The sequence below is a fragment of the Halococcus agarilyticus genome (assembly GCF_000334895.1).
Lineage (GTDB): Archaea > Halobacteriota > Halobacteria > Halobacteriales > Halococcaceae > Halococcus > Halococcus agarilyticus.
The window spans coordinates 1-55,411 of record NZ_BAFM01000011.1 but is presented as its reverse complement, the minus strand read 5'-3'; the positions used below and the strand labels follow the sequence as shown (position 1 = coordinate 55,411).

The window sequence follows — 55,411 nt, the reverse complement described above, 5'->3', positions numbered from 1 at the left end:
CCTGGCCGACTCGTACACCGAAATGAGCGAGATCTTGCTGCCCAACGGAACGAACAACCTCGGGCAGGCGCTCGGCGGTCGGGTGCTCCACTGGATGGACGTCTGTGGCGCGATCGCCTCCCGGCGGTTCTCGGGCGGACTGACCGTCACCGCCGCGATGGAGGGTGTCGAGTTCCTCGCGCCGATCGAACAGGGCGATATCGTCACGCTCTCGGGGTACGTCTTCGAGGCGGGCCGGACGAGCGTGGGTGTAAAGGTCGCCGTCATCGCCGAACGCCCAGCGACCGGCGCGGTTCGCGAGACCACGACCTCGTTTTTCACGTTCGTCGCCGTCGACGGCGCACACGACAGCCGACGAGTCCCCGAACTCGTCTGCCCGACCGACGAACAGCGCGATCGCCGCGAGCACGCACTCGACCAGCGTCGGACACACCGCGAGAACCGCGCCGGCTGATCGCGGCTTGCGCTTTCGTGTGATCCCCTCGATGTTGGTCGACTCGACAGAGCTTCGGGATCACCCGGTCGCCCGCCGGCCCGAACCGTATGACGCGACGAACTCCCTACTGCATCGATAAAACCCATAGAGGGAGACCACGGCGGCGGTCGTAGCGATCGCAACGAACGGGGTGGCGATCGACAGCACGGCGTACATCGCGAGCGCGGTGACTCCCGCCGAGACGGCGAACACGAGGAGCGAACCGATAGCTACGCCGAGATACCACTCGTTTCCGGTTCTCATATCGGACACCAAGAGGTCGTATCGCGTCCGTTATCGTCGTGTCGACGACCCGGATGGTCGCTATACGCTGCCGGCGTCGTTCGGATCGCCGTCCTTGTCCTTGTCGATCTTGCCCTCGCCGGAGTCGACCTCGCCGTCACCGTCGAACCCCGCCTCCAGGAGCTGCTCGCTCGGCGTCGATCCCTTGTCGTCGACGTAGACGTCGGCGTGGCCCTTCTCCATCCGGAGGCCGTGCCAGTCGACGCCCCACTCGGTCAGCCGGGCGACGGTCTCCTGGGCGGCCTCCCACGGCCTGGCGGTCCAGACGATGATGCTGTGGCCCTGGCGGTACTGGTAGTTCACCCACTCGACCATCTCCTCGTTCGGTTCCTCGGGGTCCTCGGTGATGTAGCTCTCCTCGCCCGCGGTCAGCGTCTTGTCGAAGTCGACTGCGATCCGCTGGTGTTCCTCGGCGAACTCCTCCTCGCCCTCGGGCATCACGCCCTCGTACTCGGCCTCCGAGTCCTGTTCACTCATCCCGTAGCTCGTCGTGGCGCAGCGAGTTATACCCTCGGCCTACTGGACTGTCCCCGGCGGACCGACACCCTCCCTTCAGAGTCGCGCGCGGATCGTCTCGGCGGTCTTCTCGCCCACGCCGGACACCGACCGAAGTTCGCCGGGCGAGGCCGCGCGCACCCCGTCGACGCTGCCGAACCGCCGGAGCAAGCGTCGTCTCGTCTGCGGCCCGATCCCCGGCACGTCGTCGAGCACGGTCGAGACCTCGTCGCGGACGGTCTGGTGGTACTGGACCGCGAACCGGTGGGCCTCGTCGCGCACCCGCTGGAGCAGGCGACGCTCGGGCGCGTCGTCGGGCCACTCGAACGTCCCGTCGGCGGTGACGACGCGCTCTTCGGCCTTCGCCAGCCCGACCGCCGGCACGTCCCAGCCGACCGCGGAGAGGGCGTCCCGCGCCGCGTTCAGCTGTCCCTCGCCACCGTCGATGAGCAGGAGGTCGGGATCGGGCCGGTCGTCCCGGCCCTCGACCGCCCGGCGCGCGCGCCACGCGATCAGCGACCGCATGTTGGCGTAGTCGTCGTTTGTGTCGTCGAGTTTCTTCCGTCGGTACTCGGACTTCTCGGGGCCGCCGCCGACGAAGGTGACGTCGCTGCCGACGGCGGCCCGGCCCTGGGCGTGGCTCACGTCGAACCCCTCGATCCGGTTCGCGCTACTGAGGCCGAGCGCGTCGGCGAGCGCGCGGGTTCCGTCCGCCCGTCCACGTCCGCGGCGGGCGTTCTTGAGCGCGAGCTCGACGAGGGTCGCCTCCCGGCCCGCGCCCGGCACGCGCACCGCGACCCCCTCACTGTCGAGCCACGCGTCGATCTCGTCGTCGTCGAGTCGCTCGGGGAGCAGGAGGGCGTCGGGGAGCGTTCGCTCGGCGTAGTACTGGACGACGAACGCCGCGAGCACGCTTCCCATGCCCGTGCCGTCCGTGCCGTCCTCGTCCGGCACCGAGAGCGTGTGGCGGTCGCGCTCGACGAGTTGGCCGTCCTCGCTGTGGAGGCGCGCGACGGTCGCGCGCTCGCTCTCGACGACTGCGCCGAGCACGTCGACCCGCCGCTCGTCGGTGCCCGACGTGACCGCCCTGCCCCCGCCCTCGTGGAACGTTTCGACGACGGCGAGCCGGTCGCGCACGTTCGCGGCCCGCTCGAAGTTCCGTGCCTCGGTCGCCCGCTCCATCTCTCCTCGGAGGGGGTCGGCGAGGATCCCCGTACTCCCCTCGAAAAAGCGCTCGACGGATTCGACGTCCCCGATGTACTCTTCCCCACTGATCTCGCCGGTACACGGCGCGGTGCACAGTCCGAGATCGTGATCGAGACACGGCCGATCGCGCCCCGCGAACTTGTGGTCCGAACAGCCCCGAACCCCGTACGTCTCCCGAAGCGCCTTCACGACCGTCTCGACCCGGCTGCGCTCGGTGTACGGACCGAACGCCGTCGCGCCGGGATCGGGATCGCGGGTGATCTCGATCCGGGGGAACCCGTGGTCGGTGAGCTGCACGAGGGGGTAGGACTTGTCGTCCTTCAGCCGGACGTTGTACCGGGGGCTGTGGCGCTTGATCAGGTTCGCCTCCAGAAGGAGCGCCTGGGTCTCGGTGTCGGTCACCGTCGGCTCGATTGCGACGCTCCGCTCGACCATCCGTGCGATCCGGCGCGAGCGCGGATCGGCGTACGACCGCACCCGATCCCGGAGGTCGACGGCCTTCCCCACGTAGAGCGTCGCGTCGTCGTCGCGGAACTGGTAGACGCCCGGCTCGCGCGGGAGGTCGTTCGCCCGTTCGCGGACGCTCGCCCGGTTCATCGGGTAGTTAGAGGAGCGTGACGCGCTTCAGTCTGACGCGTTCTCCTCCTGGGGGGGCTCCTCGTGTGGGGAGCGTGCGGCCTCGGGTCCGTGGCCGTCGAGGCTCACGATGTTCTCCCGCCCGATCGAGAGCTTCTCGACGGTGCCCTCGTCGTTCATCGAGGAAAGTAGCCGGCTGACCTTCGCCTTCGACCAGTCGGTGTCCTCGACGATCCGCGACTGCTTCATCCGACCGCCGTGCTCGCGGAGGAGCGCCTCGACTCGGTCCTCGTCGGTCAGCGGCTCCGGTGGCTCGTCGACCCGCTCCGGCCCGCCGGCCGGTTCCGATCCGTCGACAGCGACGTCTTCGACTTCGTCCTGGGACGATGAGCCCCCGCTCCCCGCGACCGCCCCGTCGCCGCGCTCGCGCCACCAGCCACGGAAACGCGTGCCGCCGACGACGATCGTCCCACCGACGAGAACGACGAGCCCGGCGAGCCAGACCGGTGTCCACCGGCTGTCCGGGTCGGTGCGGAGGAGGTTCACCTCGGTGCCGTCGCTCAGCCCGTCGCCGTCGGTGTCGGCCGTCGAGGGGTCGATCCCGATCTCGATCTCCTCGCCGTCGCGGACGCCGTCGCCGTCGGTGTCGGGGTTCTGTGGGTTCGACTCGTACCGATTCACCTCCGGGCCGTCGTTCAGCCCGTCACCGTCCATGTCGGCGTTCGAGAGGTTGTACCCGTTCTCGGCCTCCCGGGCGTTCGAGAGCCCGTCCCCGTCGATGTCGCCCGACCGCGTGATGACTGTCACTGGGACCGTCTCCCGATCGAGCAGCGTCGCGTTGAACTCGCCCGAGAGCCCCTGCACCTCGACCACGAGATCCTGCTCGCCGGAGACGTTCGAGGGCCACGTGACGTTGGTGAACTCGCTCGTGCCGTTCGTCCCCTCCGAGAGCGCCTTCGGATCGCACTTCTCGACGAGTTCCTGCGGCGACGCGTCCTCTCGCTCGTAGCCGAGCCAGACGCAGTAGTTCGTGAACTCGCGGGCGTCCCGAAAGGTTGCGCTCACGTCGATCGGCTCGTCCTGCCAGACGTACGTCGACCCGTTGCCGGTGTCCGTGTCGGTGACGACGCCGCCACCGGCAACGGTCACGTCGATGACTCCGCCGCCAGGCGTCGCTTGTCCACCGACCGGGACGCCGGTGCCCACGAGCACCAGCACGCAGAGCACACCCGCCACCGCGAGCGCTCGATCGCTCATTCCTCGTCACTTCTCGTCGCGCGCCCGGTATTACTCTTTGCGTCCTCCGCGCCTCGCTTCCGATCCGGACGCGGACTTCGTCGGCCGACGACGAGTGCCGACAGCCGGCGCTACGCAGTCGAAAAAAGAAAACGCGCACCGCGGTGGCGGCACGCGCTCGACCGTTTCGGGAAGTCGGAGTACCGAGCGATCAGGCTTCCGACGTCGTCGTCATGTTGCCCATCATCTCGGTGGTCTCGGACATGTTGCCCATCATGGTGGTCTCGGACATGTTGCCCATCTCGGTGGTCTCGGACATGTTGCCCATCATGGTGGTCTCTTCCATCTCGGTACCTTCCATTTCAGTTGTCTCCTCCATCTCGGTACCCTCCATCTCGGTGGTCTCTTCTTCCATCGCGGTGGTTTCCTCTTCCATCGCGGTGGTCTCTTCCTCCATCGCGGTCGTCTCCTCGGCCGCGCCCGCCTCAGTCTCCGTCGCGTTCGTTCCGTTGTCACCGCTGCCACCGCCGCCCATGCAGCCGGCGAACAGTAGCATTGCGGCGACGAGTCCGACCGCCAGAACGCGCTTCGACGGGAGCCGTGTCCCGAGCGCGCTGAGTTTGCTTGTCATGGTTCTGCGCTCGATACGGACACACCGGAGGGGAATAAAGCGCCCCAGCCGTTGCGGACTGTTCCGCACCGTTACGGATCGAAAACCGGCTCCGACGATGGAACTGTCCGAAATCACGCCCGGCGTCCGTCGTTTCACGACAGTTTCATGCGAATGGTGAACAGCCACCTGGCTGGTGCCGCGACCGACGCCCGGGACGACCACTGCCGAGCCGTCCGGTTCGTTCCGGACCGGGGCGAAACGCTCACGGATCTCCAGCGACCCCCTCGCGTTCGGCGGAGCGATCGGCGTACTCTCCGTTTCCGATGCCGAGCGCGTCGCGGCCGAATCCGCGTCGCGACCCACGCCCGTCCGGACCGACCGATCGATGTTCACTCATCGACGGAATCGCCCGACGGACCGTCGGGGACGCGACTGTTTCACCGTAGAAACTATGGGACCGTTGACTGTAATGGCGCACTACTCCAGTAAAATCGGGCGAATCCGCCGGGGTCGACGCGCCGACCGGGGTCACGCGGGATCGTCTCGTCGTTCGCGGATCGGTCGTCAGGAGTGGCGATCGTTCGCCCGCCCATCCCTTCGGCATCGGGTCGTTAGCGTTCGGCGTCCCGCTCGGCGAGCAGCGCCTCGAACTCGGCTTCGGTGAGTTCGGGGACGTCCGCCGCGTCGGCGTCGTCGCGCTTTCGCTGGCCCGGATCGTCGCCGATCACGAGGTAGTCCGTATTGCCGGAGACGCTGCCCGTGCTCCGCGCGCCGTGGCGCTCGACGTGTGCGGTGGCCTCCTCGCGGGTGGCGTTCGAGAGTCCACCCGTGAACACAAAGGTCAGCCCGGCGAGCTCGTCGCCCGCCTCGCGCTCGAGCGCTTCGGGCTCGACCCCGCGCTCGCGCAGCGCCGCGATCGTCTGACGGTTGCGTTCGTTCGCGAAGAACTCGCGGATCTCGCTCGCGACCCGGGGGCCGACGTCCGGAACCTCACGAAGCCCTTCCTCTTCCGCATCCATCAGGGCGTCGAGATCGCCGAACTCGCGGGCCAGGGCGGTCGCCGTCGTCGATCCCACCTCGGGCACGCCGAGCGCGGTGAGGAAGTCGGCGAGTGCGGGTTCCTTCGAGCGTTCGAGTTCGTCGTGGAGGTTCGCCGCACTCTTCTCGCCCCAGCCGTCGAGTGCGGCGAGGTCCGCTTTCCGAAGGTCGTAGAGATCCGGCAGCGACTCGACGAGCCCGGCGTCGATGAGCTGTTCGACGCGCTCCTCGCCGAGCCCTTCGATGTCGAGCCCCTCGCGGCTGGCGTAGTGCTCGACCGCACGCTGGAGCTGGGCGGGACAGGACACACCGCCGGTACAGAACGCGAGTGGGCCGTCACGCTCGATCGGGCTGTCACAGATCGGGCACCGGTCGGGGAATTCGAAGGTTCCCTCGCCACCGTCGTCGACGACCTCCGTGACGTAGGGGATCACGTCGCCGGCGCGCTTGAGGCGCACCTCGTCGCCGACGTTCACGCCGAGTTCCGCGAGCTCGCCCGGGTTGTGGAGGGTCGCACGCGAGACCTCGACGCCGCCGACTTCGACTGGTTCGAGCAGCGCGACCGGCGTTGCGCGCCCCGTGCGCCCGATCTGTACCGTGATGTCGGTGATGTGCGTCGTTTCGGAGCGTGCGGGGAACTTGTAGGCGTACGCCCACCGCGGTGCGCGCGATGTCGTCCCGAGGCGCTCGCAGGCCGCGAGGTCGTCGACCGAGAACACGGTCCCGTCGATCTCGTAGTCGAGGTTCTCACGGTCTTCACCCAACCGATCGCGGTAGTCGATGGCGGCCTCGATGCCGTCGACGACCGCGACGCGATCGGTGACCCGGAGCCCCCACTCGGAGAGCTTCGCGTACTGCTCCCCATGACTCTCGAACGCGTAGCTCGCATCGAGAACCCCGAAGAAGAAACACGCGAGCGGGCGTTCGGCCGTGATCTTCGGATCGAGCTGGCGGAGCGTCCCGGCGGCGGCGTTTCGGGGGTTCGCGAAGGGATCGTCGCCGCGCTCGACTCGCTCGCGGTTGTGGGCGGTGAACGCCTCACGCGGCATGTAGATCTCGCCGCGCACGGCCAGGTAGTCGGGGTGGTCGCCCCGGAGACGCTGTGGCACCGATCCGATCGTGCGGACGTTCGCGGTCACGTCGTCGCCCTCGTACCCGTCGCCCCTGGTCGCGGCGCGCTCGTAGACGCCGTTCTCGTACACGACCTCGATCGAGAGTCCGTCGAACTTCGGCTCGCAGACGTATTCGACCGCGACGTCGGCGGAGTTGTCCTCGCTGTCGAAATCGGCGAGCGAGCGCTGGCCCCCACCACCCCGAGCGAGTTCACGCCGAACCCGCTCGTCGAACTCCCGAACTTCGCCGGGATCACCACTCGAATCGATCGAGAGCATCGGCGCGACGTGTTCCACAGTACGGAGCTCGTCGAGCGGCTCGCCGCCGACCCGCCGCGTGGGACTGTTCTCGGTCGGGAGATCGAAGGCGTCTTCGAGCGCCTCCAACCGGGAGAACAGCGCGTCGTAGGTCCGATCGCCGACGACGGGATCGCTCTCGACGTAGTAGCGGTGGTCGTGGTAGTGGAGTGCCCCACGGAGCTGTTCGGCTTGCTCGCGCGCCCGCTCCTCGTTCAGTTCTTCGACCGGCGCGAACTCCGTGTCGGGGTCCTCGATGTAGGGGTTGTCGGTGACCGAATCCGCGGCATCCGGGGCTGCCATTGTGTCGGGTTCCCCCGCGCTCCGCTTAGGCCGTTCGCCTTGCCGCAGTCGAGGGTGACGTCGTTGGTCACCTGAGCCGTTCGACCGTCGATCCCGCTCTCTCGCTCGGCGAACTCACTCCGACGCCGTTTCGCCGCTTCGCTCGCGGGCTGCATCTCGCCACTCGGCGGCGTTTTCGGGTGTATCGGTCCACAGGAGACGATCGAGTTTCCGTTCGAACTGCTCGTCGGTGAGCTCCCCACGTGTGTAGCGCTCTCGGAGCGTCGCAAGTCCGTCGTGGTTCGAACTCGCTGGAGAGTCTCCGTCGCGTTCGAACGTGCTGCTCCCCGAACGCGAACCGTCGGAGCGGCGACTTCGAATCGCTCGCGACGCGAACACGGCGAGCCGGATCAGGCTCACTGCAACGAGAGCGAAGAAGAACCACCACGTGACCACGGCAGCGACTTGCGATTCCAGATACACCGCGATCAACAGTGCCGTCGTGAAACTCCCTGCGACGAGGAGCAGTACCTGTGAGAGGCGATTCATGTCTGACGATCACTGGGCCGAATAGTTAGCTCTTTCCTGGCTTTTCGCTCGTATCGTCCATCCGAACACTGCCGACGGCAAGATGGAGCGATACCGGCGACGTTTATGTGAGCCGCGACGAACGCCCCGGTATGAGCGACGACGAGTTCCTGCTGCTCAACCCCGGGCCGGTGCCCGTGACGAGGAGGGTCCGCGAGGCGATGGACGCGCCGATGGTCTCACACCGCTCGGCCGACTTCGAGGCAGTGTACGAGCGCGCACAGGACGGACTCGATTACGTCTTCGAACGCTCGACGCCACAGGAACAGTCGACCAGCGCTGGCGGGACCAGTCTCGTGCTCAACGGGACGGCGACGATGGGGATGGAGGCCGCCGTCGCCAACCTCGTCGGTGAGGGTGATGAAGTGGTCGCGCTCGTCAACGGCAAGTTCGGTCGGCGCTTTGCACGGATCGCCGCACGCTACGCGTCGGTCACGCGAATCGAGGTCGAGTGGGGCGATTCGCTCGATTCCCAAACTGTGGCCGAGGCCGTCACCGACGACACCGACCTCGTGACGATGGTCCACAACGAGACCTCGACTGGCATCCTGAACCCCGTTCCCGAGGTGGGTGAGATCGCCGCCGCCCACGACGCCAGATTCGTCGTCGACGGCGTGACCTCGATCGGCGGGGACGTCTTCCGGATCGACGACTGGAACGTGGACGTCGCCATCACGGACTCCCAGAAGGCGCTCGCCGCGCCCCCGGGGATCAGCGCGATGTACGTGACCGATCGTGCGGTCGAACACCTCGACGGCGAGCGCGCACCCTTCTACGCCGACCTCGACTGGCATCTCCGAAAGGCCGAGGACCACCAGACACCTTTCACGAGCGCCCTTCCGCTCTTTCGCGCGCTCGCGGTCGCGGTCGAGGAGATCGAGTCGGAGGGAATGGAGACCCGGATCGAGCGCCACCGCCGGCAGTCGGCCGCCTTCCGGGCGGGGTTCGGCGAGATGGGACTCGACGGCTTTCCCACGCTCGACGACGCGAGTACCCACTCGAACACCGTGACGGCGATCTCGTTGCCCGACTCGGTTCGCGAGAACCCCGAGGAGTTCTTCGCCGCGGTCGACGAGCGCAACGTCTCGATCAGCGGCGGCCAGGCCCACCTCGGCGGCGAGATCTTCCGGGTGAGCAACATGGGCCATCTCGCCGAGGATCAGGTGCTTCGCGGGGTTCGAACGGTGGGCGAAGCGTTCACCGACGTCGGCGTCGACGTCGATCTCGAAGCGGGACTCGACGCTGCGCGCGCGGAACTCGACTGACGACCCACCGACACTACGGCCACGAGAAGCCGAAGCTACCGACGAACGATCCCTTGATTGCTGACTACTCCTCGCGGTCCTCGACCTCGATCTCGGTCCAGTCGGTCTCGGCCGACGGTCCGGCGTCGGCTTCCTCGAACCCCGAATCCTCGACGAGCGTTTCGATCCCCTCGGCGAGTTCGTCGAAATCACCGGCGGCGAGCAGTCCCTGGATCTGTTCGACGGTCCCCGCGACGTCGCCGTGTTCGACCAGCGCCACCGCGGCCGCTTCGCCGGCCCGCCCGCCGACCTCGCTGCCGGCGGTCTCGGTCACGATCCGGCCGAGCAGTCCGGAGTTGTTCACGCCCTTCGCGGCCGCCCGGCCGATGAGTTTACCGAGCGTTCGGCCGAGGCGTTCGTACTCCACGGCGTCGTCGAACGCTGCGCCCTCGGCCAGCGCCTCGATGTCGAGGGCTTCCATCACGTCTTCGAGCACGTCGCTCGCGAAGTACGCCGCGAGCCCGCGTTCGATCGCTTTCTCGGCATCGTCGTCGGACATTTGGATCGGTTCGTACTCCGGAGCCCCCGACGAATAGGGTTGTGGTTGGCAGGGGCAAGTCCCGTTCCCGGTCGGGTCGTGCGCTCGCCCCGCAGGACCGGCCGGGAAGTTATCAGCCTCCCGTCCCTCCGTCCGGTGTGAGCCAGGACACGACCCAGGCACCCGACTTCACGGCCCAAAGCACCGCCGGTGGCGACGTCACGCTCTCGGACACGCTCGAATCCGGCCCGACCGTGATCCTCGTCAACCGCGGCCACTGGTGTAGTTTCTGCGCCGAGCAGCTCCAGACGTTCAGCGATGTTTCCTACGACCTCTGGTTCCACGACGACGTGACCGTGTTGCCCGTCGTGACCAGCGAGCTTCCGAAGCTCGTCGAGATGCGCGATCGGTTCGACCTCGACTTCCAGCTGCTCGCGGACCCCGAGGGCGAGGTCGCCGAGCAGTACAGCGGCACCCAGGAGACGAGCCACGGCCTCACCGGTGTCGCCGGCACCTACGTCGTCGACACCGATGGCGCGATCCGCTACGAGCAGGTCGCCGATCACCCCGGCGATCGAACCTACGGAAACTTCGTTCGGTACTTCATCCGGAACGACTTCGCGGACCCGTTCGGTAACTGACGCGGCGTTCGAACGACGGAGCCCACACGGTCGCACCACTTTTCCGCTCGTGCTTTCACAACCATCTCAGACTGCCGGTCGACGATCTGCTTGGTGCCGTGGGCGGTGGCGCGCGGGAGCGCGCTTCGCGCGCGACTCGTGCGAGGGATGACTGAGCGAGCGTAGCGAGCGAAGGAATCGGCTGGGGAGGCTGTGGCCTGCGGTCTCTCATTTGCGCCGGCATCGGTCGAACACATCGTTCATCGGTACTGGAACGTCGATCGCTCCGCTTGCGGGCATTTGTCACTCCTAACCACTCTCGACTCACGAGGACCGGCGACACTTGCCGTAACTGGTGGTTATAGATGTCCGGAGATATATGCACCACGTACATGACCGACGCCGACGACCCGGGCGACGAGCAGCGAGGTTTCGGGACACGCTGTGTCCACGCCGGCCAGGGATCGGATCCGGAAACGGGGTCGCGCGCGCCGCCGCTCTACCAGACCACCTCCTACACCTTCGACGACGCCGACCGCGCCGCGGATCTCTACGCCCTCGAAGCGGAGGGCGACATCTACTCCCGGATCTCGAACCCAACTGTGGCCACGCTCGAACGGCGTCTCGCCGATCTGGAGGGTGGGGCGGGCGCGCTCTGTACCGCATCGGGGATGGCCGCGCTCGACGCCGCGACCTTCCTGCTCTGTGAGGCGGGCGACAACGTGGTGAGCGCCGCCTCGATCTACGGCGGCACCCACGCCTACCTCAGCCACACCGCCGCGCGCCGCGGGATCGAGGCGCGGTTCGTCGACACGCTCGATCCCGCGGCGTACGACGAAGCGATCGACGAAAACACCGCGTACGTCCACTGTGAAACCATCGGCAACCCCTCGCTGGTGACGCCCGACCTCGAAGCCGTCGCCGATGTCGCGCACGACAACGATGTCCCGCTGTTCGTCGACAACACCTTCGCCACGCCCGCGCTGTGTCGTCCCCTCGAACACGGCGCGGATCTCGTCTGGGAGTCGACCACGAAGTGGATCCACGGCTCGGGCACGACGATCGGCGGTGCGCTGATCGACGGCGGCTCGTTCCCGTGGGGCGAGTATCCAGAGAAGTACCCCGAGATCGCTGGCGACAACCCCGCGTTCCACGGCCTGAATTTCGCCGAGCAGTTCGGCGACCGCGCGTTCACCGCGGCCGCCCGCCAGCGCGCGATCCGGAGCCTCGGCGACCAACAATCGCCGTTCGACGCGTGGGTCACGCTCCAGGGGCTCGAAACCCTGGATCTCAGAATGGAACGTCACTCCGCGAACGCCCACGGCGTCGCGGCGTTCCTCGCGGACCACGACGAGGTCTCGTGGGTCGCCTACCCCGGCCTCGACGATCACGAGACTCACGATGCCGCCAGCGAGTACCTCGACGGTGGGTTCGGTGGAATGATCGCGTTCGGGCTGGAAGGGGGCTACGAGGCCGGCAAACGGCTCTGTGAGGATACCGACCTCGCGAGCTTCCTCGCGAACGTCGGCGACGCGAAGACGCTGGTGATCCATCCCGCGAGCACCACCCACGCCCAGCTCTCGGCCGAACAGCAGCGCGCCTCGGGCGTGACGCCCGATCTCGTCCGGCTCTCCGTGGGCATCGAGGACGAGGCGGACATCGTGGCGGATCTCGATGGGGCGATCGCATGACCCGTGCGACGCGCGACACCCGGTCGATCGGCGCGTTCGAGTTCGAGTGCGGCGAATCCCTCTCGGATCTGGAACTCGCCTACGAGACCTACGGCGAGTTCACCGGCGACAACGCGGTCCTCGTCTGTCACGCACTCACCGGCAGCGCCCACGTCGCCAGCGGCCCACGGGAAAGCGAGTCGAGCCCACGATCGGGGAGCGCCAGCGGGGATGCGGCCGGCAGCGGGGATGCGGCCGGCAGCGGGGACGCGGCGGGCCAGGCCCGCGCGTGGTGGGACGCGATCGTGGGACCTGGCAAGGCGATCGACACGACCGAGTATTTCGTGATCTGCGTGAACGTCCCCGGTTCGTGTTACGGCTCGACGGGACCGGCCTCGATCGATCCCGCATCCGGCGAGCCCTACGGGGCCGACTTCCCGCCGGTCACCGTGACCGACTGGACCCGCGCCCAGCGCCGACTGCTCGACGCACTCGATGTTCCCCGGCTCCACGCCGTCGTCGGCGGCTCCGTGGGCGGGATGAACGTCCTCGAATGGGTGAAACGCTACCCCGATCGGGTCGAGCGGGCGATCCCGGTGGCGACCGCCGCCCGGCTCGACCCACAGTGCGTCGCGATCGACGGGATCGCCCGGCGGGCGATCACGACCGATCCCGACTGGAACGGTGGCGACTACTACGGGGCCGACGAACCCGACGACGGTCTCGCGCTCGCGCGCCAGCTCGGCCACGTGATGTATCTCTCGAAGGAGTCGATGGCGAACAAGTTCGGCCGGCGCGCCGCGGGCCGGGACGCCGCCCGCGATACGTTCCCCGCCGACCCGGCGGCCGGCTTCTTCCCCTACCGCGACGTCGAGTCCTACCTCGATTACAACGCCGACACGTTCGTGGATCGCTTCGACGCCAACAGCTACCTGTATCTCACGCGCGCGATGGACGAGTACGACCTCGCGACGGGCCACAAATCCGACGCAGACGCGCTCGCGAGCTTCGACGGCGAAGCGCTCTGCCTCTCCTTTACCGGCGATTGGCATTTCACCACGGACCAGGCCACAGCCCTCGCCGACGCGTTCCGCACCGCTGGCGTTGACGTCGCCCACCACGTCATCGACTCCGATCACGGCCACGACGCCTTCCTCGTCGAACCCGAGAACGTCGGCCCGCCGATCGCGGATTTCCTCGCTGACGGCGTCGCCGGCCGAGCGGTGACCGACGCGCGCGCCGGCACCGACGGGGACACCGAGTTCGCGCCCGTCCACGCCAGCCTGTTCGGCGACTGATCCTCAGAGGATCGATCGGTCTTCGAGCAGTTCCTGTAGTTCCGCCATCGACGCCACGACCTCGTCACAGTGGGGTTCGACGGCGGGTTTCGGTTCGTAGCCCACGGCGAGCCCCGCGACTTCGAGCATCGGGAGGTCGTTCGCGCCGTCGCCGACCGCCACCGTCTCGTCGAGCGCGACGCCGGCGTTGTCGGCGACCGCCCGGAGCGCGTCGTCCTTCGTTCCCTCGATCAGCGGCCCCTCGACCTCGCCGGTGAGGTCGCCGTCCGCGAAGACGAGCTGGTTGGCGACGATGGTGTCGACCGGGAGATCGTTCCGCGCGAGCGCGCTCTCGACCCCGCGGCCGAACCCCCCGGTGACGATCGCCGTGACCACGCCCGCGTCGTTCAGCGCGCGGATCACGTCCACGGTTCCCGGCCGTAGTTCGACGTCCTCGAACGCTGTTTCGACCCCATCCGCCGAGAGCCCGTCGAGCAGGCCGACTCGCTCGCGGAGGCTTTCCGCATACCCGATCTCGTCGTTCATCGCCCGCTCGGTGATGGTCTCCATCTCCTCGGCGACGCCACACTGTGCGCCGAGCAGGACCGTCATCTCCGAGTCCGAGAGCGTGCCGTCGAAGTCGAACGCGACGAGTTTCATGACTGGGCCTTCGGCGCGCGACGTTTCAACCTATCCGAATCCCGCGGTCGCCTCGCGACATGGCGATCACGCCTCCTCGTGGGCGATGGCGAACGTCCGCGCGCTCGCCCGGTCCGCTTCGAGAAGTCTCATCGCTTCCGCCGCGGGCCTGAACGCGACGGTGCCGGCGTAGGCCATCGCGTACGCACCGGTCACCAGCTCCCGCCCATCACCGGCCACCTCGACGGCGGCCGAGCCGTCACGACGGGCGAGATCGTCGCGATCGATCCCGTAGAAGACCGCCCCGCCCTCGGCCGTCGACACCGCCGTGCTCGCCTCGTCCAGCGGTCGTTCCGCGTCGCCGACCAGGGACAGCCCCTCGATGCCGCTCGCGCTCTCCCCGCTGCGATTCGGCCTCCTGTCGGTGGTCACCCAGAGATCGAACAGCTCGTCCGGATCGAACCCGTCGCGCGCTTCGAGCGCGCGCAATCGCCCGCGCTCTGTGCGGTGGTCGGGAAACACGAGCGCGTCGAGCGGTCGTTCCGGCTCGCCGAGCGTCACGTCGATCCGCCGCGAACCACCGGCCGCGAGCCGCGCGTTCACGCGTTCGTGGCCCACGCCGAACTCGTGGACGTCCGAGCGGCTGCCGTACAGCTCGGCCGCCGCCGGCTCCGCGAGATAGGTGCTCACGTCCGCGGGCATCGCCAGCACGGCGTCGAGGTGTGCGTCGTCGCTGCCGTGACCGGTGTCGACGGCGAGTTCGAGGTTCCCTCCCGGAGCGAACCGTGCGCGCGAGAGGCCCCGGAAGATCGACACCCGATCGCTCCCGTCGCTGTAGGGGTACTCGCCGTCGACGTACCCGTCGAAGTCGCCGACGAACGTCCACTCGTCCGCGCGCGTTCGCGCCGAGAGTCGGTGCTCGTAGAAGTCGAACCCCGATCCGACGAGCCAGAGATCGAATCGGTCCTCGTCGGTGGATCTCCCGCCAGTTCCACGATCGTCGCGTTTCGCCCGGAGTGCGGCGTAGGCGTACTGGTAGCGGTCACGGGCGAAGGTGAGCGTGCTCGCGCGCGGCCCGTCGCGCGCCGCGGGGCCGGTGTTCGGAATGAACGGATCGAACCCGTGCTTCGTCGCCTTGTACGCCGTCCGCGCGTACCAGCCCACGCCCTCCGCACCGGCCCCGAGCGCCGCCCGGAGATCCATCCACATCGCGTGGCGGCTCGGCGTGTACTGAGGGTTGATGGTGTGAGCCTCGCCGAGGTAGCTGACCGGCCGGCCGTCGGTCAGTTCGCGTGCGTTCGTCACGAGGCTCTCGACGGCGGCGTTCGCCGGCCCGGGACCGACGTCCTTCGCGTACCAGCCCCGATAGAAGTCGGTGAACGTGAAATCGGGGAGCGCGCCCCTGGATTTCAGCTCCGCCGTGAGACCCTCGAACGTCTTCGGCTGCTTCCCGTCCACGATGTACGGGAAGTGGACGAAGATCCCGGTGTCGACGTTCGGGGCGGCGCGCTCGACCCGCCGTTGCTGTGCGGCGAAGATCCGGGGGCCGAGGCGTTCGAGGTTCTCGACGGCTTGGTCGTTCCACGTGTCGGCCTCGTTCCACCGACCGCCGACGGGGGCCTCCTGCCAGAGCACGATCCGTCCCGACGGGAAGAACTCCCGGTAGCGCCGCACGACGGCTTCGAGCCCGTCGAGGTGTCGGCGGCGCTTCGCCCCGTCCGCCACGAACTCGGTCGGTGTGAGGCGTTTCAGCACGCCGACGTTCAGCCACGCTTCGGTGCCGTGTCGGGCGGCCGCGGCCAGCGGTGCTTCGAGTTCGGCGACGTCGCCCGCGTCGGCGTCCGCCTTCGCGATGACCACCGCGAGATCGTGGCGCGCGGCGAACGCGAAGAGGTTCTCGCGCACTCGTTCGTCCCGCCAGATCTTCTGCTCGGCCCAGACGAAATCCGTGTGTTCGCTTCCGTCGTCGCCAGGCGTCGCTCCCCCGCGCCGCGTTCCGCCGTCGGCCCCCCGTTCGCTCCCGGTGGTGGTCTCCGAGGTCTCGCTCGTGGCTCCTGCCTCGCCGCTCTCGCCGGAGCACCCTGCGACCCCGAGGACGCCGGCCGTCGCGGCCGCGTCGAGGAACCGCCGTCGTCTCATCGATCGATGGTGGGCGAGGACTCGAATAAGCGCTCGGGTGACGATCGCCGGGACGATCGCTCCCGGGGTCGGTAGGGGTTCGAGAACTGACGATCTCCCGATGAATGACCTGTGATCGCCGTTGCTCTGCCGAAGTTCCCAGAAGGTTTACAGCACGACCGCTCGCCCTTCCGCCATGTCGGATACCGATTCGTCGTCGCGGCTCGGCAGCGGCCTGGTTTCGGCGTCGACGGTCGTCACGCTCACTGCGTCGGTGCTCGGGGTCGTTGCGGCCTACGTCACCCAGGCGTGGACCGACGGCTCGGGCCTCGCGTTCGGTGCGTTGCTGGGCGTCGGTGTCGGCGTCCCGACGCTCTATCGCGAATGGGACACACAGCTCCCGACGGGAACGGCGTTCGCGTGGGCCGTCGTCGGTAGTGTCATCGCATACGGCTTCTACACAGTCGTCTTCGTGTTGTTGCTCCGACTCGGCGTGGACGACGCGCTGAGCGACGGGCTCGCCGGCGGTGCGACGATTGCGCTCGGGATCGGGTTCTCGCTGTACCGTAGTTGAGCCGGTTCGACTCCGACACCGGCCGGCGAGTTGTGCCCGGGAAGCAAAGGTTATCCCCGCCGCGTCGTTCGCCCCGATATGAAGGTACTCGTCACCGATCCCATCGCGGAGCCGGGCCTCGATCGGCTCCGCGAGGCCGGCCACACCGTCGAGACGGCCTACGACATCGAGGGCGACGCGCTCCACGCGGCGGTCGCCGATGCGAACGCCCTCGTCGTCCGATCGGGCACCGACGTCACCGAGGAGCTGTTCGCGGCCGCCGAGGAGTTGATGATCGTCGGCCGGGCGGGGATCGGGGTCGACAACATCGATATCGACGCCGCGACCGAGGCCGGCGTGATCGTCGCCAACGCTCCCGAGGGCAACGTCCGCGCCGCCGCCGAACACACCGTCGCGATGACGTTCGCGGCCGCGCGATCGATCCCCCAGGCCCACGCTCGACTGAAGGCCGGCGAGTGGGCCAAGGGCGACTATCTCGGGACGGAGCTCAACGGCGCGACGCTCGGGATCGTCGGCTTCGGCCGGGTCGGCCAGGAGGTCGCGAAGAAACTCGACGGCCTCGGGATGAACCTCGTCGCCTACGACCCCTACATCTCCGAGGAGCGCGCCGCCAATTTGGGGGCGGAGCTCGTCGAACTCGACGAGTGTCTCGCGAGCGCCGACGTGCTCACTCTCCACACGCCGCTCACGCCCGAGACGGAGAACCTGATCGGCGAGGACGAGCTCGCGGCGCTCGACGGCGGTTACCTCGTCAACTGCGCACGGGGGGGCGTCGTCGACGAGTCAGCGCTCGCCGCCGCAGTGGGGGACGGGCCGCTCGCGGGCGCAGCGATCGACGTCTACGCCGAAGAGCCGCTCTCGCCCGACAGCCCCCTGCTCGACGTCGAGGACGTGATCGTGACGCCCCACCTCGGTGCGAGCACGTACGCCGCCCAGGAGAACGTCGCCACTTCGATCGCGGACCAGGTGCTCGCCGCGTTCGACTCGAAACCGGTGATGAACGCGCTCAATGCCCCCTCGATGGACGCGAGCGCGTTCCCCCGGGTCCGGCCGTACCTCGACATCGCCTCCACGGCGGGGAAGATCGCGACCCAGCTTCTGGACGGACGGATCGAGACGATCGAGGTGACCTACGAGGGCGACATCGCAAGCGAGGAGGTCGATCTCGTCACCGCGAGCGCGCTGGAGGGCGTGTTCGAACCGCTCGAATGGCAGGTCAACGCGGTCAACGCCCCACGGATCGCCGAGGACCGCGGGATCGAGGTCGTCGAATCGAAGACCCGCACGGCGGAGGACTTCCAGAGCCTCGTCACCGTCACGGTCACCAACGGCGAGGAGGAGATCGGCGTCTGTGGCACCCTGTTCGCCGGCGAGGACCCCCGCATCGTCCGGATCGACGGGTTCCGGGTCGACGCGATCCCCGCCGGCCACATGCTTGTCGCGCGCAACGAGGACGAACCGGGCCTGATCGGCTTTATCGGGACGGTGCTCGGCGACGCGGACATCAACATCGCGGGGATGTTCAACGCCCGCGGGGTCATCGGCGGCGAGGCGATGACGGTGTACAATCTCGACGAGCCGGTTTCGGAGGAGCTTCAGGAGCAACTGGAAGCGGATGACCGTGTGATCGAGACGCGCTATATCGCGCTGAACGGGACGGACTAACGGAACCGTATCCGAGCGCCTGCGCTACTCACGGGCGAGCTTCTCGTAGGTGTCGGCGTGGATCTCGCGGTCGATCTCCGCGAGTCGGAGGATCGCTTCGCGCCGCTCGGTTTCCGAGTCAGCGTTTTTGATCTGCTCGCGGAGCTGCGCTCGCTCGTCACGATAATCCGTCTCGGGCGACCTCGTCATCGTATTCGACCCCGGCTACTCCCCTACTGCTGCGTCCGCTGAGCGAGTCGACGAGTATTCGATTCCCTCGTATTCGACTGCCTTCTGTATGGCTGTAAGAAACGCTATCGTTCCGGTGATCCAGAGAACGAACGCGATCGTGGTCCCGCTACCAGCGAACTGAAGTGCGAAGCCGCTCCCGCCGATCGAAGTACCGAGCACCCCGATAGCTTTGGCCAGTTTGGAGCGCTGCCCTTCGAAATCGAGACGGCCCGAGAACGCGATCGGATACCGGAGATAGACGTACGCTGATGCGGCGTAGACCGCTCCGACACCAACTGCAATCAGCCACTCGGCGACGAGAACGGTGTAGACAATAGTCCCCATCGAACCACCGACGGCAATCGCGGCGAGACCTCGATCCATGCTTTTCGCTTGGTGTCCGTTTCAATATGTCTTTCCCAAACCATATAGCTTTGTCACGCTCTGCGACGGCTGTCCCGGGTCAGGAATGGTCACTCGCCGTTCAGGTGATCGAGCACGCCCTCGGTGTCGGCGGGGACGGGTTCGGGCTCCGTCCCGGCCGCGGCCGCGGCGTCGGGGTCCTTCAGGAGATGGCCGGTCGTCAGGCAGACCACGTCTTCATCTCCGTCGACGACGCCCGCCTCGCGGAGCTTCCGGAGGCCAGCGACGCTCGCCGCGGAGGCGGGTTCGACGCCGACCCCCTCGCTCGCGAGCGCGCGCTGGGCGTCGGTGATCGCCTCGTCCGCGACGGCGACCGCCGTCCCGCCGGTCTCGCGGATTCCGGGGAGTGCCTTCCGCGCGTTTACGGGGTTGCCGATCCGGATCGCCGTCGCCCGGGTTTCGACCGAGTCCCAGCGCTCGATGTCCTCGTTGCCCTCCTCGATCGCCTCGACCATCGGCGCGGCCCCGGCGGCCTGGACGCCGGTGAGCTTCGGCACCGCGTCCTCTCTGAGCGCCCCGCTCGCGACGAGTTCGCGGAAGGCCTTGTAGAGCGCTGCGGTGTTGCCCGCGTTCCCGACGGGGAGGACGATCCGGTCGGGATACCGACCGTAGTCGGCCTGGTACCGTTCGAGGATCTCGAACCCGATCGTCTTCTGGCCCTCCAATCGAAACGGGTTGAGCGAGTTGAGGAGGTACGCCTCGCCGCGGTCGGCGAGTTCGGCGACGATGTCGAGACACGCGTCGAAGTTGCCGTCGACCTCCAGGATCCGTGCGCCGTGGAGACTCGCCTGGGCGACCTTCCCGGCGGCGACCTTCCCGGCGGGGAGAAGTACGAGCGTCTGCATTCCGCCGCGACCGCCGTAGGCCGCGAGCGCCGCGCTGGTGTTGCCGGTTGAGGCACACGCCAGGCGGCCGACGCCCAGTTCCGCGGCGACCCGGACCCCGACGGTCATTCCACGATCCTTGAAACTTCCCGTCGGGTTCATTCCCTCGTGCTTGATCCGGAGACTCCGGACGTCGAGATCGTCTTCGAGCCGGGACACCCGGTGAAGCGGCGTGTCGCCCTCCGGGAGCGAGACACCGCTCTCGAAGGGGAGTGCCGCGGCGTAGCGCCAGACACCGCGACCCTCCCCGGTGAACGTATCGAAGGTGGGATACTCGGCGTAGCGCGCCTCGAGGAGCCCGCCACAGTCGGGACACCGGTAGATCGGTGCGTCGAACGGGGCGTGTACCGCGCCGCACTCGATACACGCGAGCCACGTGCCGTCGGTCGCGGCGTCGGGCGTCTCGCCCTCGGGCGCGAGCATGAGATCGGCCATTACGCGACGGGACTGCCCGGGTGGGCAAAAGTGGGCCGGTCCACGGAGTTCGACTGCATCGTTCTCGCACGCGTTTCCATGAGTGATGTTCGCAAGCGGGGTGCTTTTCCGGGCGTGAGCCCGCATACGGACATGGATGACGCGCGGACGACGCGCCGGGCGTACCTCGGCGTGCTCGGGACGGTGCTCGCCGCCGGGATCGCCGGCTGTGGGGACGCACTCGGCGATGGGACCACGGCGAACACGACGCCGGCCGCCACGGCGACCGACGGGTCGACACCCGCCGAAATCACGACCGACGGCACGGCGACCGCCGCCACCGCGGACTCGACGACCCCCGCAGAGGCCGCGACCGTCGCTGACGGCAACGCGAGTGCTGGCGACGCGCCGAGCCCGTACACGCGGGTCTACCGCGAGACGGTCGGCTCGGTCGTTCTCGTGCAAGTAACCGGCGGCATGGGCCAGGGTGGTCAGGGGTCGGGATTCGTTCTCCGGGGCAACTACGTCGTCACGAACGCCCACGTCGTCAGCAACGCGACCGAGGCTCAGATCCGCTTTTCGCAGGGCGAGTGGCGTTCGGGGTCGGTCGTCGGTACCGATCCGTCGGCGGATCTCGCCGTCATCGAGGTCGAAAACCCGCCCGACTACGCGACGCCGCTTTCACTGGTCGACGAGCAGCCCGCCATCGGGACCGAGGTGGTCGCCATCGGCAACCCGTACGGTCGCTTCGAGGGTTCGCTCACGTCGGGACTCGTGAGCGGCGTGAATCGATCGATTCCGGCCCCGAGCGGTTACACCATCCCCGATGCCATCCAGACCAGCGCACCGGTCAATCCCGGCAACTCGGGGGGACCGCTCGTGAACCTCGCGGGCGACGTCGTGGGGGTGATCAACTCCGGCGGCGGCGAGAACCTCGCCTTTGCCATCTCGGCCGCGCTCGTCGACCGAGTCGTGCCGTCGCTCATCGCAAACGGTGAGTACGAGCACGCCTACATGGGTGTGCGATTGCGGACGGTCACGCCCCCGGTCGCCGAGCAACGGGCTCTCGACCGATCCCGTGGCGTGCTCGTCACCGACGTTCCTGCCGGTGGTCCCTCCGACGGCGTGCTCCGGCCCGGCGACGTCATCGTGGCTCTCGGCGGCCAGCGGATCGACAGCCTTCAGGGGCTCTCGTCGTATCTCGCGCTTCAGGCCTCGCCTGGCGACACGATCGACGTCGCCGTCCGCAGGGACGGCGAGCGGCGGACCCTCTCGCTCACGCTCGGCACGCGACCCGAACAGCCGGGCCCCGTCCAGCCGACGACGACCGGGTGAGCGGACCGCGAGGGGATCACGCCGTTTCGTCGCCGAACTCGTCGATCCGCGCGTGGACGTACGCCGTCCATTCGTCGAGGGTGTCGTGCATCAGCTCCGTTGCCTCCGGCAGCGGCGTCGCGGTGTACTGATAGACGTGCCCGCCGCCGTCTAAGAGCCGTCGGCCGCGGTCGGCGAGCCCCTTCTCCCGCAGCGTCGACAGCGACCGATTGACGTTCGAGCGGTCCCGCTCCAGCTCCGCGGCCAGCTCCTCGACCGTGCTGCCCGGCTGGTCGAGCAACGTTCGGTAGGTCCGCGTCTCGTGGCGCTGGATGTCGAACACGCAGACCATCACCTCCTCGAACCCGGGTTCGGAATCGAGCATGAGATCGCGGAACCGCTGGGGGCTGGGGTCGGCCTCGGTCATGGATCGGGTTCGACCGCCCGGAGCATAAACGTCGGCCCCGGACGGTCGTGTGCGGTCCACGCCATTGCGTGTCGGCTGTCAACGCGCCACGCGGTTATGTCGGTCCGCGGTGTATCGCTTCGCGCATGAGCCAAGAGACTCGATCCGAAACGGCGACGACGACCGGCACCGGGCTCGCCGACTGGCAGGCGGGCGTTATCGGCGGCCTCGTCGGCGGCGCGGTGATGGGCGCGATGATGACGATGATGCTGCGGCCGGCTATCGTGGGTGCGATTCCGGCGCTGTACGGGCTCGCACCGCCGCCGAACGGCCTCGCAGGCTGGGTCGTTCACATGATCCACAGCGCGATTCTCGGGGTGGTGTTCGCCGCGATTGCAACCGGCACCGGCGTCGGTCGTGGTCTCGGGCGGTCGGCTGTCGTCGGGTTGGTCTACGGCGTCGTACTTTGGGTGCTGCTCGCGGCGCTCGTGATGCCGCTCTGGCTGGACGCCGTGGGTGCCGGGCTCGGACCGGACTTCCCGAACTTCGCACTCCCCGGAAGCCTGCCAGGCCACGCGGTCTACGGCCTGCTCCTCGGGGTCGTCTACTCGTTCCTCCGCTGAGCCGCTCGAAACGACCGTCCGTTTTTTATCGGCCGCGGGGACAGCGACGCCGCGATCACTTCATCGTCACGTACGTCAGGAAGACGAGCGCGACCGCCTGAAACGCCCGCATCGCCGCGATCACCCGCTGGGCGGCGGGATCCATCGCGTACAGGCTCCGCATCGTGAAGAAGTAGTAGAGCGAGACGCCGTTCTCGACGAGCAACACCGCGCCGAAGGCGACGAGGCCAAGTAGCAGCGGCGTCCGGAACGTCCGGTAGTTGTTGAGCCACACTGCCGTGAGCGCGAGTAGCATCACGATGCTCACGCCGGAGAGGGCGCTAGCGATCGTCATCGTGTCGCTCATCAGGACGGTAGGGAGGGTCGTCATCCGTCGGTCTCCACGTGTTGTGCTATGCGTTCGAACTCATCACGGTTTCGTTCGAACTGCTCGGTGAGGAAGAACAGCGCGGCGTACTCCTCGTCGCTTCGTTCGACGACGTCGTGATCACAGAGCATGTCGAGATGGTGGCGAGCGGTGGTGTAGGCGATATCCAACTCCTCGGCGAGACGGTTTGCGTTTTTCGGCCGCTCGGCGAGCGCCCGGACGACGCGGACGCGGTTCGCGCCGCCACGCGTCGCCGTAAAGAGATACCACAGCGCCTTCTCCATCCTCGCTCCCGAAAGCCCTCTCGCGGCCCGGAGATATATGTTGGGTCCCGATCCGAAATCGGCGTCGCTTGCCACGACGAAAAAGGAGCACCCTGGAATCGTCGGCGTCGCGTTCACTGCGGCGCGATGGTCACCTCGATGACCTCGCTGGCGTCGGGGATATCGAAGTCGGGATGGCGCTCTGCGGCGAGCTGGATCGGTTCGTCCTCCGTGGGGCCGACGTCCATCGCCTCGGGGTCCTGGACGGGCTTCTGGTCGGGACCGGTGCCCGGCGCGGTGTCGGCCTCGGTCCCGGCGTCGTAGACCGCGATGTGGTCGGTCACGTCGCCCGAAACCGGTTCCTCGCCGTCGAACAGCGAGAGTCCCTCGAACCCGTAGAACCAGTCGTTCGACTGGACGAACATCGTCTCCATCGTGAAGTGATCGCCCGGTGCGGCGCTGAAGCCGAACTCGACGGACTCGCCCGGCCCCAGTGCAGGGGTCTCCAGCGAGCCACCCGGTGAGGGAGCGACGCCGCTGTCGGTGGTGTTCTCGGCGCTGGCCACCGTCTGGGCCAGCGTCATGGGGAACCCGTCCTCGGCGACGATCTCGGTCCCCTCGTTGGCGTCCTCGCCCGGAACGAACGCGGGGTTCTCGCCGCCGGAGTACACCGCCCAGACCGGCGGTGACAGCGGCACGACGCCGTCCGCGCGGTCGACGTTGAGCGCGCCTGGCGTCGAGACGTTCTCGACGGTCGCGGTGAACATCCGCCCGCCGCCGCCGTCCGCGCCGGCGACGAACTGCCGCGCGATCGGGAGCACCTGGTCCATCGAGCGCGCGGGATTGAACGCGTCGGGGGCTGGTCGCTGGAGGTGGAGCAACTGGAAGTAGGTCTGGTGTTCGGCCTCCACGCTGTGGATCGAGAGCGCCGGCGGGATCAGGTCGCGGTTCGAGAGCAGCGGTGCCGCGCCCGCGTAGGCGGAGACGCCGACGGCTTCGAGGCGGTCGGCGATCGCGACGAACTCCTCCATCGTCTCGTAGGGGAACTCGTACTCGGCGGGTTCGACGGGCGTCCCCCCAAGGTCCTCGATCGTCCCGGTGAGTGCCTCGACGTGGGCTTCCTCGTGATCGCGGACGTCCTGGATCTGTTGGTACACCGAGTACCGCAGCGTCGGTCGCGCGAAGTACTTCGCGACGTCTGAGTTCTCGACCTCGCTCTCGGAGTGGCTGTCGAGGAAGTCGTTGTAGTACGCGGCTTCGAGGTGTTCGAGTCCGAGTGCGTAGTTGAGGACGTCGACATCGCTGACATCCCCGCTCCCGCCCCCGCTACCGTTGCCATCGTCACCCTCGTGGCCGTCGGCTGCCGCCGTTCCGCCGAGAGCCGAGAGGGCCAACGCTCCGCCACCCACTGTCGCCGCGTCGGTCATGAACGATCGCCGCGAGGTGAGATACTCGCTCGCGTCCCCCAACAGGGAGGGACTGTCGGTGCGTTCGATGTCGTCTGGTTCGTTGCTCATTGGTCTCGTGTGCGGTGACGCACGAGTCACGATGCCACACCCGCATAAATAGTCATTTTTCCAAGTGATGGTCGAGTTCCGCGTGAGTCTCTCGAAACTTCCCGTTCGTATGTGTCGCTATCTGGATAGTGGCGACGAACGTCGCCCGCGCGATTCCGCCCTCACGGACGTCGTTTCGGTCTCACAGCGCGTCGAGCAGGAACGCCAGGAGCCCCTTCTGGGCGTGGAGTCGGTTCTCTGCCTGCTGCCACACCACCGCCCGATCGCTTTCGAGCACGTCCTCGGTGATCTCCTCGCCGCGGTGGGCGGGCAGGCAGTGGAGCACGGTCGCGTCGTCGAGGAGGTCGGCGTTCACCTGGAACCCACTCTCCTCGAACGCGGCGAGTTTCGTCTCGCGCTCGGCTTCCTCGCCCATGCTCACCCAGACGTCGGTGTAGACCGCGTCCCTCCCCGCGACCGCTACTTCCGGATCGGTCGTCACGTCGGGTGCGGTCCCGATCTCGTCGGCGCGATCGAGCACGCGCTCGTCGATCCCGTACCCCTCCGGTGTGGCCACCGTGAGGTCGATCCCGGCGAGCGCACACCCGAGAACGAACGATTGCGCGACGTTGTTGCCGTCGCCGACCCACGCCACCTGCGCGTCGAACCCCACCGTCTCGCGGAGCGTCAGCAGATCCGCGAGCGTCTGGCAGGGGTGGGCGTCGTCGGTCAACCCGTTGACGATCGGCACGTCGGCGTGGGCCGCGAGCTCCTCCAAGTCCCCGTGATCGAACAGCCGGACCATCGCGCAGTCGACGTACCCCGAGAGGGTGCGGGCGGTGTCGGCGAGCGGTTCGCGCTCGCCGAGCCCGATGTCGTCCGGACCCAGGAAGATCGCGTGGCCGCCGAGCTGGGTCATCCCGGTCTCGAACGAGAGCCGCGTCCGACTGCTCGGTTTCTCGAACACCATTCCGAGGGTTTGGCGTTCGAGCAGGGGATGTGGCTCGTCGCGTTTCACCTGCGATTTGAGTTCGGCAGCAGTGTCGAGCACCGTTTCGAGTTCGTCGGCCGAGAGGTCGTCGATGTCGGTGAAATGGCGTGTCATGCGCTCTCCCCGAGTCGTCCGGCGACGTCTTCGAGCACCCCTATCGAGCGGTCGAACTCGTCGAGCGAGAGGCGTTCGTCGGGCGCGTGATCGAGGTCCGAATCGCCGGGACCGTACGTCACCATCGGACAGTTCCACGCCCGGTAGATGTTCATGTCACTTGTGCCAGTCTTGCGGAGCAGGCGCGGCTCGCCGTCCGCCCGCCGGATCGCACCGCGGAACGCCCGCGCGACCGGGTTCCGGGGAGTGGTCATGATTGGAGGAACTTCGTCGTACCACCGGACGGTGCCGCCGTCCAGCTCGCCGTCGGCGGCCTCGCGCACTTCCTCCACGGTGAGCCGTGGCGGCACGCGGAACTGGACGTCCATCGTCGCCTCGACCGAGAGGCCGTCGTCGGTCGTTCCGCCGTGAACCTCGATGGGTTTGGGCGTCACGCGCTCGAAGACGGGGGTCCACTCGTCGCGGTCGTCGGCCACGGCGTTTCGCGCCCGCTCCCACCAGTCGATCGCGTCCTCGATCGCGCTGTTCTCGGGGCGGGAGGTGTGGCCGGACTCGCTCGTGGCGACGTAGGTGCCCGCGAGCAGGCCGCGGTAGCCGAGCGTGATCCCGTTCCAGCCCGAGGGCTCGCCGTTGACCACCGCGTCGGGCGCGTCGCGAGTCTCGACGAGGTGGCGCGCGCCGCTCGAATCGACCTCCTCGCCGACGACACCCGCGAAGCTCACGCCCGTGCGGACGGCGGCGACCGCCATCGCAACCAGGGGCCCAGTTGCGTCGACGCTGCCCCGACCCCAGAGCACCTCGCTTCCCTCGCGCTCGCCGTCGCCTGGTTCGACTCGCACCGGGATGTCGCCAGGCACGGTGTCGATGTGGGAGGTCAGCAAAACCGAATCGTCGGCGGGTGCGCGGACGTTGCCCACTTCGTCGACGAACGCCTCGCGCCCGTGACTCTCGAAGAACGCGACGAGCTGCTCGGCACACGCCGCCTCCTCGCCGGTCGGCGAGGGGGTCTCGACGAGTTCGACGAGGAGATCGCGCGCCGCGCTCGTCGAGACGCCAGTGATGGCTTCGCTCACGTCGATCGCCCTCCGAGAACGTCCGCGAGCGCGTCGACGACCCGATCTGCATGACTCTCGCCGAGGATCAGCGGCGGCAGCAGCCGCACCACGGACCGGCCGGCGGGGAGCGCGAGGATCCCGTGATCGAGCGCGAGATCCCGGAGCACGCGGTTCGCGCCGCGCTTGACCTCGATCCCGATCATCAGCCCCTCGCCGCGCACGTCGCGAACCCGATCGCCGAGCTCGGCGTCGAGTTCGCCCGCGAGATACCCGCCGACAGCGGCCGCGTTGGCCGGCACGCTCTCCTCGACCACCGTCGAGACGGTGGCGTCGATCGCGGCGCTCACCACCGGCCCGCCGCTGAAGGTGGCGTTGTGCGAGCCGTATCCCTCGGCGATCCAGTCGGCACACAGCGCGGTTCCTGCGGGGAGGCCGTTCGCGAGCCCCTTCGCAGTTGTGAGGATGTCGGGCGTCACGCCAGCACGCTCGCACGCCCACAGTTCTCCTGTCCGCCCCATCCCGGTCTGGACCTCGTCGAGGATCAGTGCCGCGCCCGCCGCCTCGGTGTGCTCGCGCGCCGCTGCGAGATACCCCTCAGGAGGTGAGTTGATCCCGCCCTCGCCCTGGAGCGGTTCGAGGATCACCGCTGCGGTCTCGTCGTCGACCGCCTCGGCGAGCGCGTCGCCGTCCCCATAAGGGACGAACTCGACATCGCCGATCAGGGGTTCGTACGGGTCGCGGTACTCGCTCTCCCACGTGGTCGCGAGCGCGCCCATCGTCCGGCCGTGAAAGCCCTGCATCGTGGCGACGATCTTCGGGTTCCCAGTCGCGCTCCGGGCGAACTTCAGCGCCGCCTCGTTCGCCTCCGTCCCCGAGTTACAGAGCCAGACGTTCTCCAACCCGTCGAGCGCGGCGGCTTCGAGCGCCGTGCGCGCCCGGTCGCGCGCGTCGACGGGGTAGGACGCCTGGACGAACGTCAGCCGCTCGGCCTGGTTGGTGATCGCCCCGGTCACGTCGGGATGGGAGTGCCCGAGCGGCGCGCACGCGTAACTCGCCCCGCAGTCGAGGTACTCCGTCCCGTCCGCATCGTAGAGGTGGACGCCCTCTCCCTCGTGGAGCCGGATCGGCTTCTCGTTATGGACGAACCCGCTCATGCGTCGACCTCCGCTTCGGTTTCGATCGCCCCGGGCGCGAAGTGTGTCCCGTCGCCGTCGAGCGCCGCGAGAACAGGATCAGGGGCGTTCGCGTCGGCGACGACGACCGACGCGGCACCGCCGTCGAGCGCCTCCGTCGCCGCCATCACCTTCTTGCCCATGAACCCCTCGGCGGCCGACTCCACCCGTGCGAGCTCGTCGGGCGCTCTCACCTGTCCGATCAGCGTTCCGGGATCGTCGGGATCCGCGAGCACGCCAGGCACGTCGGTCAGCACCACGAGCGTCGCGCCGAGCGCGCCGGCGACCGCGGCGGCCGCCCGGTCGGCGTCGGCGTTCACGGGGGTTCCATCGTCCGCTAGCATCGGCACCGTCACGACGGGCGTGTAGCCGTCGTCGAGCAGCCCGGTGAGGAGGTCGGCGTTCACCGATTCGATCTTCCCGGAGTGCTCGCCACGGCGGATCTTCGTCTTGCCGTCCTCGACGACTTTGACGGCCGATTTCCGGGGGCCGGTCAGGAGCCCGCCGTCGACGCCCGACAGCCCCACGGCGTCCACACCGGTCTTCCGCAGTGACGCCGTGAGGTCGGTGTTGAGTTTCCCGGGGAGGACCATCTCGAAGGTCTCCATCGTGCGCTCGTCGGTGAACCGCCCGACCACTCCTTTGGGCGTCTCGACGTACTCGGGCTCCTCGCCCAGCCGTTCCAGCGTCTCGTCGACCGCTGTCGAGCCACCGTGGACGACTACGCAGTCCTCGCCCTCTCCTGTGAGCGCCGCGACGTCCGCGATCGTGCCCTCGGGATCGACCGCTCGCGCGCCGCCGACCTTCACGACCGTCGTCATGGTCAGGGTGCCCCCACGGGATGGAGTCCCTGAAAGTCGAGTCCCGCCGTCTCGTCGATTCCGAGCGCGACGTTCGCGGCGTGGACCGCCTGGCCTGCCGAGCCCTTCATCATGTTGTCGATGGCCGAGAACACGACGATCCGTCCGTTGCTCGGATCGAGTTCGAACCCGACCTCGGCGTAGTTCGAGCCCGCGACCGCCTTCGGCTCGGGATACCGATATACCCCGGAGCCCCCGGCCACGAGCCGGACGAACGGCTCGTCGTCGTAGGCTTCGCGATAGGCGCTCCAGAGGTCGGCCTTCGACACCGGTTCGCTCGGGAAGACGTGGCAGGTCGCGGCCGCACCGCGGATCATGTCGACTGCGTGGGCCGAGAACGCCGTCTTACAGCCGAATTCCTGCTCGATCTCGGCCTCGTGGCGGTGGCCCGTCGGCGCGTAGGGTCTGACGACGCCCGAGCGCTCGGCGTGTGAGGACGCTTTTCCACTACTTGCTCCGCCTTCCGACGAACCCACCTTCACGTCGACCACGATCCGCTCGTCGCCCGCGAGGATCCCGTCGTCGAACAGCGGACCGAGCCCGAGGATCGCGGCGGTCGCGTTGCAGCCGCCCGCCGCAATCAGCGACGCACCCGCGAGGTCGTCGCGGTGGCGTTCGGGGAGCGCGTACACCGACTCGTCGAGGAGTTCGGGCCGGCTGTGACCGTCGTACCATTCGTCGTACTGGTCTTCGCTATCGAGCCGGAAGTCCGCCGAGAGGTCGACGATCGTGTCCGCAGCCGCCCGGAACGCGTCGATGTGCTCCATCGACACGCCGTGGGGCGTCGCGGCGAACAGCACGTCCACCTCGTCGAGATCGGTGGGCTCGCTGAACCGCAGATCGAGCTCCCGAAGGTTGGGATGGACCGATCCGACCGTCTTGTTCGCGTACTCGCGGCTGGTTGCCTGGGTAATCTCGAAGGCGGGATGGCCGCGGAGCAATCGGAGGAGTTCGCCGCCGGTGAACCCGCTCGCGCCGACGACCGACGCGGTGTGGGTCATGGCGCAGCGACCGCAGTTTCGTTTGCGGTCTCCGCTTTTTCTTCGAGCCAGTCGACTACCTGAGCGGGCACGTCGCCGTCGGTGACGCCGTCGAGCGCCTTGAACTCGACCGTATGATTCACCTCGTGGACGGTGTAGGAGTGGTCCGCGTCGGGATCGTCGGTCTCCATCAGGTCGACTCCCAAGAGACCGCCACCCACGGCGTCGCTCGCGCGCGCGACGAGATCGCGGGCCTCGTCGTCGAGCTCGAACGTCTCGGTTTCGGCTCCCTTCGCCGCGTTGGTGAGCCAGTGATCCGACGAGCGCACCATCGCCCCCACGGGCTCACCATCAGTAGCCACGACCCGGATGTCGCGGCCGGGCTTCGCGACGAACTCCTGGACGTAGAACACCTTGTGCTCGTAGTGCCCCAGGGTCGATTTGTGTTCGAGGATCGCCTCCGCCGCGCTCCGGGAATCGATCTTCGCCAGCAGCCGCCCCCACGAGCCGATCACGGGTTTCACCACGCAGGGGTAGCCGAACCGTTCGATGGATTCCATCGCGCTCTCCTTGGTGAAGGCGACCTCCGTCCGGGGCGTCGGCACGCCCGCTCCCGCGAGCGCGAGGCTGCACTCGGCCTTGTCGGCACACACCGCCGCCGTCTCGGGCGAGTTCACGACCGGGATCCCGTACGCCGCGAGAAAGCGCGTCGCGTAGCGGCTCCGGCTGGTCGCGAGACACCGGTCCACGACGAGATCCACGTCGGCGAACGCCGCTGGCGGCTCGGTGAGATCGAAGCGCTGGTCGCGAACGTCGATCTTCGTCACCTCGTGGCCGCGCTCCCGGAGCTCACCGAGCAGGAGCTTCTCGTCGTGCCGGATCCGGGAGTAGAGGACGCCTATTTTCACTCTTACTCCCCCCAGTCCTCTTCGAGCTCGGGGGCCGTTTCGAGGACCGGCGGATCGACGTCGATGACTTCGAGCTCGGCTCCGCAGGTGCCACAGTCGATGATCTCGCCGACCTCAGCGTCGTCGTGCAGGGAGACCTCGCCCCCGCATTCTGGGCAGTTCGCCATGTGCCACCCTCACCCGTGTACCCGCTTAAACCCTTCGAACTTGTCTGTTAGTTTACAAAACGTACTGTGACCTCTCGAGGCCGAAATCGGGCGGTTCGCGCGTTTCGCCGTCGCCGACGAGATGAATTCGTCCCCCTCGCGGGGGCGGTCGCTCAACGATACTGACTCACCTCCCGTTCGAGCACTGCGGCGGCGGCGTCAAGCCGATCGCACCGCTCGTCGTGGCGGTCGGTGTCGTCCTCGATCGCCGTCCGCGTCTCGTCGAGTGCCGCCACAACTGCCTCGGGCGCGGGGCCGCCGACCGAGTCGCGGGTCGCCACGCTCGTCGCGGGATCGAGCGCGTCCTCGATCGCCTCGCGCTCGACGACCGCCGAGAGCGATTGGTCGAGCACCGCGTCGGCGGCCGTCGCGATGGCTACGTAGTCACCGCCGCTTTCGGCGGCCTGGGCCAGAATCTCGTGGGCGGTGCGGAACGGTACTCCATTGGCCGCGAGCAGGTCGGCGACGCCGGTCGCGGTCGCAAAGCCGTCGCCGGCCGCCGCGGCGAGCGCGTCCTCGTTCCACGTCGCGGTCGCGACCGCTCCCGCGGCCACCTCGGTCGCAGGGGCGACCGCATCGACGGCGGCCCAGACGTGTGGCGTCGCCTCCTGAAGATCGCGGTTGTACGCCCGGGGCAGCCCCTTCAGCGTGGTCAGCAGGCCGTTCAGCCCCGCACTCGCGTTCCCGGCCGCCGCCCGGACGAGTTCGAGCGTGTCGGGGTTTTTCTTCTGGGGCATGATCGAGGAGGTCGAGGCGTAGTCGTCGTGAATCTCGACGTACCCGTCCGCCGCGAACTCGATCAGATCGGTCGCAAGCCCCGACAGCGTGAGTGCGAGCGCCGACCAGCCGCTCGCGGCCTCGACGAGGAAATCCCGGGTCGAGACGGCGTCCATCGAATTGCCGAGCACGTCATCGAACCCCAGCAGCTCGGCGGTCCGCTCGCGGTCGATGTCGAACGGTGTGCCCGCAAAGGCCGCTGCGCCGAGCGGCGAGCGGTTCGTCCGGTCGTACGCCGCGAGCAATCGATCCGTGTCGCGTTCGAGCGCTTCGGCGTACGAGCACAGGAAGTGCGCAACGGTGGTGGGCTGGGCGGCCTGACGGTGTGTGTAGCCGGGCATGATGGTTTCGACGTACTCACGCGCTTCCTCGACGAGCGCCTCGCGGAGGACGAGCGTCGCCTCGATCGTGTCGAGCAGTTCCTCGCGCAGCCGGTATCGAATACACGTCGCCACCTCGTCGTTCCGACTCCGAGCGGTGTGCATCCGACCACCCGACTCGCCGATGCGGTCGATCACCGCGGTCTCGATCGCGGCGTGGACGTCCTCGCCGTCGAGCGCGTCGTAGCCCGTCGCTTCGATATCGGCGAGTGCGTCGAGGATCTCGCCCGCACTTCCCTCGTCGACGATGCCCTGCTCTGCGAGCATCACCACGTGTGCGCGGTCGACCGCGAGGTCCGCGTCGAAGAGGCGCTCGTCGTGGTCCATCGAGGAGAGGAACACACGGGCGGGGCCGCCGCTGAACCGGTCGCGGCGGACCACGTCGCCGTCCTCTCCACTCATCTCACTCCCCGCTCCCGTCGATCGTGTCGGCCGTGAGTTCGTTCTCCTCCTTTCCGTCCGTCCCGCCGTCGGCGACCGCTTCCGCCGTCGCGTTCGCGTCGTCGATGACGCTCTTCGCGAGGCGCGACTGGAACCCGTGGTACTTCGCGACGCCCGTGGCGTCGGCCTGTTCGATCCCGCCGCCGACGTCTGCGGTGTTGAACGAGGCCGCGGACGCCGAGTACACCCCGTACGGACTCTCGCGACCGACCGGGCGCGCCTGGCCACCGTCGAGTTTCACGGTGACGGTGCCGGTGACACGCTCCTGGGTCGACGCGATGAACCCCTCCAGGGCGTCGACCAGCGGCGCGGCGAGCAGTCCCTCGTAGGCCTTCTCCGCCCACTCGTGATCGATCTGCGTTTTGAAGCTCCGCTCCTCCTTGGTGAGGACGAGCGATTCGAGCGCCTCGTGGGCGTTCAAGAGCACCGTGGCCGCGGGATGTTCGTAGTTCTCGCGGACTTTGAGCCCGAGCATCCGGTCTTCCATCACGTCGGTGCGCCCGACGCCGTGTGCGCCCGCGATCTCGTTGAGCTGCTCGATGAGCGCGATCGGCTCGAACTCCTCCCCATTCCCGGCCGACGGCCGGGAGCTCGTCGAGGTTTCCTCGACGGTGTCGAGCGCGACCGGATACCCGTCCTCGAACTCGATGTCGAGCAGTTCGCTTTCTTTCCCGGGTGGCTGGGTCCAGTCGTAGATGTCCTCGGGCGGCACATATGAGGGCTCTTCGAGATCGCTGCCCTCGACCGAGCGACTCCAGAGGTTCGTATCGATGCTCCACGCGCCGCCGTCGCCGCCCTCGACCGGGAGATCGCGTTCGGCGGCGTACTCCTGTTCGAACTCGCGGGTCAGCCCGAGTTCGCGGACGGGCGCGATCACGTCGAGATCGGAGCCGCGCCAGACGGTCTCGAATCTGAGCTGGTCGTTGCCCTTGCCGGTGCAGCCGTGGGCGAGCGCCGCACAGTCCTGAGCGAGCGCGACATCGAGGATGGCCTGGGCGATTACGGGGCGAGCGAGCGCCGTTCCCAGGGGGTAGCCTTGGTAGGTGGCGTTCGCGCGAACCGAATCGAAACAGGTTGCGGCGAACGCCTCGCGCGCGTCGACCACGTGGTGTTCGAGGCCGAGCGCGGTCGCGGTTTCCTCGGCTTCGGCGAACTCGGCGTCGGGCTGGCCGACGTCGACGGTGACGCCGATCACCTCGTCGAAGCCGTACTCTTCTTTCAGGAGCGGGACGCAGACGGTGGTATCGAGCCCGCCGGAGAAGGCGAGCGCGACGCGATCGGTGGATTGCGGTGTGGTGTCGGTTGGGGGTGTCATGGTGTCGTCGTTCGGTGTCGTCGTGAAGTTCGCCCAGCGGAACCCTTCGGGTGGGGGGCTGAGGAGCGAAACGAGTCGAAGAAATGGGTTTGTGCGGGCCTAACGGCCCGGTCGTCGCGGTCGAAGCGGAAGCGGCCCGGCGGCGCATGGCGAGCCGGTGCGACGTGTCCGCGTCATGTACCCGTTGCTGGGACGGCGGGGATATTAAACCCTTCCGGGACGGCAACGATTGCACCACTCCGGCCCTGGGACCACGCCACGTGACCGTCACCGTCATCCCGTCAGCGCGCCGATCGTGGTCGTGTACAGCCTCAACGTCCCGGTCCCCGGCGGGATCGAGCGCCTCGCCGCCACCCTCCACCCCCGCCTCGTCGGGTTCGATCGGGTCCGCGAGCGCCACACCCTCGTCTGCAAGCGCTTCGAGACTCCCGATCCCGACCCGGATCGGCTGTTCGAGCGGGCACGCCGCGCGCTCGCCGGCGCACCCGCCGTCGAGGCGCGCGCGGCGGGGATCGCCTGGTTCGAGACCCCGGTTCGGGGTCCCGGACCGGTGGCGTACGTCGCGATCGAGAGTCCCGGCCTCCACGATCTCCACCGACGACTCGTCGCGGCGTTCGATCCGATCCCCGACCTCGAAGGCGACGCGTACGTCCCCCACGTGACCCTCGCCCGTGGTGGCTCCGCGGAGCGTGCTCGGGAACTCGTGGCCGTCGAATTCGAGCCGATCGAGTGGACGATTTCGGAACTGGTGCTCCACGACGGGCGACACGGCGAGCGCGTCGCGAGCCTCTCGCTGCCGCGCCCCTCGTAGCTCGCGAGTCGGTCGAACTCGTTCGAAAACCGCGAGAAGTCTATCGCCAGGCCGGAAGCGACGCTGCCCCGTCGAGCGCCATCGAGATCCACGCGTCGTCGCGGGAGATGTCGGCGATGACGAACCGCTCCACGCTGCCGTCATCGTCGACCGAGGCCATGACGTCGTCAGCCGCGACGGGTGCCGCCGCGGCGGTCGCATCCGGCATCATACTATGTGAGTACATACCAACGGAATATAAACGCGTCGAACCGCCGACGCCGGGCGGTGACTGTCTCCCGACCCAACCCCGCGCAAGCGATGGCCGTCGCTCCGAGGGTTGCTGGTTGCGATGATCCGTCGAAGTGCTCGCTCGGCGCGTCGGTCAGATCCTGACGCCGAAGGCCGTCTCCATGACGAACGACGCCCCGAGCACGAACAGGCTGCCGACGAACAGCTTCGCGGCGAGCGAGAGCCGGTCCTCGGGATCGAGCTCGTACCACCGCAGCGGCGGGATCGACTGGACGAGCGCGCCGAACCGCGATTCCTCGTCATCGCTCGATGCGAGGAGGCGATCGTCGTCATCGTCGTCCTTCCACGCCCCCTGCGGCCGCAGCCCGAACGAGCCGAGTCCGAACAGGAGAAAGCCGACCACGAACAGCAGGTACTTGCTCCCACCCCAGCCGGACCCGAGCGCGAAGCTCACGACCGCCGTGAGGACGACGAACACCGCCGCCATCGCGAGACCGTAGAGAACGAGATCGAGGAGTTTGAGCACCAGAAGGGGCGGCTGCCCGCGATTCGTCGAGTCGCCCCCTGGCTCCCGGCGGGGGCGGTCGTCGCTCATCGCTCGCCGGCGGAGTGACTCTCGAGGAACGCGGACGGCGACTCGTGCTCGGCCTTGTGTCGGTGACAGAGGCTCGCCCGCCCGGACTCGCTCACCTCGTGGTGAGTCGGTGCTTCGAGGTCACACTCGCTGCCGAACGTCTCGCGCAGGTGTTCGCGCGCGTCGCTCTCGCTGCCCTCGTGGGCGAGCTCGGTGGCGCGATCGAGCTCCGACTGGACGTTCGCCGGGACGTCGACGCCGTCGAACGTCTCGGCCTCGGCCTCGTCGAGATCCGAAAAGCGCGTCTCCATCCCGAGGATCTCCTTCGCGCGCTCCCCGAGCGTCCGGTCGGCACGCGCCCGTTCCCTGAGAACCTCGCGGAACACCTCGATGCGTTCCCAGACGTCGTCGTCGACGTCCGTGTACTCCTCGGGCCGGATCTTCGCCGGACACCGCGTGGTGAACGGACAGCCCTCGGGCGGGTTGCGCGGGCTGGGCGGCGTCCCGCGGAGCGTGATCCGGTCTTCCATCTTCGTCGTCGGATCGGTGTCCGGGATCGCCGACAGCAGCGAGTGGGTGTAGGGGTTCGCCGGGTCGGCGAACAGCTCCTCGGTCGGCCCGAGCTCCATGACGTTGCCGAGATACATCACCGCGACCCGATCGCAGATGTGCCTGACGACCGAGAGGTCGTGGGCGATGAACAGGTAGGTGAGCCCGAGCTCGTCCTGGAGGTCCTCCAGGAGATTGAGAATCTTCGCCTGGACCGACGCGTCGAGCGCGCTCACGGGCTCGTCGAGCACCACGAAGTCGGGTTCGAGCGCGAGCGCACGCGCGATCCCGATGCGCTGGCGCTGGCCGCCCGAGAACTGGTGGGGGTAGCGGTAGTAGTGTTCCTGCTGGAGGCCGACGGTTTCGAGCAGCTCCTGCACCCGCCCGCGACGCTCGCGTCGCGTGCCCCGGGCGTGGACGTCGAGCGGCTCGCGGATGATCTCGCCGACGGTCATCCGGTCGTTGAGGCTCGAATCGGGGTCCTGGAACACCATCTGGGCGTTCGATCGCCACTCCTTCAGCTCGCCGCCCGAGAGGCTGGTGATGTCGGTGCCGTCGTAGCTGACGTCGCCGGCGGTGGCCTTTTCGAGCCGGACGAGCGTCCGGCCGAGCGTGGTCTTGCCACACCCCGACTCGCCGACGAGGCCGAGCGTCTCGCCCCGGCGGATGTCGAAGCTGACGTCGTCGACGGCCTTGACCGGCGCGCCGCCGAAGATCCCGCCGCTCTCGTAGTAGGTCTTCAGTCCATTGATCTCGACGAGCGCGTCCGAGCGTTGCCGTTCGTCGGTCGCCGCGACTTCCTGACTCATCGTTGTGCCTCCGTCCGCGCGGGTTCCTCGTCGGTCGCCGCTTCATCCCCGCGGCCACGGCGCTCGTGGAGATCGACCGCCTCCTCGCGCGAGCGGTCCTCGGGGTACAGCAGGCAGGCGACGGTGTGATCGGTGGCCGCCTCGCTGGCCTCGACCGACTCCGGATGGACCTGCGTGCAGGCGTCGAACTCCTCGGGACACCGGGGGGCGAACCGGCAGTCGGTCGCGGGTGCGTTCGGGGTCGGGACGTCGCCCTCGATGGTGGTGAGCCGCTCCGCACCGGGGTTTCGCCCCGGAATGCTTTCGAGCAGCCCCCGCGTGTACGGGTGGGCGGGATCGGTGAACAGCGTCTCCGCCGGCGCGGTCTCGACGATCTCGCCGGCGTACATCACGTTCACGCGGTCGGCGATCTCCGAAATCACCCCCATGTCGTGGGTGATGAACACGATCGCGAGGTCGCGCTCGCGCTGGATGTCGTCGAGCAGATCGAGGATCTGGGCCTGGATCGTGACGTCCAGGGCGGTGGTGGGCTCGTCACAGATCAGCACCTCGGGGTCGCAGGCGAGCGCCATCGCGATCACGATCCGCTGGCGCTGTCCCCCTGAAAACTGGTGGGGGTACTCTTTGAGTGCCATCCGCGCGTCGGGGATCCCGACGGCTTCGAGCAGCTCCGCAGCCTCGTCGGTCGCGTTGGTCCCGCTCATGTCCCGATGGAGGTTGAGCGCTTCCCTGATCTGGTTGCCAACGGTGTAGACGGGGTTGAGGCTGCTCAACGGGTCCTGAAAGATCATCGCGATCTCGCCGCCTCGGGTCCGTTTCACGATCTTCTGGGGCGCACGCGCGAGATCGATGTAGCCGCGGCGGGTTGCGCTCTCGGCCCCTTCGTCGAGGACGATACAGCCGTCGCCCTCGGGTTCGCCGTCGCCGTCGCGGTAGGTGACCTCGCCGGAGAACTGGTCGGCGAACCGCTCGACGGTTTCGGGGTTGCGATACTTGATCGAGCTGCCGTCGAGAACCCGACCCGGAGACTCGATCAACCCCATGATCGAGCGCGCAGTGACGCTCTTGCCCGAGCCGCTCTCGCCGACGATCCCGATCGTCTCGCCCTTCCGGAGGTCGAAGCTCGCCCCGTCGACGGCGTAGATCGTCTCCTTGTCGGTGAAAAACGCGGTCTGCAGGTTCTCGACCGAGAGGATGGCCCCCTCGTCGCCACGGACCGACGACACCGACTGCTGCTGGCTCATCCGCCACCTCCGGCGGCGGCAGCGCCACCCTCGGTCCCTTCGCTCTCGGGATCGATCGCGTCACGGATGCCGTCGCCGAGCGCGTTGAACCCGGTCACGACCAGCACGATCGCGAGCCCCGGGATGATCGAGATGTGCCACGAGACCGTCGGAACGTACTGCTGGCCGAGCACGACCAGCCGGCCCCACTCCGGCGTCGGCGCGGTGATGCCGAGCCCGAGATACGACAGCGCGGACGTGCTGATGATGATTCCGCCGAGACCGAGCGACGCGTAGATCAGGAGGTAGCTGACCACGTACGGCGCGATGTGCTTTCGCATCAGCGTGAACGGGCTCTGCCCGTAGCTCTTCGCGGCGTCGATCCACTCGTTTTCCACAGTTTGAAACGCGGGGCCGCGGATCGTGCGCCAGTAGAACGGCCAGTAGAACACCCCGAAGATCAACACGAGGATGACCGCGCCGTTGTAGAGGTTCGAGATCCACGTCCCGCTGAGAACCACCGAAAGCATGATGAGCAACAGGAGGAGCGGTATCGAGGAGAACGCGTCGCTCGCGACGACGGTCACGAGATCCGCGAGCCCCTTGTAGTACGCCGTCACCAGCGCGAGCACGAGCGCGATCCCGCCGGCGATCAGCGTCGCGCTCAACGCGATGAACAGCGATATCCGTGCCCCGAATACTAAGAACGTGAACATGTCTTTGCCGTTCGTGACCGTCCCCGCCGGGTGGAACCGATCGTACTCGTCGTAACTCCACAGCCCGACGTTCTGGTCGGGGGTCCCCCGCGACTGTGCGGCGAGGTTCGCCGTCCCGACCGAGGCGGTCGACACCTCGCTGACCTCCTCGTCGTAGTACGTCACCTCGTAGCTGTACGGGTCGATGATGTTGCTCTGGAGCGTCGTCGGCCCGAGCGCCGGGGCGAACATCGCGAACATCACGAACACGAACACCACGACGAACCCGAACTGTCCCCAGCGGTGGTCGCGAAGCCGGTCGATCCGATCGTCGGTCGGCGTCCAATCGGCGAACCGGTAGTTCCGGCGGAACGTGAGGTAGCCGTACCACAGCCACGCGAGCCACGCGAACGCGTACACGTAGATCAACACTACCCGCAGCGTCCACGCGATCGCCGGCGAGAGGCCGAGGAACGTGCCCTGCCAGTTACCGTTCGGGAGCTGATAGCCCTGGTTCGGGATCAGCTCCCGGGTGAGCAGCGTCGGGAGTTCGACCACGCCGACTCCCGGAACGGTGGTCGTCACGAGCTGCACGATCGCGCCGAACTCGGGGGCGAGCAGCGCGAGCGCCCCCACCATCCAGATCAGCGCCGGCCGTGGGTTCGACCGGATCCGGCTTCCGATTCCTTCGTCCTCTTGGGTAAGTTCCTGACTCATGATTACTCTTCGAAGCTGACTCGCGGGTCGATGATGGTGTAGAGGAAGTCCTGCACGATGTTGATGACGACGAACAGCAACACGAAAATGAAGGTCAGCGCCGCCGCGAGCGGGATGTCACCCTGGATGATCGCCTGAAAGCCGAGCCGCCCGATCCCGTTGATCGAGAACACCTCCTCGACGATCACCGAGCCGCCGATGAGGAGGCCCGCTTCCGCGGTGATCACCGGCACCAGCGGGATCAGCGCGTTCCGGAACATGTGTTTCCAGACCAGCAGGCGGTCGCTCACGCCCTTCGCCCGCGCCATCTCGACGTAGTTCGAGTTCTTGGTCTCCAGCATCGCGGTGCGGCCGATCCGGAGTTCGTTCCCCAGCGACGCCGAACCGAGCACGAACGACGCCGGCAGGATCCGCTTGAACGCCTCGAGGAACTGCCGTGGGTCCGTGAGGTCGTTGAGCGGCGGCGCGCCGATCAGCTGTGGCGTGTCGACGAGGAACGTCTTCCACTCGAACCCGAACAGGTACTGCTCCGAGTTCGACAGTCCCACCAATAGGATGACCGCGAGCCAGAAGTTCGGCGCGGCACGCCAGACGATGCCGCCGAGCGAGACGATGTAGTCGCTCCACGAGTTCGGATTGAGTCCCGCGTGAAAGCCGAGCGGAATGCCGATGAACAGCGGGATCAAGATCGCCCAGAAGCCGAGCCAGATCGTCCGCGGGAAGCGGTTGGCGATGACGTCGACGATCGACGTGTTCGGACTGATGACCCACGACTGGCCGAAGTCGAGCGTGAACATGCGCCCGAGGAAATCGAAGTACTGCGCCCAGAGCGGCTGGTTCAGCCCGAGCTGCTGTTCGATCGCCCTGATCTGTGAGGCGTCCGCGCTCGGGCCCAGGATCGCCACGGCGGGGTTGATCGGGCCGGCGTACAGGATGAGGTAGGTCAGCGACGTGCCGAAGATCACGACCGGTATCATCAGCCCGATCCGCTTCGCGAAATAGGTGAGTCTACTCATTGTGCCTTCGTCGAACCATATCCCGTGTGTTACGTCGTATACTCATGGAAACTACTGCTGCCGACCCAGCGGCTCACGGACGACGTGCGTCGTTGGGTGTCGTGATCTCATGCGGTGTCCGAATGCCACTCGTTGGGACTGTCTCGGTAAGGTCGTTACGGCCGTACCGGCCGAAGTCGAGTCGTCCGATCGCTCGGGCGGGACGCCGACGGACGGTCCGTCGGGTTCAGCCCTGGCGCTCGCCGATCTGAACGGTGTTGTGTTTCGCGCGCGAGCCACCCATCGCACCGATGCGCTGCTTGTACACCCATGGGTACTCCATGTGCTGGGCGACCGAGTGGTACGTCGGGATCACCGGGACGCCGTCCCACGTGGCCTGGAGCATCTGGGACGCACCCTCGTTCCGTGCCTCTCTGCCGGCTTCCGGCTCCGGATTGTTCTGGATCTGCTCCCACCCGCTCGTCGCCTGGTTCGCTGGCTCGGAATCCAGCCAGTTGAAGCCGCTCAGGTTGTCGTCGGTCGACGTGTCGGTCGCCGGCGGGTAGAGCAGTTTCAGGAAGTTCGACGCGGCCGGCCAGTCCGCGATCCAGCCGAGGGTGTACCCCTCGGTGTTGCCGGTCCGGGACTGTTCGACCAGCGTCGAGAACGGGGTCTGCTTGATGCTCATCCGGATGTGCGCACTCCGGAGTTTGTCGCGCAGCAGGTTCAGGATGGTGCCGTAGACCGCCGACGGATAGCTCGTCATCGTGAACTCGTAGGGGTTGTTCGGCCCGTGGCCGTTCTCCTCCATGAGCTGTCGTGCCTGGTCCAGTGCGGTTTCGCCGGGCGCGTACGGGTACTCCTGTGCGGACTGCTCGTAGGCCGACCGACCGCCGGGGTAGATCTTCGGCGGCACGAAGTAGTACGCCGCCTTCTGTGGTCGCTTGAAGACGTTCTCGACGATCTGCTGGTTGTTCTGGGCGTACGCGACCGCCTTCCGGACGTACTGCGGGACGGCGTTGCAGTTGAACGCGAGGTAGAACGTCGAGAGCTCCTCGGTCCGGTAGAAGTCAGCGGTGAGGCCGTTCTCGAGTTCGTACGTCCCGGTGGCGTAGCCCGCCTCGTTCTCGCTCTCGATCGTCTCGTTGCTCGGGTTGTACTGGGCGGTCGGCACCGCAGGGTGGTCCGAGTTGCGGTTCGTGACGCTGTAGGCGTACCGCGCGTTGCTCTGTGAGATGATCTGCCAGTGTGAACCCGCAGTCATCGGCCCTTCGCCGTGGTAGTCGTCGCGGGCCGTGATCGAGGCTTCGGTGCCCGAGTTCCACGCGTCGAGGGTGTACGGCCCCGCGCCGATGGGGTTCGACGAGGCGAACTCGTCGTAGGGCATCGTGCCGTCGTAGTTCGGCACGTCGCCGACGATGTTCTCGGGCACCGCCGAGAACGCGGAGTACGCCATGATCTCCAGCGCCGCAGGGTTCGCTTCGGACAGCTCCATGGTGAGCGTCCGCTCGTCCTCGGCGCTCACGCCGAGCGTCCCCGGCTGGTAGCTGCCCTCGCCGTCGGTCTCGTGGGTCACCGCGAGATCGCCGAGGATGAAGCCCGATCGCCGTGTGTGCTCCGAACCGGCGAGGCGCTCGAACGAGTAGACGATGTCCGAGGCGGTGACGGTGTCGCCGTTGCTGAACGTTGCCCCCTCCTTCAGGGTGAAGGTGTACATCGTTCCCTCGTTCGAGGTTTCGTACTCCGACACGAGGAGGTTCTCGACGTTGACCGTCCCCGACGGGTAGTTGGTCAGGGCGTCGAAGACGTTCTGGATGACCTGCCCGGACTCCGTGTCCGTCGCCGCGACCGGATCGAAGGTGGTCATCGTCCCGCTGACGAGCTGATAGGTCCGGTCGGACTCCCCTGGAGCCCCTTCCATGGGATCCTGGCCCGACTCGTTGCCCGATTCGTTGCCCTCGGTCGCGTTGCCCTCGCCTTCGGTGGCCTCGGTCGCGTCACCAGCGGTCGTGGCGTCGGATCCCTCCGTTTCGGTGCTCTGACCGCCGCCACCGTCGCCGCTTTCGTTGCTACCGTTGCCACCACTTCCGTCACCGCTCCCGCCCGAACAGCCCGCGAGCGCGGCTGCGGCTGCCGCGCTACCGGTTGCTTGGAGGAAACGACGACGTGACAGGTCGGGTTCGTCCATAGTCCAACGGTGGATTCGAGTGCGTTGTGATAAGCTTTGTCGTTACCGATGGATTAAAATGTTAGTTCCGTCCGAGGTTTGCGGGCCGAACACGGCCGACGCTCCGCTCCCGTCGCCCGTTCGTCGGCCGGACCGTCACGGTGGTCGATCACGCACCGGCCGCTCGCACCACCCGAGCAACAGGTTTTACGGCACGCGCACCCACCCGTCGGGTATGCCAGAGATCGATCCCGGTGCCGATCGCCCCGAGGAGTTCGACGCCGACACCGACGCGCTCAGGAACGCGTGGGCGGCGACGCGCGAGGACATGGCCGCTCTCGCCACCGAGTACGAGGAGGGCGGCTGGGAGACGCTCACGATCGCGGCGGGCGATACCGCCCCCGAACCGCCCGACGCCGGCGACAGGGATCGGTTCGGGCTCTCGCACGTGATCCCGGACAACCGGGCCGAGGCGTTCACCGAGGCCCACGCCGCCGGCGAGTTCCCCCGGTACGACGTGTTCCGGAACGAGGCCGACAGCCGGGTGTTCGTGGTGACCGTCCTCCTCGACCCCGACAGCGAGACCGCCATCCTGATCGCCGGCACGTACGAACGCCACCTCTCGACCGAGCTCGCGCGGGCGGCGGCCGACGCCGACGAGATGTACACCCACGTTCAGACGCTCGACGGTACGCAGCTGGGATCCTTTCGCCATGACGACCCCGAGAAGTTCTTCCCGGGGGCCGACGCCGTTCCGCGGGACGACTGAACGCGAAAGTGTAACGACTTAGTAGGCGGACGGCCCAGTGGGTTCATCATGAACGTCGCCGACGTGATGACACCACGCGACGCGCTCGTCACCGTCTCGCTGCCGGGCACGCGGGACGACGCGCTCGAATACCTCCAGGAACGCGAGTTCTCGTCGGTCCCCGTCGTCAAGGACGCCGAGGGCGAGGAAGCGTTCCGGGGCCTGGTCTCGCGCCAGACGCTGATCGAACACCCCGACGAGGACCAGCTCGCGATGCTCGCCGAGAACGGTCCCACCACGACCGCCGACACGTCGATCGAGGACGCTGCTCGGCTGATGGTCACCGAGGGCGCGCGCCGCGTGCCGGTGGTTGACGGACAGTTGGAGGGGATCGTCACCATCACCGACGTGATCCGGGCGATCGCCGAGGACGAGGTCGCGGGTGACACCGAGGTCGGCGACCTCGCCACCCGGACCGTGAACACGGTCTACGTCGAGACGCCGCTCACGGTGGCCGAGCGCGAGATCTCCTACGCCGACGTGCCCTACGCGGTGGTGCTCGACGACGACGCCGCGATGTGTGGCGTCCTCACCGAGGTCGATATCCTCGAAGTCGCGCGCATCGTCGAGGGCGAGGCCGATACTGGGGAGTCGATCGCGAACCAGGACGACGAGTGGATGTGGGAGGGGATCAAGGCGGTCGGCAACCGGTATCTCCCGACCCGAAACGTCGAGATCCCCGCCGAGCCCGTCCGGGAGTTCATGACGAGCGACGTCGTCACGGTGGGCGAGACGCAGACCGCGCGCGAGGTGGCCCAGGCGATGCTCACCCACGATGTCGAGCAGCTCCCCCTGGTGAGCGGCGGCGAGCTCGTCGGCGTCGTCCGGGACGCGAACCTGCTGGAGAACCTGTATGACCGATCCTGACGCTCCGCACGATACGGCCGACGGCGCGAAGGGCGATACAGACGCTGCCAGCGGGACGTCAGGGACCGCCGACGCCGAGACGGTGGTCGAGCTCGCGAAACGCCGCGGCTTCTTCTTCTCCGCGAACGAGGCGTACGGCGGTACCAGCGGCTTCTACACTTACGGCCCCGAGGGCGCGGCGCTGAAGCGTAACCTCGAAGCCGCGTGGCGCGACCGGTTCGTGACTCGCGAGGGCCACATGGAGATCGACTCCCCCACCGTGACGCCCGAAGCGGTGTTCGAGGCCTCCGGCCACCTCGATACGTTCGACGACATGATCGTGGAGTGTCCCGAGTGCGGGGCGACCCATCGGGCCGACCACCTCGTCGAGGATTCTACTGGGATCGAGGAGGCGGAGTCGCTGGGTACCGAACGCGTCGCCGAACTCATCGCCGAGCACGCGATTGCGTGTCCGGCGTGCGGTACCGAGCTCGCCGGCGAGTCGGTCGAGGCGTTCAACCTGATGTTCGAGACGTCGATCGGTCCCGGCTCGTCGTCGCCCGGCTACCTCCGGCCGGAGACCGCCCAGGGGATGTTCGTGGAGTTCCCCCGGCTCGCGGAGTACGCCCGCAACCAGCTTCCCTTCGGCGTCGCCCAGATCGGCCGGGGCTACCGCAACGAGATCAGCCCCCGGCGGTCGCTGATCCGTGTCCGGGAGTTCACGATGGCCGAACTCGAACACTTCGTCGACCCCGAATCCGACGAGCCGCCGATCGAACGGGTCGAAGACGTCTCGGTGCCGCTGTACTCGGCGGCCGCCCAGGAGGGGGAGAACGACGGCGACGGCGGCGTCGCGTGGACGACGATCGGCGAGGCGCTCGCCGACGGAACGATCACGAGCGAGTGGGTGGCGTACTATCTCGGGATCGCACGGGAGTGGTACGACCGGATGGGCGTCGACATGGACCGGTTCCGCTACCGTCAGCATCTCCCCGGTGAGCTCTCCCACTACGCCTCCGACTGCTGGGACGCCGAGGCCGAGATCGACGGCAACTGGATCGAGATCACCGGCTTCGCCGACCGGGGGGCGTACGACCTCTCGAAACACGACACCCACTCCGACGCGGACTACTCGGTGTTCGAAGCCTACGACGAGCCACGAACGACCGAACGGCCGTCGGTCGATCCCGACATGAGCGTGCTCGGGCCGGAGTTCGGGGGGATGGCCGGCGACGTCGCCGACGAACTCGCGGCGCTCGCCGCGCGCGACCCGTCGGCGTTCGAGGGGAGCGAGGTCACGGTCGAGGTCGATGGCGAAACTCGTACTCTGCCGACCGAGGCGACCGGGTTCGCGGTGCGCGAGGAGACGGAAACCGGCGAGCACGTCACCCCGCACGTCGTCGAGCCGGCGTTCGGCATCGATCGCGTGCTCTACACCGTGCTGGATCACGCCTACCGCGAGGACGAGGTCGAGGGTGAATCCCGGAGCTATCTTGCCCTGCCCGACGAGCTCGCACCGACGTTCGTCGGCGTGTTCCCGCTGATGGACAAGGATGGATTGGGCGAGCGCGCCCAGGAGATCGCGGCCGACCTGCGCGAAGCGGGACTCGCGGTGACGTACGACGATTCGGGCAACATCGGGCGGCGATACCGCCGGCAGGACGAGGTCGGGACACCGTACTGCGTCACGGTCGATTACGAGTCCCTGGAGGAGGGGACGGTGACGGTGCGCGAACGCGACTCGACAGGCCAGCAGCGAGTCGCGATCGAGGAGCTGCCGGCGCGGCTCGCGGCGCTCCGGGCGGGCGAGTCGTTCGCGGGCTGATGCACGAGATCGGGCGGCGCGCGGTCCACGTCAGCGGTACGGGGCTGCCGGTGGCGTATCTCGCTGGCTTCGTCACCTACCAGCAGTTCCGGTGGCTGTTCTTGTTCGGTGCGGTCGTCGCCCTCGCCCTCGAAGCCGTCCGGCTGTTCGTCGGCCTCGACTGGCGGCTCTACGACGCGCTCACGAGAGAGTACGAGCAGGACAACCTCGCGGGCTACGCGCTCTACATGATCGGCGCGACCGCGGTCGCGTTCGCGTTCGAGCCGCAGGTCGCGCTCCCCGCCATCCTGATGTTGACGATCGCCGATCCTCTCAGTGGTCTGCTCGGCTCGGGCGAACTCCGCACCGCGAAGGAGGCGTCGGTGCTCGCGATCACCTTCCTCGTCTGTTTCGCCATCGCCACCCCGTTCGTTCCCCTCGTGCCCGCCCTCTTCGGTGCGTTCGCCGCGACGCTCGCCGACGGCGTGAAACCCGTTCTGTGGGGGTACGTGATCGACGACAACCTCACGATCCCGGTCGCCGCGGCGGTCGCGATCGCCGCCGGCCTCGCCGTCGTGGGCTGATCCCGGCTCTCCGCGACCAGTTCCGTCCCGGTACACGAATTCTTAACTGCGGTGGCGCGCAACTCCGGTTCAATGGCGACGACCGGCGAGGAGCACGTCGAGCGCCCGCTCGTGGAGTCGGGCGTGCTCGAACGCCGGCAGTACCAGGCTGAACTCGCGCGCGAGGCCGCGAACGGGCACACCCTCGTCTGTCTCCCCACCGGGCTCGGGAAGACCACCGTGAGTCTGCTCGTGACCGCCGAACGCCTCCACGAGGTGGGCGGCACCGCACTCCTGCTCGCACCCACGAAGCCCCTCGTGACTCAGCACGCCGAGTTCTACCGCGAGGCGCTCACGATCCCGGACGAGGAGATCGTCGTGTTCACCGGCGAGGTCCGCCCCGACGATCGGGAGGCTCTCTTCGAGCGCGCGCGCGTCGTGATCGCCACCCCGCAGGTGATCGAGAACGACCTCATCGGCGGCCGGATCGACCTCGACTCCACCACCCATCTCACCTTCGACGAGTGCCATCGTGCCTCGGGCGAGTACGCCTACAACTACATCGCCGAGCGATACCACGCCGACAGCGAGGCCCCCCTGGTGACCGGGATGAGCGCGTCGCCGGGCGGCGACGAGGAGGCGATTCGGTCGGTCTGTGAAAACCTCGGGCTCGCGACCGTGGCGGTGATGACCGAAGACGACGCCGACGTCGCGGCGTACACCCATCGCACGGACGTCGAGTGGGAGCGCGTGACCCTTCCCGATACTATTCTCGCGATCAGGGACGCCCTGGTCGCGGTGATCGAAGAGCGGCTCGAAGCGCTGAAAGAGCTCGGTGTGACCCGCTCGACCAGCGCGGACATCTCCCAGCGCGACCTGAATCGGATCCGGGGCGAGCTCCAGCAACTGATCGACAACGATCAGTCCGAGGGCTACGAGGGCATGAGCATCCACGCCGAGGTGATGAAGCTCCGGCGGGCGGTCACGCTCGCCGAGACCCAGAGCGTGGAGTCCCTTCGCCGGTATTTCGAGCGCCAGCGCAACGCCGCGCGGTCGTCGGGCGCATCGAAGGCTTCCCAGCGGTTCGTCTCCGAGGCGAAGGTGCGAGACGCGATGGATCAGGCGGAGCGCTTCGACGATCTCCACCCGAAGTTCCGCCGGGCACGCATCCTGCTCGCCCAGACGTTGGGGATCGAGGACGGCGAGCGCGTCATCGTGTTCACCGAGTCGCGCGATACCGCCGAGACCCTGACGGAGTTCCTCGGCGAGCACTTCAGCACCCGGAAGTTCGTGGGTCAGGGCGACAAGGAGGGTTCGGACGGGATGACCCAGAAGGAGCAACAGGAAACCCTGGACGAGTTTCGAAACGGGGAGTTCGAGGTGCTCGTCTCGACCTCCGTGGCCGAGGAGGGTCTCGATGTCCCCGAGGTCGATCTCGTCCTGTTCTACGAGCCGGTCCCGACCGCGATCCGATCGATCCAGCGCAAGGGCCGGACCGGCCGCCAGACGGAGGGTCGGGTGATGGTGTTGCTCGCCGAGGACACCCGCGACGAGGCGTACTTCTGGAAGTCCCGCCACGAGGAGTCTCGAATGGAAGAGGAGCTCGAAACGCTGAAGAGCGCCGCCGGAGCCATCGAGTCCGATCTCGCCCAGTCGGATCTCGGCTCGTTCGAGGGGAACGACGCGACGGCGACCGGCGAGCCCGCCGCGACTGACGACAGCGAGGCCGCGAACGCGACCGCGGGCGACGGCGGACAGTCGGGCCTCGCGTCGTTCGCGACGCCGGACGCGGTCACCGCCGAGGACGGGGCTGGCGAGTCGACCACTCCGGACGACTCGGACCAGGCGAACGAAGCGGGCGTCGTGGCGACAGCCGCCGCTGACGCCGAGGAGAGCACGGAGATCGTGATCGACCAGCGCGAACTCGACTCGTCGATCGCACGCGACCTCTCGACGCGCGAAGGGATGGACACCCGGCTGGAGACGCTCGCGGTCGGCGATTACGTGCTCTCGGATCGGGTGGTCGTCGAGCGCAAGTCGGTCGCGGACTTCCTCGACACCCTCACAGGGGGGGATCGGTCGGTGTTCGAGCAGGTCGGCGACGCGTCGCGCCACTACGCGCGTCCGGTGGTCGTGATCGAGGGCGAGGACCTCTACGGCGAGCGCAACGTCCACCCGAACGCGATCCGGGGCGCGCTCGCCTCGCTCGCGGTGGATTTCGGTGCGAGCGTGCTCCGGACGACCGACGAGGCCGACACCGCCGATCTCCTCGCCGTGATCGCCGGCCGCGAACAGGAGATCGACGACCGCGAGGTGAGCGTCCACGGCGAGAAGGGGGCGAAGACGCTGACCGAACAGCAGGAGTACGTCGTGAGCGCGATCGCGGACATCGGGCCGGTGACTGCGCGCGCGCTGCTCGACGCGTTCGGGTCGGTCGAGGGCGTGATGATCGCGAACGAGGACGATCTTCAGGAGGTGTCGGGCGTCGGCGAGGTCACCGCCGAGCGGATCCGCGAGGTCGTCGGCAGCGACTACGAGCCGTGACGAGGGGGCGCGTACCGCGAAGCCATCCACCACAAGAATTATTCCACCGAGCGAAATAGTCGGAGGGAATGAACCCACGAGGACGCCGCTATCTCCTCTTTTTCGCCGGCATCGTGGCGCTCACCGCAGGGGTGGTCGTCAGCCTCGCGGCGTTTCGCTACGAGTTCGTGCTTCGGGAGGTCGTGGCGTCGCCACCGTCGGGTGGTCACTTCGCCGCCTACGCCGACTTTCCGCCGGCCGAACAGCGGCTGATCCGAGGAGCCATCGACGGCAAGCGGTACGTGTTCGAGGGTCAGGCCAGGCTCCCGAAAACCCCCCAGATACCCTACACCGGGCAGTTGACGGTCAGGTACGACGGCCAGTCGTATCTGTTCAACCGCCGGATGTTCTTCGCCGCCCGTACCCGTTCGGGAGTGGCGACCATCGGCCTCGTCGTGGCGGGGCTGCTGTCGGTCGCGATAGCGGTTCGCCGCGACATGCGCGCAAAACACTGAGAACCGACTGTCGGTAGGCTGGTGCTGATCGAACTGGTTTCGGCTCGCCCAGGATCTCGGCGCGCTCGGCGAGGACGGTTCCCCGCCATGCATCCCGCCTTCGACCGCCTCAGCGTCGCGCGTTCCGCACGGCGTCGAGCGCTTCGGCGGCCTCGTGGGTGGCGGCGAGGTGTTCGCGTGCTCGCCCGAGGTCGTCGATGTTCTCGGCGGCGCTCGCGAGACGGTGGAGCGTGCGCGAGAGCGACGCCTCGGTCGCCGCGAGGTCGTCCGCGCTCTCGGTGCTGTGTTGATCGGTTCTCGCGTTCGTCGCGTCGCCACGCGTCCCCGACGACGGCGCACGTCGATCGTCGGTCGGCGTCGGCTCCGGTCGTTCCGTCGCAGTCGTCTCTCGGGGTTCCGGTTCCGCGGCGCGATCGGGCTCGGCCGCCGCCTCGTCGCGGGGATCGTCGACGGAGATCTGCTGACTGCCGGCCGCTGTTTCGTTTTCGGTTCCTGTCGCCTCGCCAGCGGCCGGCGCATCGTCCGCGGTGGCCGGTGCGTCGGTGGCGGTCTCGCCGTTTTCGGCGCGCTGGCACGTCGAGCAGAACGTCTGTCCGTCGTAGCGGAACAGGGGGTTCCCGCAGGTGTCGCAGTGGCTGTTGGTCATCGTCGCACCCTGGAGGAGCAGCTCGCTCATCTGCTCGGTCGTCTCGCGCTTTTCGTCGTCCTCGGCGAAGCGCTCGCGGAGCTTCTCGCGTTCGGCTTCCTTGTCGAAGTCGCTCATACTCGCACAACGGCGTCGAGCTTCAAAAAGGACTGTGGGTTTGCTGCTGGGTGGCGGCGGTGCGGTCGCGGTGCGGTGCCTGGTGGATCGAGGGCGAGGCGTGCGAGCGAAGCGAGCAGCGAACGAAGTGAGCGCGCGCCGAGGGCTCGGGCGGTGCTGTGCGGTTCGCGGTTGTGGAGAGCGCCGGCAGTTCTACCGCGAGCGACCGCAGGGAGCGAGCGGGAGTTTTTTGGTCCACCGGAAGACACGAAGCGTCTTCCGCGCTCTGCCTCACTTCGTTCGGCAGAACAGGTTTTTGCAAGCCGAGCGGGACGGCTCCGCCGTCCCGCTGGCCGTGCGAACGGGCGCTCCGCGCCCGTGAGCAGACGGGAGTGGGCGACCGAGCAGCGTCGTTCGAAAGGCGCTTCGCGCCTTTCGTGATCTTCAAAAGAGCCGAAGGCTCTTTTGGACAGTGCGATTCCGCAGGAATCGCTTGCAGTCGGGCGGCGAAGCCGCCCGACGACCTCGCGGGACCTCCGGTCCCGCTCAGTGACGAGAGAGCGAAGCTCTCTCGAACCACGAGGGAGCGCACCCCCCGCAGTAAAAAGGTGGTTCGACACGCTTTAACCAGCGCCGCGGGTGGTAGACGGTGTTATGGTGAAAGTCAGCGTGGTCGGCGCGGCGGGCACGGTCGGTGCGGCCGCGGGGTACAACATCGCGCTTCGCGGCATCGCCGACGAGCTCGTCTTCGTCGACATTCCGGATCAGGAGGACACCACGATCGGCCAGGCGGCCGACGTCAATCACGGCGTGGCGTACGACACGAACACCACCGTTCGCCAGGGCACCTACGAGGATACTGCGGGATCGGACGTGGTGGTCATCACGGCCGGCATCCCGCGCCAGCCCGGCGATAGCCGGCTCGATCTCGGCGAGGACAACGCGCCGATCATGGAGGACATCGGCTCGTCGCTCGCCGAGCACAACGACGAGTTCGTCTCGGTCACGACCTCGAACCCGGTGGATCTCCTGAACCGGCACCTCTACGAGACCGGCGACCGGCCCAGAGAGCACGTGATCGGGTTCGGCGGCCGGCTCGACTCCGCGCGCTTTCGGTACGTGCTCGCGGAACGGTTCGATACACAGGTGCAAAACGTCGAGGCGTCGATCATCGGCGAGCACGGCGACGCCCAGGTGCCAGTGTTCTCGAAGGTGCGCGTCGACGGCCGCGACCCCGAGTTCACCGACGACGAGCGCACGGACATCCTCGAAAGCCTCCAGGCGAGCGCGATGAACGTCATCGAGCGCAAGGGTGCGACCCAGTGGGGCCCGGCGACCGGTGTGGGCCACGTCGTCGAGTCGATCGTCCGCGACACCGGTGCCGTGCTCCCCGGATCGCTCGTGCTCGACGGCGAGTACGGCCACGACGACGTGGGGCTGGGGGTCCCGATGAAACTCACGAGCGACGGGGCCGAGGTCGTCGACTGGAATCTCTCGGAGTACGAGCGCGAACAGCTCGGCCAGGCGGCCGACAAGCTCGCCGACCAGTACGAGACGATCAGCTAACGGCCGTTCTCTCGAACGCGGGCGCTTTTGCTCGTCCGTCGCATAGGTTTCCCGTGGAGGTACACGTCCGGTACGAGGGCGACGACGACCCCGAGAAGTGCACCGCGCGGAAGCTCGCGCGCTTCGATCTCGCCGAGCTCCATCGGTCGGCGCGCGCGACGCCGCCAGGCATCGTCCTGAACCCCCACGCCGAGCGTGCGCTCTCGCCCGCCGACCGCCGGGACGATTCTGACGCCGACGGTTCCGACACTGCCACCGCTGACGACGACACCGACGCGGACGCCGACAGCAACGCCGACCGCACGGAGCGCCTGATCGCCCTCGATTGCTCGTGGGAGACCGCCCGCGAGGAGCAGTTTTCGATTCGGGGCCGCCACCGCGCGCTGCCCTTCCTCGTCGCAGCGAACCCCGTGAACTACGGCACCCCGTTTCGGCTCACGACGGTCGAGGCGCTCGCGGGTGCGCTCTGTATTCTGAGCGAGCGCGAGCACGCCGAACGGCTGCTCGCGAAGTTCCGGTGGGGTCACACCTTCCTCGAACTCAACGACGAACCGCTCCGGCGGTACGCCGACTGTGCGGACTCGGGCGCAGTCGTCGCCGTTCAAGACGAGTACCTCGCGGAGTGAGCGCGACTCACAACCGTTAAACCCGCTGCGTGCCACCCCCGTCCATGGCACGATTCGAGCAGGCGGAAGAACGCATTCTCGCGAAGCAGATCTGCATGCGGTGTAACGCGCGCAACGCCACCCGGGCCGAGAGCTGCCGGAAGTGTGGCTACGGCAACCTCCGGCGGAAGGCCCGCGAGCGGCGCAGCGCCTGAACCTTTTTACTTCGGGAGTTCACTCGCTACGCTCGCTCAACCCCTCGACAAAAAGGTTCATCAAAAACACCCGCTCGTTCGCTCCCTCCGGAAGAGCAAGCTCTTCCGTGCTCCCGCTCGCCTTCGGCTCGCGGGAACTCCGGTCGCTCACTCGCGGTAGGGTTGCTGGCACTTTCCGCGAGCGCTGACTGCACAGCACCGCCGAAGCCCTCGGCGCTCGCTCCGCTCGCGCCGTCGCCCTTCATCCGCCAGGCACCGCTCCGCACCGCCACCGCCGTCAGTCGTCGGGGTACTTCGGCTCGCGGCGTTCCGCCCGAGAGAGCGCAGTCTCGATCACGTTCCGCACGTCGCCGTGGAACTCGCCGCCGTGGCCGGCGTACATGTGCTCTGTGCCCTCGGGGAGTCGATCGAGGATCCGCTCGATGCTCTCGATGAGTTCCTCGCGTGACTGGCCCGCCATGTCCGTGCGCCCGAAACTCCCGCCCTCGAACGCGCCGTCGTCGTGGACCACGACGTCGCCCGAGAAGATCGTCGACGCGGAGACGAACGCGACGTGGTCGTCGGCGTGGCCAGGCGTGTGGACCACTTCGAACTCCTCGTCGCCGATTCCAACTGTGTCGCCGTCGCCGAGTGCGCCCGTGCGTCGCGGGTGATCGGCGTAGGCCACGAGTTCGGGGTCGAATTCATCGAGCACGGCGTCGAGCGCGCCGACGTGATCGCCGTGCTGGTGGGTCAACAGGACTGCATCGAGATCGTCGACGTGCTCTCCGATCACGTCCTCGACGCCGTCCATCGCCCCGGCGTCGATCAATACTGTGCGCTCGCCCTCTGCGAGATATGCGTTGCAGGTGAACGTCTCCGCGCCCTCGGTGACGGTGATCGCGTCCATGCTCCGTGCCCGGCCGCCGGCGGCTTGAGTGTGCCGGCAACGGGTTCATCCACTTACAAATGTTTTTTCTGTAGGGATTCCCTTAGTAGCGTGTATGGGCTTTGGGAGCTACGATGAATCCGAGCAGGGGAACCAGGAGTATGACACCGACTTCGAGAACGAGGACGACGGCGACCTCAAGACCGAGGAGAACGACCACGCGGGCGAGGTGAACTTCGAGTTCGGCGAGTCGAACGACGAACTCCTCGATCGCCTCCAGGACATCAAAGAGGAGTAGATGAAGGCCGGGGCTCGCGCCCTCGGCGTCGCCGAATCGTCCCGCCCTGACGCCGCACGGAGCACCCTCGCCGGTGCGGTGGTCCGGGCCGACCGCGTCGTCGACGGGTTCGCCGTCGGCTCGTGTACCGTGGGCGGCACCGACGCCACCGAGACCGTCGTCGCTCTCGCCGATCGCCTCGATCGCGAGGATGTCGCCTACCTGTTTTTCGCCGGCATCGCGCCCGCGTGGTACAACCTGCTCGATCTCCACCGCCTCCACGCTGCCGTCGACCGTCCCGTGCTCTTGATCTCGTTCGAGGCGAGCCCCGGCCTCGAACCCGCGCTCCGCGAGGCGTTTGCGGGCGACGCGCTCGAATCACGGCTCGATGTCTATCGTGCTCAGCCGCCACGCCGCCGACTCTCGGTCAACGACGAGACGGTGTTCGTTCGGAGCGTGGGAATTTCGAACGACGAGGCCGCCGACGTCGTCCGTGCGTTCACGCCGGAGGGCGGCCGGCCCGAACCGCTGCGGGTGGCTCGCCTGGCCGCCCGGGCCGCCGACGCATGGCAGGCACTGGATGGACGCGATTTCGTCCAGGAAGACTGAGCCGAGACGATGTTCCGAACCAACTGTTTCGGGACTGAACCCGGGACAAATGAGAACCGCAGGCCACACCCTCCCCAACCGATTCACTCCGCTCGGGCTACGCCTCGCTTCGCTCATCCCTCGCGCGAGTCGCGCGCTGCGCGCGTTCCCGCTCTGAGAGCGGTGATCGAATTGTTGAACAGCGAGTTCCCTAAATCACACTCTGTGAGATCGGCATCCAGCGCTATCGGTAGATTGTAGCAGAGTTTGTTCACTACGGATAATCTGTGAGAACGCGGTAAAGATGGAAGGTAGTCCTATCGGTCTAATGCGATGAGGACTCCATAAATCATAAGCCCACCACCAAGGACAATACCATTGATCCACCTGCCGACGGTATTCGTACTCACGACGCCGATGCCAATGATACCAACTCCGCAAAGCGCCCAGAACAGTCCAGTCCAACGGTTGTTCACTTCGCTGAACAGGGGAGATATCCGTGGAGCGAGTATGGTAGCAACACCAAATATTACCCTCGCTACACCCGCCTATAAT

At 67.7% G+C, this 55,411-nt stretch carries 56 protein-coding genes (1 of these 56 cut by a window edge); 21 read left to right on the top strand and 35 right to left on the bottom strand.

Features of this window, described 5'->3' with window-relative positions; all coding sequences use genetic code 11:
* Positions 1–454 carry the 3' portion of an acyl-CoA thioesterase gene (locus TX76_RS10240; RefSeq protein ID WP_079890800.1) on the top strand. The gene continues 74 nt to the left of window position 1, outside the view, so the window shows 454 of its 528 coding nt (coding positions 75–528); its start codon lies beyond the left edge, outside the window; its stop codon occupies positions 452–454.
* Between the two features lie 60 nt (positions 455–514).
* Here the strand turns inward: TX76_RS10240 and TX76_RS10235 are convergent, their stop codons facing one another.
* From TX76_RS10235 to TX76_RS10205, 7 genes are all read right to left on the bottom strand, one after another.
* The gene (locus TX76_RS10235) at positions 515–739 is read right to left on the bottom strand and encodes a hypothetical protein (RefSeq protein ID WP_049902283.1); all 225 of its coding nucleotides are present in this window, start codon (positions 737–739) and stop codon (positions 515–517) included.
* A 60-nt stretch (positions 740–799) separates the two neighbouring features.
* Entirely contained in the window at positions 800–1,255 is a 456-nt protein-coding gene (locus TX76_RS10230) for a hypothetical protein (RefSeq protein ID WP_049902282.1), read from the bottom strand.
* Positions 1,256–1,330: 75 nt separating this feature from the next.
* The gene (locus tag TX76_RS10225; RefSeq protein WP_049902280.1) at positions 1,331–3,076 is read right to left on the bottom strand and encodes an excinuclease ABC subunit C; all 1,746 of its coding nucleotides are present in this window, start codon (positions 3,074–3,076) and stop codon (positions 1,331–1,333) included.
* A 27-nt stretch (positions 3,077–3,103) separates the two neighbouring features.
* A complete protein-coding gene (locus tag TX76_RS10220) occupies positions 3,104–4,312 on the bottom strand; it encodes a helix-turn-helix transcriptional regulator (RefSeq protein ID WP_049902279.1) in 1,209 nt (402 codons plus the stop codon).
* A gap of 190 nt (positions 4,313–4,502) precedes the next feature.
* Positions 4,503–4,922 (bottom strand): hypothetical protein, encoded by a 420-nt coding sequence (locus TX76_RS10215; RefSeq protein WP_049902278.1) that lies wholly within the window; start codon positions 4,920–4,922, stop codon positions 4,503–4,505.
* 593 nt (positions 4,923–5,515) lie between these two features.
* Entirely contained in the window at positions 5,516–7,654 is a 2,139-nt protein-coding gene (gene ligA / locus TX76_RS10210; protein ID WP_049902276.1) for an NAD-dependent DNA ligase LigA, read from the bottom strand.
* 114 nt (positions 7,655–7,768) lie between these two features.
* Positions 7,769–8,182 carry an SHOCT domain-containing protein gene (locus TX76_RS10205; protein ID WP_049902275.1) on the bottom strand — a complete coding sequence of 138 codons (414 nt, stop codon included), beginning with the start codon at positions 8,180–8,182 and terminating at the stop codon, positions 7,769–7,771.
* A gap of 131 nt (positions 8,183–8,313) precedes the next feature.
* On the opposite strand from TX76_RS10205, the gene TX76_RS10200 reads away from it, so the two are divergent.
* A complete protein-coding gene (locus tag TX76_RS10200) occupies positions 8,314–9,486 on the top strand; it encodes a pyridoxal-phosphate-dependent aminotransferase family protein (RefSeq protein ID WP_049902273.1) in 1,173 nt (390 codons plus the stop codon).
* Positions 9,487–9,550: 64 nt separating this feature from the next.
* On the opposite strand, the gene TX76_RS10195 is transcribed toward TX76_RS10200, so the two are convergent.
* Positions 9,551–10,024 (bottom strand): hypothetical protein, encoded by a 474-nt coding sequence (locus TX76_RS10195; RefSeq protein WP_049902271.1) that lies wholly within the window; start codon positions 10,022–10,024, stop codon positions 9,551–9,553.
* A gap of 137 nt (positions 10,025–10,161) precedes the next feature.
* On the opposite strand from TX76_RS10195, the gene TX76_RS10190 reads away from it, so the two are divergent.
* The 3 genes from TX76_RS10190 (at position 10,162) to metX (ending at position 13,591) form a co-directional block, all read left to right on the top strand.
* Positions 10,162–10,644, top strand: a complete 483-nt coding sequence (locus tag TX76_RS10190) for a peroxiredoxin family protein (RefSeq protein ID WP_049902270.1) — start codon at positions 10,162–10,164, stop codon at positions 10,642–10,644.
* 371 nt (positions 10,645–11,015) lie between these two features.
* Entirely contained in the window at positions 11,016–12,314 is a 1,299-nt protein-coding gene (locus TX76_RS10185) for an O-acetylhomoserine aminocarboxypropyltransferase/cysteine synthase family protein (protein ID WP_049902268.1), read from the top strand.
* Entirely contained in the window at positions 12,311–13,591 is a 1,281-nt protein-coding gene (metX, locus tag TX76_RS10180; protein WP_049902267.1) for a homoserine O-acetyltransferase MetX, read from the top strand. Before TX76_RS10185 ends, metX begins: the two co-directional genes overlap by 4 nt.
* A 3-nt stretch (positions 13,592–13,594) precedes the next feature.
* Here the strand turns inward: metX and serB are convergent, their stop codons facing one another.
* Positions 13,595–14,230 (bottom strand): phosphoserine phosphatase SerB, encoded by a 636-nt coding sequence (gene serB, locus TX76_RS10175; protein WP_049902266.1) that lies wholly within the window; start codon positions 14,228–14,230, stop codon positions 13,595–13,597.
* A gap of 66 nt (positions 14,231–14,296) precedes the next feature.
* A complete protein-coding gene (locus TX76_RS10170) occupies positions 14,297–16,348 on the bottom strand; it encodes a hypothetical protein (RefSeq protein WP_049902265.1) in 2,052 nt (683 codons plus the stop codon).
* A 175-nt stretch (positions 16,349–16,523) separates the two neighbouring features.
* On the opposite strand from TX76_RS10170, the gene TX76_RS10165 reads away from it, so the two are divergent.
* Together TX76_RS10165 and serA are read left to right on the top strand one after the other, a co-directional pair.
* Complete coding sequence (locus TX76_RS10165; protein ID WP_049902264.1) at positions 16,524–16,901, top strand: hypothetical protein; 378 nt, start codon at positions 16,524–16,526, stop codon at positions 16,899–16,901.
* Between the two features lie 78 nt (positions 16,902–16,979).
* Positions 16,980–18,566, top strand: a complete 1,587-nt coding sequence (serA, locus tag TX76_RS10160) for a phosphoglycerate dehydrogenase (protein ID WP_049902263.1) — start codon at positions 16,980–16,982, stop codon at positions 18,564–18,566.
* 24 nt (positions 18,567–18,590) lie between these two features.
* Here the strand turns inward: serA and TX76_RS17600 are convergent, their stop codons facing one another.
* The 3 genes from TX76_RS17600 to thrC form a co-directional block, all read right to left on the bottom strand.
* On the bottom strand, positions 18,591–18,755 hold the full coding sequence (locus TX76_RS17600) for a hypothetical protein (RefSeq protein ID WP_154019050.1): 165 nt from the start codon (positions 18,753–18,755) through the stop codon (positions 18,591–18,593).
* A gap of 15 nt (positions 18,756–18,770) precedes the next feature.
* Positions 18,771–19,160 (bottom strand): hypothetical protein, encoded by a 390-nt coding sequence (locus TX76_RS10155; RefSeq protein ID WP_049902262.1) that lies wholly within the window; start codon positions 19,158–19,160, stop codon positions 18,771–18,773.
* A gap of 89 nt (positions 19,161–19,249) precedes the next feature.
* Positions 19,250–20,518, bottom strand: a complete 1,269-nt coding sequence (gene thrC / locus TX76_RS10150; protein ID WP_049902261.1) for a threonine synthase — start codon at positions 20,516–20,518, stop codon at positions 19,250–19,252.
* Between the two features lie 132 nt (positions 20,519–20,650).
* On the opposite strand from thrC, the gene TX76_RS10145 reads away from it, so the two are divergent.
* The gene (locus TX76_RS10145; protein WP_049902260.1) at positions 20,651–21,832 is read left to right on the top strand and encodes a S1C family serine protease; all 1,182 of its coding nucleotides are present in this window, start codon (positions 20,651–20,653) and stop codon (positions 21,830–21,832) included.
* 16 nt (positions 21,833–21,848) lie between these two features.
* On the opposite strand, the gene TX76_RS10140 is transcribed toward TX76_RS10145, so the two are convergent.
* Positions 21,849–22,238 (bottom strand): helix-turn-helix domain-containing protein, encoded by a 390-nt coding sequence (locus TX76_RS10140; RefSeq protein WP_049902259.1) that lies wholly within the window; start codon positions 22,236–22,238, stop codon positions 21,849–21,851.
* 125 nt (positions 22,239–22,363) lie between these two features.
* Between TX76_RS10140 and TX76_RS10135 the strand changes: the two genes are divergently transcribed.
* Complete coding sequence (locus TX76_RS10135; protein WP_049902257.1) at positions 22,364–22,840, top strand: DUF6789 family protein; 477 nt, start codon at positions 22,364–22,366, stop codon at positions 22,838–22,840.
* Between the two features lie 55 nt (positions 22,841–22,895).
* Here the strand turns inward: TX76_RS10135 and TX76_RS10130 are convergent, their stop codons facing one another.
* From TX76_RS10130 to TX76_RS10075, 12 genes are all read right to left on the bottom strand, one after another.
* On the bottom strand, positions 22,896–23,210 hold the full coding sequence (locus TX76_RS10130; protein ID WP_079890799.1) for a hypothetical protein: 315 nt from the start codon (positions 23,208–23,210) through the stop codon (positions 22,896–22,898).
* Positions 23,207–23,491 (bottom strand): winged helix-turn-helix domain-containing protein, encoded by a 285-nt coding sequence (locus TX76_RS10125; RefSeq protein WP_049902255.1) that lies wholly within the window; start codon positions 23,489–23,491, stop codon positions 23,207–23,209. The genes TX76_RS10130 and TX76_RS10125 overlap by 4 nt, the downstream gene beginning before the upstream one ends.
* Before the next feature lie 113 nt (positions 23,492–23,604).
* Positions 23,605–24,987, bottom strand: coding sequence for a spondin domain-containing protein (locus TX76_RS10120; protein ID WP_049902253.1), 1,383 nt, complete (start codon positions 24,985–24,987; stop codon positions 23,605–23,607).
* A 181-nt stretch (positions 24,988–25,168) separates the two neighbouring features.
* Positions 25,169–26,071: an ornithine carbamoyltransferase gene (gene argF / locus TX76_RS10115; protein ID WP_049902252.1), complete on the bottom strand. Its 903-nt coding sequence runs from the start codon at positions 26,069–26,071 to the stop codon at positions 25,169–25,171.
* Positions 26,068–27,144 (bottom strand): [LysW]-lysine hydrolase, encoded by a 1,077-nt coding sequence (locus TX76_RS10110; RefSeq protein ID WP_049902250.1) that lies wholly within the window; start codon positions 27,142–27,144, stop codon positions 26,068–26,070. The genes argF and TX76_RS10110 overlap by 4 nt, the downstream gene beginning before the upstream one ends.
* Complete coding sequence (locus TX76_RS10105) at positions 27,141–28,280, bottom strand: aspartate aminotransferase family protein (RefSeq protein ID WP_049902248.1); 1,140 nt, start codon at positions 28,278–28,280, stop codon at positions 27,141–27,143. Before TX76_RS10105 ends, TX76_RS10110 begins: the two co-directional genes overlap by 4 nt.
* Positions 28,277–29,119 carry an acetylglutamate/acetylaminoadipate kinase gene (locus TX76_RS10100; RefSeq protein ID WP_049902246.1) on the bottom strand — a complete coding sequence of 281 codons (843 nt, stop codon included), beginning with the start codon at positions 29,117–29,119 and terminating at the stop codon, positions 28,277–28,279. The genes TX76_RS10105 and TX76_RS10100 overlap by 4 nt, the downstream gene beginning before the upstream one ends.
* A 2-nt stretch (positions 29,120–29,121) precedes the next feature.
* Complete coding sequence (gene argC / locus TX76_RS10095; protein WP_049902245.1) at positions 29,122–30,159, bottom strand: N-acetyl-gamma-glutamyl-phosphate reductase; 1,038 nt, start codon at positions 30,157–30,159, stop codon at positions 29,122–29,124.
* Positions 30,156–31,046 carry a lysine biosynthesis protein LysX gene (gene lysX, locus TX76_RS10090; protein WP_049902244.1) on the bottom strand — a complete coding sequence of 297 codons (891 nt, stop codon included), beginning with the start codon at positions 31,044–31,046 and terminating at the stop codon, positions 30,156–30,158. The genes argC and lysX overlap by 4 nt, the downstream gene beginning before the upstream one ends.
* Positions 31,047–31,048: 2 nt before the next feature.
* The gene (gene lysW / locus TX76_RS10085) at positions 31,049–31,213 is read right to left on the bottom strand and encodes a lysine biosynthesis protein LysW (protein WP_049902242.1); all 165 of its coding nucleotides are present in this window, start codon (positions 31,211–31,213) and stop codon (positions 31,049–31,051) included.
* A 152-nt stretch (positions 31,214–31,365) separates the two neighbouring features.
* The gene (argH, locus tag TX76_RS10080) at positions 31,366–32,811 is read right to left on the bottom strand and encodes an argininosuccinate lyase (RefSeq protein ID WP_049902241.1); all 1,446 of its coding nucleotides are present in this window, start codon (positions 32,809–32,811) and stop codon (positions 31,366–31,368) included.
* A gap of 1 nt (position 32,812) precedes the next feature.
* On the bottom strand, positions 32,813–34,165 hold the full coding sequence (locus tag TX76_RS10075; RefSeq protein ID WP_049902240.1) for an argininosuccinate synthase: 1,353 nt from the start codon (positions 34,163–34,165) through the stop codon (positions 32,813–32,815).
* Between the two features lie 301 nt (positions 34,166–34,466).
* On the opposite strand from TX76_RS10075, the gene TX76_RS10070 reads away from it, so the two are divergent.
* Complete coding sequence (locus TX76_RS10070) at positions 34,467–34,976, top strand: 2'-5' RNA ligase family protein (RefSeq protein WP_049902393.1); 510 nt, start codon at positions 34,467–34,469, stop codon at positions 34,974–34,976.
* Positions 34,977–35,016: 40 nt separating this feature from the next.
* Here the strand turns inward: TX76_RS10070 and TX76_RS18110 are convergent, their stop codons facing one another.
* The 7 genes from TX76_RS18110 to TX76_RS10040 form a co-directional block, all read right to left on the bottom strand.
* Positions 35,017–35,187: a DUF7556 family protein gene (locus TX76_RS18110; protein WP_195156042.1), complete on the bottom strand. Its 171-nt coding sequence runs from the start codon at positions 35,185–35,187 to the stop codon at positions 35,017–35,019.
* Between the two features lie 153 nt (positions 35,188–35,340).
* Positions 35,341–35,802, bottom strand: a complete 462-nt coding sequence (locus TX76_RS10065; protein ID WP_195156041.1) for a DUF7555 family protein — start codon at positions 35,800–35,802, stop codon at positions 35,341–35,343.
* A complete protein-coding gene (locus TX76_RS10060) occupies positions 35,799–37,139 on the bottom strand; it encodes an ABC transporter ATP-binding protein (RefSeq protein WP_049902239.1) in 1,341 nt (446 codons plus the stop codon). Before TX76_RS10060 ends, TX76_RS10065 begins: the two co-directional genes overlap by 4 nt.
* A complete protein-coding gene (locus tag TX76_RS10055; RefSeq protein ID WP_049902237.1) occupies positions 37,136–38,383 on the bottom strand; it encodes an ABC transporter ATP-binding protein in 1,248 nt (415 codons plus the stop codon). Before TX76_RS10055 ends, TX76_RS10060 begins: the two co-directional genes overlap by 4 nt.
* Positions 38,380–39,774, bottom strand: a complete 1,395-nt coding sequence (locus TX76_RS10050) for an ABC transporter permease (protein ID WP_049902236.1) — start codon at positions 39,772–39,774, stop codon at positions 38,380–38,382. Before TX76_RS10050 ends, TX76_RS10055 begins: the two co-directional genes overlap by 4 nt.
* 2 nt (positions 39,775–39,776) lie before the next feature.
* On the bottom strand, positions 39,777–40,790 hold the full coding sequence (locus TX76_RS10045; RefSeq protein WP_049902235.1) for an ABC transporter permease: 1,014 nt from the start codon (positions 40,788–40,790) through the stop codon (positions 39,777–39,779).
* A gap of 226 nt (positions 40,791–41,016) precedes the next feature.
* Positions 41,017–42,957 (bottom strand): ABC transporter substrate-binding protein, encoded by a 1,941-nt coding sequence (locus TX76_RS10040; RefSeq protein WP_049902234.1) that lies wholly within the window; start codon positions 42,955–42,957, stop codon positions 41,017–41,019.
* Between the two features lie 214 nt (positions 42,958–43,171).
* On the opposite strand from TX76_RS10040, the gene TX76_RS10035 reads away from it, so the two are divergent.
* From TX76_RS10035 to TX76_RS10010, 6 genes are all read left to right on the top strand, one after another.
* On the top strand, positions 43,172–43,705 hold the full coding sequence (locus tag TX76_RS10035; RefSeq protein WP_049902232.1) for a DUF7529 family protein: 534 nt from the start codon (positions 43,172–43,174) through the stop codon (positions 43,703–43,705).
* Positions 43,706–43,753: 48 nt separating this feature from the next.
* Positions 43,754–44,611, top strand: coding sequence for a CBS domain-containing protein (locus TX76_RS10030; RefSeq protein ID WP_049902230.1), 858 nt, complete (start codon positions 43,754–43,756; stop codon positions 44,609–44,611).
* Positions 44,598–46,415 carry a glycine--tRNA ligase gene (glyS, locus tag TX76_RS10025; protein WP_228842355.1) on the top strand — a complete coding sequence of 606 codons (1,818 nt, stop codon included), beginning with the start codon at positions 44,598–44,600 and terminating at the stop codon, positions 46,413–46,415. The genes TX76_RS10030 and glyS overlap by 14 nt, the downstream gene beginning before the upstream one ends.
* A complete protein-coding gene (locus tag TX76_RS10020; RefSeq protein ID WP_049902228.1) occupies positions 46,415–46,978 on the top strand; it encodes a diacylglycerol/polyprenol kinase family protein in 564 nt (187 codons plus the stop codon). Before glyS ends, TX76_RS10020 begins: the two co-directional genes overlap by 1 nt.
* Before the next feature lie 72 nt (positions 46,979–47,050).
* On the top strand, positions 47,051–49,501 hold the full coding sequence (locus TX76_RS10015; RefSeq protein ID WP_049902226.1) for a DEAD/DEAH box helicase: 2,451 nt from the start codon (positions 47,051–47,053) through the stop codon (positions 49,499–49,501).
* A 68-nt stretch (positions 49,502–49,569) separates the two neighbouring features.
* Complete coding sequence (locus TX76_RS10010; RefSeq protein ID WP_049902225.1) at positions 49,570–49,995, top strand: hypothetical protein; 426 nt, start codon at positions 49,570–49,572, stop codon at positions 49,993–49,995.
* Positions 49,996–50,104: 109 nt separating this feature from the next.
* Here the strand turns inward: TX76_RS10010 and TX76_RS10005 are convergent, their stop codons facing one another.
* A complete protein-coding gene (locus TX76_RS10005; RefSeq protein ID WP_049902223.1) occupies positions 50,105–50,758 on the bottom strand; it encodes an Sjogren's syndrome/scleroderma autoantigen 1 family protein in 654 nt (217 codons plus the stop codon).
* 633 nt (positions 50,759–51,391) lie between these two features.
* On the opposite strand from TX76_RS10005, the gene mdh reads away from it, so the two are divergent.
* The 3 genes from mdh to TX76_RS09990 are packed head-to-tail and all read left to right on the top strand — an operon-like array spanning position 51,392 to position 53,123.
* The gene (gene mdh, locus TX76_RS10000) at positions 51,392–52,303 is read left to right on the top strand and encodes a malate dehydrogenase (protein WP_049902221.1); all 912 of its coding nucleotides are present in this window, start codon (positions 51,392–51,394) and stop codon (positions 52,301–52,303) included.
* A 53-nt stretch (positions 52,304–52,356) separates the two neighbouring features.
* Positions 52,357–52,929: a ribosome biogenesis domain-containing protein gene (locus tag TX76_RS09995; protein ID WP_049902220.1), complete on the top strand. Its 573-nt coding sequence runs from the start codon at positions 52,357–52,359 to the stop codon at positions 52,927–52,929.
* Between the two features lie 44 nt (positions 52,930–52,973).
* On the top strand, positions 52,974–53,123 hold the full coding sequence (locus TX76_RS09990; protein ID WP_006079092.1) for a 50S ribosomal protein L40e: 150 nt from the start codon (positions 52,974–52,976) through the stop codon (positions 53,121–53,123).
* Between the two features lie 277 nt (positions 53,124–53,400).
* On the opposite strand, the gene TX76_RS09985 is transcribed toward TX76_RS09990, so the two are convergent.
* Positions 53,401–54,012: an MBL fold metallo-hydrolase gene (locus TX76_RS09985; protein ID WP_049902218.1), complete on the bottom strand. Its 612-nt coding sequence runs from the start codon at positions 54,010–54,012 to the stop codon at positions 53,401–53,403.
* Between the two features lie 94 nt (positions 54,013–54,106).
* Between TX76_RS09985 and TX76_RS09980 the strand changes: the two genes are divergently transcribed.
* Complete coding sequence (locus tag TX76_RS09980) at positions 54,107–54,289, top strand: DUF5786 family protein (protein WP_006079155.1); 183 nt, start codon at positions 54,107–54,109, stop codon at positions 54,287–54,289.
* A complete protein-coding gene (locus tag TX76_RS09975) occupies positions 54,290–54,877 on the top strand; it encodes an endonuclease dU (protein ID WP_049902216.1) in 588 nt (195 codons plus the stop codon).
* Positions 54,878–55,411 lie beyond the last annotated feature (534 nt).

Excerpts from the sequence above, each read along its gene's own strand:
- mdh (WP_049902221.1), top strand. The coding sequence starts at position 51,392 with ATGGTGAAAGTCAGCGTGGTCGGCGCGGCGGGCACGGTCGGTGCGGCC.
- TX76_RS10170 (WP_049902265.1), bottom strand. The coding sequence starts at position 16,348 with ATGAGACGACGGCGGTTCCTCGACGCGGCCGCGACGGCCGGCGTCCTC.
- TX76_RS10125 (WP_049902255.1), bottom strand. The coding sequence starts at position 23,491 with ATGGAGAAGGCGCTGTGGTATCTCTTTACGGCGACGCGTGGCGGCGCG.
- TX76_RS10015 (WP_049902226.1), top strand. The coding sequence starts at position 47,051 with ATGGCGACGACCGGCGAGGAGCACGTCGAGCGCCCGCTCGTGGAGTCG.
- TX76_RS10040 (WP_049902234.1), bottom strand. The coding sequence starts at position 42,957 with ATGGACGAACCCGACCTGTCACGTCGTCGTTTCCTCCAAGCAACCGGT.
- TX76_RS10045 (WP_049902235.1), bottom strand. The coding sequence starts at position 40,790 with ATGAGTAGACTCACCTATTTCGCGAAGCGGATCGGGCTGATGATACCG.
- TX76_RS10195 (WP_049902271.1), bottom strand. The coding sequence starts at position 10,024 with ATGTCCGACGACGATGCCGAGAAAGCGATCGAACGCGGGCTCGCGGCG.
- TX76_RS10185 (WP_049902268.1), top strand. The coding sequence starts at position 11,016 with ATGACCGACGCCGACGACCCGGGCGACGAGCAGCGAGGTTTCGGGACA.
- TX76_RS09975 (WP_049902216.1), top strand. The coding sequence starts at position 54,290 with ATGAAGGCCGGGGCTCGCGCCCTCGGCGTCGCCGAATCGTCCCGCCCT.
- argF (WP_049902252.1), bottom strand. The coding sequence starts at position 26,071 with ATGACACGCCATTTCACCGACATCGACGACCTCTCGGCCGACGAACTC.
- TX76_RS10035 (WP_049902232.1), top strand. The coding sequence starts at position 43,172 with ATGCCAGAGATCGATCCCGGTGCCGATCGCCCCGAGGAGTTCGACGCC.
- TX76_RS10105 (WP_049902248.1), bottom strand. The coding sequence starts at position 28,280 with ATGAGCGGGTTCGTCCATAACGAGAAGCCGATCCGGCTCCACGAGGGA.
- TX76_RS10075 (WP_049902240.1), bottom strand. The coding sequence starts at position 34,165 with ATGACACCCCCAACCGACACCACACCGCAATCCACCGATCGCGTCGCG.
- TX76_RS10130 (WP_079890799.1), bottom strand. The coding sequence starts at position 23,210 with ATGACGACCCTCCCTACCGTCCTGATGAGCGACACGATGACGATCGCT.
- TX76_RS10100 (WP_049902246.1), bottom strand. The coding sequence starts at position 29,119 with ATGACGACGGTCGTGAAGGTCGGCGGCGCGCGAGCGGTCGATCCCGAG.
- serB (WP_049902266.1), bottom strand. The coding sequence starts at position 14,230 with ATGAAACTCGTCGCGTTCGACTTCGACGGCACGCTCTCGGACTCGGAG.
- TX76_RS10135 (WP_049902257.1), top strand. The coding sequence starts at position 22,364 with ATGAGCCAAGAGACTCGATCCGAAACGGCGACGACGACCGGCACCGGG.
- TX76_RS09985 (WP_049902218.1), bottom strand. The coding sequence starts at position 54,012 with ATGGACGCGATCACCGTCACCGAGGGCGCGGAGACGTTCACCTGCAAC.
- TX76_RS09980 (WP_006079155.1), top strand. The coding sequence starts at position 54,107 with ATGGGCTTTGGGAGCTACGATGAATCCGAGCAGGGGAACCAGGAGTAT.
- serA (WP_049902263.1), top strand. The coding sequence starts at position 16,980 with ATGAAGGTACTCGTCACCGATCCCATCGCGGAGCCGGGCCTCGATCGG.
- TX76_RS10215 (WP_049902278.1), bottom strand. The coding sequence starts at position 4,922 with ATGACAAGCAAACTCAGCGCGCTCGGGACACGGCTCCCGTCGAAGCGC.
- TX76_RS18110 (WP_195156042.1), bottom strand. The coding sequence starts at position 35,187 with ATGATGCCGGATGCGACCGCCGCGGCGGCACCCGTCGCGGCTGACGAC.
- TX76_RS10200 (WP_049902273.1), top strand. The coding sequence starts at position 8,314 with ATGAGCGACGACGAGTTCCTGCTGCTCAACCCCGGGCCGGTGCCCGTG.
- TX76_RS10155 (WP_049902262.1), bottom strand. The coding sequence starts at position 19,160 with ATGGATCGAGGTCTCGCCGCGATTGCCGTCGGTGGTTCGATGGGGACT.
- glyS (WP_228842355.1), top strand. The coding sequence starts at position 44,598 with ATGACCGATCCTGACGCTCCGCACGATACGGCCGACGGCGCGAAGGGC.
- TX76_RS10050 (WP_049902236.1), bottom strand. The coding sequence starts at position 39,774 with ATGAGTCAGGAACTTACCCAAGAGGACGAAGGAATCGGAAGCCGGATC.
- TX76_RS10165 (WP_049902264.1), top strand. The coding sequence starts at position 16,524 with ATGTCGGATACCGATTCGTCGTCGCGGCTCGGCAGCGGCCTGGTTTCG.
- TX76_RS10235 (WP_049902283.1), bottom strand. The coding sequence starts at position 739 with ATGAGAACCGGAAACGAGTGGTATCTCGGCGTAGCTATCGGTTCGCTC.
- ligA (WP_049902276.1), bottom strand. The coding sequence starts at position 7,654 with ATGGCAGCCCCGGATGCCGCGGATTCGGTCACCGACAACCCCTACATC.
- TX76_RS10060 (WP_049902239.1), bottom strand. The coding sequence starts at position 37,139 with ATGAGTCAGGAAGTCGCGGCGACCGACGAACGGCAACGCTCGGACGCG.
- TX76_RS17600 (WP_154019050.1), bottom strand. The coding sequence starts at position 18,755 with ATGACGAGGTCGCCCGAGACGGATTATCGTGACGAGCGAGCGCAGCTC.
- TX76_RS10220 (WP_049902279.1), bottom strand. The coding sequence starts at position 4,312 with ATGAGCGATCGAGCGCTCGCGGTGGCGGGTGTGCTCTGCGTGCTGGTG.
- TX76_RS10020 (WP_049902228.1), top strand. The coding sequence starts at position 46,415 with ATGCACGAGATCGGGCGGCGCGCGGTCCACGTCAGCGGTACGGGGCTG.
- TX76_RS10205 (WP_049902275.1), bottom strand. The coding sequence starts at position 8,182 with ATGAATCGCCTCTCACAGGTACTGCTCCTCGTCGCAGGGAGTTTCACG.
- TX76_RS10140 (WP_049902259.1), bottom strand. The coding sequence starts at position 22,238 with ATGACCGAGGCCGACCCCAGCCCCCAGCGGTTCCGCGATCTCATGCTC.
- TX76_RS10225 (WP_049902280.1), bottom strand. The coding sequence starts at position 3,076 with ATGAACCGGGCGAGCGTCCGCGAACGGGCGAACGACCTCCCGCGCGAG.
- TX76_RS10055 (WP_049902237.1), bottom strand. The coding sequence starts at position 38,383 with ATGAGCCAGCAGCAGTCGGTGTCGTCGGTCCGTGGCGACGAGGGGGCC.
- TX76_RS10005 (WP_049902223.1), bottom strand. The coding sequence starts at position 50,758 with ATGAGCGACTTCGACAAGGAAGCCGAACGCGAGAAGCTCCGCGAGCGC.
- TX76_RS10065 (WP_195156041.1), bottom strand. The coding sequence starts at position 35,802 with ATGAGCGACGACCGCCCCCGCCGGGAGCCAGGGGGCGACTCGACGAAT.
- lysW (WP_049902242.1), bottom strand. The coding sequence starts at position 31,213 with ATGGCGAACTGCCCAGAATGCGGGGGCGAGGTCTCCCTGCACGACGAC.
- TX76_RS10120 (WP_049902253.1), bottom strand. The coding sequence starts at position 24,987 with ATGAGCAACGAACCAGACGACATCGAACGCACCGACAGTCCCTCCCTG.
- metX (WP_049902267.1), top strand. The coding sequence starts at position 12,311 with ATGACCCGTGCGACGCGCGACACCCGGTCGATCGGCGCGTTCGAGTTC.
- TX76_RS10010 (WP_049902225.1), top strand. The coding sequence starts at position 49,570 with ATGAACCCACGAGGACGCCGCTATCTCCTCTTTTTCGCCGGCATCGTG.
- TX76_RS10145 (WP_049902260.1), top strand. The coding sequence starts at position 20,651 with ATGGATGACGCGCGGACGACGCGCCGGGCGTACCTCGGCGTGCTCGGG.
- TX76_RS10230 (WP_049902282.1), bottom strand. The coding sequence starts at position 1,255 with ATGAGTGAACAGGACTCGGAGGCCGAGTACGAGGGCGTGATGCCCGAG.
- argH (WP_049902241.1), bottom strand. The coding sequence starts at position 32,811 with ATGAGTGGAGAGGACGGCGACGTGGTCCGCCGCGACCGGTTCAGCGGC.
- TX76_RS09990 (WP_006079092.1), top strand. The coding sequence starts at position 52,974 with ATGGCACGATTCGAGCAGGCGGAAGAACGCATTCTCGCGAAGCAGATC.
- TX76_RS10030 (WP_049902230.1), top strand. The coding sequence starts at position 43,754 with ATGAACGTCGCCGACGTGATGACACCACGCGACGCGCTCGTCACCGTC.
- thrC (WP_049902261.1), bottom strand. The coding sequence starts at position 20,518 with ATGGCCGATCTCATGCTCGCGCCCGAGGGCGAGACGCCCGACGCCGCG.
- argC (WP_049902245.1), bottom strand. The coding sequence starts at position 30,159 with ATGACCCACACCGCGTCGGTCGTCGGCGCGAGCGGGTTCACCGGCGGC.